The organism is Catellatospora sichuanensis (assembly GCF_007483665.1).
GTDB classification, from domain to species: domain Bacteria; phylum Actinomycetota; class Actinomycetes; order Mycobacteriales; family Micromonosporaceae; genus Catellatospora; species Catellatospora sichuanensis.
The window spans coordinates 172,342-230,012 of sequence record NZ_VIQO01000013.1; the positions used below are offsets into that span (position 1 = coordinate 172,342).

Sequence of the window (57,671 nt, forward strand, 5' to 3'; positions counted from 1 at the left end):
CAGATTGCGCTTCCCGGTTTCCGGGTGCTTGGTATGGGTCAACCCGTAGTTGTGGTAGATGCCGCCGTCGCCGGGCCACATGACGAGGCCGGGCAGCATGTTGAGGTCGACCTCGTCGCCCTTGAGCACGACCTCCTGGCAGGGCGCGCTCCTGACCTTCTTCGGCGGCAGCGACTTCAGCTGCATGATCTTGCCGAGACCGTCCATCATGCCGCTGAAACCCTGCGGCAGCTCCGGCTTGGCCAGCTCGCCGATCCGGGCCCCGATCTCGTCGAAGTCCTGCACACCCAGCGCCATCGCCATACGGCGGTCGCTGCCGAAGATGTTGATCGCGAGCGGCATCATGCCACGGGTCGGCTTCTCGAACAGCAGCGCCGGACCCTTGGCCCGCACGGTACGGGTGACGATCTCGCTGATCTCCAGCGTCGGATCGACGGGGGTGGTGACCCGATGCAGCTCACCGGCCCGCTCCAGCGCGCCGAGGAAGCCCTGCAGGTCGTCGAACGGGAAACGCGGTGCCGCCATGCTGGCATCCTCGCATCTGCCCCGTCACTCCGCCGGGGAGGGGCGACGCGCTGCGGCGTACGCCATCGTCACCCGCGCCCGGTTCGACCGGTTGACCCGGATGTGAACCCCCGCCCCACCCGCGTCCCTGGGATGGCACTGCTGGCGACGGCACTGTTGGCCCTCGCTGCCGGATGCACCCCCGGGACGGCCGCCGACGCCATGCCCGAGTGCCCCACCGGCCGTCCCGCCTCGACCACCGCACCCACCGGGCCGCCCAGCCTGACCGCGCCGAACGCGTGCCGCTCGTACGCCACCGTCGTGCAGCCGGTCGCCCACGCCGTGCCCAGCCCCGGCTACCACCACCTGGGCGCGACGACGCGGGGCCGCTGGTCCGGGGTGCTCGGCCGGATCGAGGTCGGCGACGCCGGGGTGCGGCAGGGCACGTACGACTTCGTCGCCGCCCGGTTCATGGCCAAGGCGGGCCACGGTAGCGAGCAGTCCTGGCTCGAGGTCGGCTGGACCGAGACCGGCTGGTCCGGCAACGCCCGCCAGCGGGTCTACACCTACGACACGGCGACCCGCGCCTGGGCCTTCTACGACCAGTACGCGGTGGCCCCCGGCGACCGGCTCTGGCTGCACCTGCAGACCGAGGCCACCGGCACCCAGCCGTCATGGCAGGCGTGGCTGTGGTGGGGCGACCGGTGGAACCTGCTCACCAGCCGGCCGCTGCCGCTCACCGGCCAGGCCGAGATCGAGCAGTACGTCGAGGTCCACGCCGACCCCGCCGCCGCCCCCGGCACGATCGTCATCCCCCGGCTCGCGATCGACAACGTCCAGCTCAAGTCCGCCCCCGACGCCCCCCTGCGCCCCTGGAACGCCGACGTGCCCACCGCTCCCGGCGCCGACTTCGCCACGTACTGCCTCGACTGGCGGCAGCCCTATACCTCCTGGACCACCACCACCTGCTGACCTTGGACGAAGGGCACCTTCTCAACCTTGCACCGCCTTGACCTTGCACCGCCCTGACCCGCGCGAACGCCGCCCCCGGCGGGAGGTGCCGGCCCTGCGCGGACGGACGCCTGCTGGCGCTGGGTTGGAACGCTGCAGTTTCGGGGAAAGTGCGGTAATCAGAGCCCCGATCGCTGCAGTTTCCCCGAAACTGCAGCGGCAAGTGGTCGTGGCTCGGGCGGACGAATCCTTGGGCGGGCGGCTCGGGGTACCGCGCCGTTGGGGGGCCCTGGAGGCAGGTCGCCTGACCTGCTCATGCCGGGTCGCTGGGCGGTGGAGCCGGGTCCGGATCCAGGCTGAACGGGGATAGGCGGCTAACCTTCGGCTCCATGCGGATCGTCACCTTTCGGGAGCGGGAGACTCCCCCCGAACTGCGCGCACAGGCACTCGCGCAGCAGGCGCAAGCCTGGCCACCGTCGGTGGACGACCGCGCCAACGACAGCGACAGCGACAGCCACAGCGACGGCGACGGCGACTGGCATGATCCCGCGCTCGACCCCGTGACGATGCTGCTGGTCGACGGCGGCACGGTCATCGCGAGCCTTGACCTGCTGTCCAAGGACATCTGGCATCACGGCCGGAGCTATCGGGCCCGGGGCCTCAGCCGGGTGGTCACGGGTGTGACTCACCGGGGCCGGGGTTTCGGACGGCACCTCGTGGCCTACGCCCGCGAGGAGATCCGCCGCAGCGGCGCAGACCTGGGCATCTTCACCTGCGACCGGGAGCTGCAGGGCTTCTACGAGAGCGCCGGCTGGCAGCCGGTGGCGGGCGCGGTGCTCGTGGGCGGCACCCCCGACGATCCCTTTCCCAGCGACCTGTTCGACAAGGTCACCATGGCGGCCTTCTTCTCTCCGGCAGCCCGGCGCCACGCGGACTCGTTCACGGGCACCCGCATCGCGCTCCACTCCGGCCCCGTCGACCGCCTCTGGTGAACGCCGCCGCCGCAACGATGATCGCTGTTTCGGGTCAGAACCTGCGGTCCGACCCCACGTTCTGACACGCGACGGCGATCAAGCCCGCACCCGCCGCGGCAACCCCTCGCCACCGGCCCAAGCCGCCCCTGAAATCCCAGCTCAACGCAGTAGGAACGTTAAGAAGGGCACCTTCTTTAACGCGGAGCGTTAAGAAGGTGCCCTTCCTTCGGCCAACCCCGGGCTACACGCCGCCGTAGGAGTGGAGGCCGGTGAAGAAGATGTTGACGCCGAAGAGGTTCATCATCATCGTCAGGAAGCCGATGACGGCGATCCAGGCCGCGGTGGAGCGCTTGATGCTCGGAGTCGCGCGGGCGTGCAGGTAACCGGCGTAGACGACCCAGGAGATGAAGGCCCAGACCTCCTTCGGGTCCCAGCCCCAGTACCGGCCCCAGGCGACCTCGGCCCAGATCGCGCCCGCGGTGACGCCGAAGGTCCAGATCGGGAATGCGAAGGCGTGCAGGCGGAAGGAGAGCCGCTCGACGGCCTCGGCATTGGCCAGGCGGCCGCCGAAGGCGTACAGGAAGCCGCGCTTGCCGTTGTCGTAGCCGGTCCGGACCAGGTACATGATCGAGGCCGCGCCGGCGACCATGAACAGGCTGGACGACGTGATGACCGCGCCGATGTGGATGCCGAACCAGTACGAGTCCAGCGCCGGGACCAGCGGGCCGACCGGCGTGTAGAGGACCATGCCGGCCACGCCGACGAGCAGCACCTCGAACAGCATCACGAACAGGCCGAGGTGGCGCACCTGCCGCTGGAAGAACAGCGTGCCCAGCCAGATGACGCTGCCCAGAGCCGTGATCGACAGCACGAACTCGTACATGTTGCCGAACGGCAGCCGCTCCGCGGCGATACCGCGGGTCACCACGGTGATCACGTGCGCGACCGCGCCGAGGATCGTCGCGCCGACCGCGGCGGGCCCGAGCCAGGCGGCCAGCGACCGCGTGCCGCCCGAGGCCCCGTCGCCGGGCTCGGTGACGGCCGGGGCCGCGTAGGCGTGCGGCGCCTCGGTGACGACCGGCGCACCGGCACCGACCAGTTCCCGAGCCGGGACGGCGGCAGCCGCGTTCGCGATGCGCCCGCGGGCGCCGAACGCGTACTCGCCCGCGTGCAGCAGCATCGCGGCCAGATACGAAAGCAGGGTGACGACCAGAAGGCCGTCGGACAGTTCTGCCACTACCGTTGCCACCTCTCGACCAGGGAACGGAACTCGTCTTCGAAACCGGGGTATTCGGTGCGGGGCAGGCCGCCCGCCTCGGCGCTGCCGTCGGGACGCAGCCGCAGCCAGACCCGGCGGCGCTTGCCGTACAGCGACAGCGGCAGGCCGACCAGCAGCAGCACCGCGCCGGTGAGCACGATCGGCTCGCCGGGGTCGTGCCGGATGGACACCGTGATCCACTGCCGGGTGCCGACGAACTCGACCTTGCTGCCGTCTTCCAGGGTCCAGGTCTCGCCGACCCGCATGAGCTTGGGCTCGCCGTACTTCTTCAGCCGTCCGGCGTCGAGCTGTCGCTGGTCGAGGTCGTAGACCGAGCTCGGGATGCCCGCGTCCAGCCCCAGGTCCCCGCGGTACGCGGTGAGCATGAGCGCGGGGTTGCGCTCCGCGGGGTGGTCCGAGCGCAGGTACGGCGGCCCGTCCTTGGTCGGCAGGTACGTACCCGAGAACGCCATCTGCTTCGTCTTGTCACTGCCGTTGGCGTCCGGGAACGCGGCCACACCCTGGCTGGTCAGCGTCGCGTCGGTGTACGGGAACGGCGACACCGCCTCCTGGGTCACCCCGGCCGCGTCGGTGTAGCGCAGCACCGGGGCGTACCCGTGGCCGAGCAGGTACACGTTCGCGCCGTCCAGCCGCAGCGGGTGGTTCACCTGGAACGTGTGCCGGCCGAGGTCGCCGTGCGCGGAGTCGGTGGCGGTCACGTCGGCCGCGAACGAGATCGGCATGCCGTCCGCGCGGTACTCGGCGCGGAAGTCGGTCAGTTCCAGGCAGAAGTCGGGCAGGTCGCCCGCGCCGACCCGCGGGCCGAGCCCGAAGTCGTCGTACTGCTGCACGGTGTTGCAGAAGACCTGCTCCGGCCCGGCGACGATGAGCCGCCCGGCGTGCCAGCCCCACAGCGAGCCGAGCCCGACGCCGATCAGGATGACCAGCAGCGAGCTGTGGAACAGCAGGTTGCCGGCCTCCTTGAGGTAGCCCTTCTCGGCGGCCAGGGTGACGGTGCCGTCGGCGTGCTCGCGGCGCACGGTGCGCCAGCCGCGCAGCGCGGTCCGCGCCGCCGCCTCGTCCACGGCCGCGTCGAGCACGGCCGACTGCGGGAGCCGTTCCAGGCGCTTCGGCGCGTCCGGCGGGGCGGTGCGCAGTGCCTTCGCGTGGTCGCGCAGGCGCGGGGTGATGCAGCCGATCAGCGAGGTGAACAGCAGCAGGTAGATCGCGGCGAACCAGGGCGAGGCGTACACCTCGAAGCCCCACAGCCGGTCCAGCACCGGTGCCAGCCGCGGGTTGGCGGCGTAGAAACGCTGCACGTCCTCGACCTTGACCGAGCGCTGCGGCAGGACCGACCCGGGGATCGCCGCGACGGCCAGCAGGAACAGCAGCATCAGCGCGGTGCGCATGCTGGTGAGCTGCCGCCAGCCGTTGCGCACCGCGGCCCATGCGGCCGCGACGATCCGGGGGGTACGCCGGCGCGGCGGCTCCCCGTCCGCGGGCGGGCGCTCGACGGCGGCCTCGGCGACGCTCATGCGGCGGTCCCGTGGCACGTCGTGGCACGGCGGGACGCGCCGGTGACCGGCCTGCTCATATGGAGATCTCCCCGGCTCCGAAGGTGACCCGCAGCCAGATCACGAAGTCACCCCAGGCACCCGTGATCAGGGCGAGGCCGACGATGATCAGCAGCGCGCCGCCGAACCGGGTGACCCAGCGGGAGTTGCGCCGGATGAAGCCGACGACGCCGGTGAGCTTGCGCATGCCCAGGCCGAGGGCGATGAACGGGATGCCGATGCCGAGGCAGTAGGCCAGCGCGAGGATCACGGCCCGGCTCGTGTCGCCGTACATGGTGGCCAGCGCGCCGACCGCGGACAGGGTCGGCGACAGGCACGGCACCCAGCTCAGCGCGAACACCATGCCGAAGACCGGCGCACCCCACAGCCCGGCCTGGGGCAGCCGCTGGATGCGGCGCTCGTTGTCCAGCCCGGGCACCAGTCCGAGGAACGCCAGGCCGAACAGCACGATCAGCACGCCGATGCCGACCTGCAGCGCCCGCTCGTACACGAACAGCAGCCGGCCGATCTGCGCCATGAGGATCGTGGTGGTCACGAAGACCGCGGCGAACCCGGCGATGAACAGCAGCACCCCGGCCAGCACCCGGCCGCGACGGGCCCGGCCCAGGCCGGTGCGGTCGTCGCCGAGGGTGGCGTTCAGGTCGGCCCCGACCAGGCCGGTCACGTACGACAGGTAGCCCGGCACCAGCGGCAGCACGCACGGCGACAGGAAGCTGGCCAGCCCGGCGAGCGCGGCGACGGCGACGGCCAGCACCAGCGGCCCGCCGTTGACCACGGCGGCGAAGTCCTCACCCATCAGCGGTCCCCACGCACAGCAGGCATGGTCATCAACCGGCCTGCTCGGCGGCGATCTCACGCACGATCGGGCCCAGCTCGGCGGCGTTGGTCGCCTTGCGCAGCACCGCGGCGACCCGGCCCTGCCGGTCGATGATCAGCGTGGAAGGGGTGGACACCGGGGGCACGTCGACGAAACGCAGCGACAGCCGGCCGCCGGGGTCGAAGATGCTCGGGTACGAGTTGCGGGCGGCCACGAACGCCTTGGCCTTGTCCCGGTCGTCCCGGTTGTTGATGCCGAGGAACACCACGCCCGACGCCGCGGTGTCCTTGGCGATCTGCTCCAGGTCGGCGGCCTCCAGCCGGCAGGGCGCACACCAGCTGGCCCAGAAGTTCACGACCACCACGCTGCCGCGCTTGCCCGCCATGTCGTAGGCGCCGCCGTCGAGCAGCTCGCCGGTGACCTCGGGGGCCGCTTTGCGCTCGCCCGGCGGGAAGCGCAGCACGTCACCGACGGCGGGCGGCTTCTCGTCGTCGCTGCAGGCCGCCAGCACGGTCGTGGCCAGCCCGGCCACGGCGAGCGCCAGCACGGCACGGCGGGTTTGGGGGCGTGATGTCACGCGCCCCATCATGCCCCGCGCCCGGCTCCGGTCCCCAGGTGGGCTGCCGGCTCGGAGTATGTGATCTGCGCCAACTGATCACCTTCGAAGACGAACGAGGTGAGGCTGGCCAGCCCGCACTGGCGTCGGCGCGGGTCGTGCCACAGCCGCCTGCGCTCCATGGCCATGCGCAGTGTCCAGATCGGCAGCTGGTGCGACACGCACACCGCCTCGTGCCCGCGGGCGTACTCGCGGGCGGCGTCCAGGGCCAGGATCATCCGTGCCGCGATCAGCCGGTACGGCTCGCCCCAGCTGGGCGTGAGCGGGTTGCGCAGCACCCACCAGTGGCGCGGATCACGCAGCGCGCCGTCGCCGACGCCGACCCGCATGCCCTCGAAGTAGTTGCCGCTCTCGATCAGGTTCGGGTCGACGTGCACGTCGAGCCCGAGCTGCTCGGCGAAGGGCAGCGCGGTCTGCTGGGCCCGCTCCAGCGGGCTGGACACCAGGTAGGTGATGTCCCGGTCGGCCAGCGCCGTGGCCGCCGCCTTCGCCATCTGCTGGCCCAGGCCGCTCAGCTGGAAGCCGGGCAGCCGCCCGTACAGGATCTTGGCGGGGTTCTGCACCTCTCCGTGCCGGAGCAGGTGGACGATCGTCCTCATCGGCGATCACGCTCCGCGCGATCGCCGATGAGGAACCGACGGCGACATGGTGTTCTCGCTACGGTCGATCATGACTCTGCTGCCGCCGCCGCCCTGGCCGCGCCTGGCAGGGCTGCGGCGATGTGTTCGAGGGCCTCGTCACCGATCGCGCCGGAGACGAACCACGACTCGAAGGCGCTCGGCGGCAGGTAGACGCCCTGCGAAAGCATGCTGTGGAAGAACGCCCTGAAGGCGGCGGTGTTCTGCCGCCGGGCGTCGTCGTAGTCGTGCACCTCGGCGTCGGCGAAGAAGATCGAGAACATGCTGCCCGCGGTGGCCAGCCGGTGCGGGACACCGGCCTCGGCCAGCGCCTTCGTGGCCAGCTGGCCGATGGCCGCGGCGGTGGCGTCGAGCTTGGTGTACAGCGCGTCGTCGGCCAGCCGCAGGGTGGCCAGACCGGCGGCGCAGGCCAGCGGGTTACCGGACAGGGTGCCCGCTTGGTAGACGGGCCCGGCCGGGGCCAGCTTCGACATGACGTCGGCGCGCCCGCCGAACGCGGCGGCGGGCAGCCCGCCGCCCATGACCTTGCCGAATGTCCACAAGTCGGCGTCGACCGGGTCCAGGCCCTGCCAGCCGGAGCGCGACACCCGGAAGCCGGTCATCACCTCGTCCATGATGAGCAGCGCGCCGTGCCGGTGCGCGATCTCGGCCAGGCCCGCGTTGTAGCCGGGCAGCGGCGCGACCACGCCCATGTTGCCCGCAGCGGCCTCGGTGATGATCGCGGCGATGTCCTCGCCGTGCGTCTCGAACGCCTGCGCCACCGCGTCGAGGTCGTTGTACTTCAGCACGATGGTCTCGGACGCGCCCGCGCCGGTCACGCCGGGCGAGTCGGGCAGCGCCAGGGTGGCGACGCCGGAGCCGGCCGCGGCCAGCAGCGCGTCGACGTGGCCGTGGTAGCAGCCGGCGAACTTGACGATCTTCGAGCGGCCGGTGAACCCGCGGGCCAGCCGGATCGCCGACATGGTCGCCTCGGTGCCCGAGTTGACCAGCCGGACCTGCTCGGCGGCGGTACGCGAGATCAGCTCCTCGGCGAGGTCGACCTCGCCCGGGGTGGGTGTGCCGAAGCTGGTGCCCCGCGCCGCGGCGGCCTGGATGGCGCCGACGACCTCGGGGTGGGCGTGGCCCAGCAGCAGCGGGCCCCACGAGCAGACGAGGTCCACGTAGCGGCGGCCGTCCGCGTCGAAGAGCCAGGGGCCCTCGCCGCGGACCATGAAGCGCGGGGTGCCGCCGACGGCGCGGAACGCCCGGACGGGCGAGTTCACACCGCCGGGCACGATCGCCGCCGCCCGGTCGAAAAGCTCCTGGGAAGCGGGTGCGTCTGCCGGATAACCCACCGGCTCGTTGAAGTCGATCACAGCGTACGAATTATGGCACGCGGTACGGCGCGAGCAGCTCACGCAGGTGCGGTGGGGCGGCCTGCACCACAGCGGAGCCGCTGCGCGCCAGCAGCACCTCGCGCAACGTCTCGAGCACCGACACCAGCCGCCCCGCGGGCAGGTCGCCGGGCACCGCTGCCCACGCCTGCCCGACGCCGATGCTGCCGCGCACCGGAACCGGCGAGCCGATCGCGTCGACCAGGGTGTAGCAGACCGAGTGCAGGTCGCCCTCGGGCGCGTAGAGCCGCACCGCGACCTCGTCGGGGCGGAACGGGTACTTGCCCCACCACAGGGGGGCCTGGGTGGTCAGGTAGGCGTGCCCGCCGAGGCGGCGCACCAGCAGTCGGCCGCGGTCGGCCAGACCGACCGCGGAGCCCTCCAGCAGCACCGCCATCACACCCGTGGCGTCACGGCGTCCGCCCGCCTGGGGGGTGCGGCGCACGCCGGGCATGTCCAGCTCGATCGCGGCCGGGGCCAGGTTGGCGGCCAGCACGTCGTCGCGCAGTGTGGCGACCTGCAGCGGCTGCAGCACCGGGCAGACCACCCAGGCCGCGGCGGGCGCCAGCGGGTGGGTCCGCAGCGTCACCTCGACGATCAGGCTGGCCGGGTGCGGCCCGCCGGGATGCGTCCAGCGCAGGTCGAAGATGCTGGACCCGAGCAGGCGGGCGCGGTCGGCCACGGTGGTCACCGTGCCGTCGGGCAGCACCACGGTCGCGTCCACCACCTGCACCGCGGGCGGCCCGTAGAGGTGGGTGAGCGGACCGAACTCGGCCGCCGCCAGCACCCCGCCGAACGTCGCGCGCGCCGAAGGCGGATCGAGCGCCAGTCGGCGGCCCGACCGGGCGAGCACGTCCTGCGCGGCCGCGACGCCCACCCCCGCGCCGACCGTGAGCTGCTCGGACGTGGGGTCGTAACGGAGCGCGGAGAGGTCGGACAGGTCGACCAGCAGGTCGATCACCGGCGGCGGGTCCAGCCAGCCGGACTTCGACCCGTTGCCGCGGGGCAGCACGGTCAGGCCCAGCTCGTGGGCACGGCGCATCAGGGCGGCGGCTTCGGCGGCGTCGCGCGGCGCGGCGACCCAGCGCACCAGCGCGCCGTCGACCGCGTCCAGCCTGCCCGCCGGGCGCACTGGACAGCCCAGACGCAACTCGTCCAGCTCGGATTCCTCACGCACCGGTGCCGTCATCCCTCGCTCCAACCGAATTGAAGGTGCCGCTACTGACAGTTCACCCCGCGCGGAGCGGGCTGGCGACACGTGAGACGGAAATCTTCACGCAGCGCACAAAGCTCATTCGAACACCTGTTCGATACTAGTCAACATCGACGGTTCCGGCAATCACCGCTGCCTTCCCACCCGGCCTGCCGGTAGCGTTACCGCCATGACTTCCGATCTCCCCAACGGGCCCGCCACGGCCCCCGTCGCACCGCGGATCGCGAGCACGCGCAGCCATCACGGCGACGACGTCATCGACGAATATGCCTGGCTGGAGACGAAGGACGACCCGGCGGTCACCGCGTACCTGGAGGCCGAGAACGCCTGGACCGAACGTGCCACCGCACACCTGAGCGGGCTGCGCGAGACGCTGTTCGGCGAGATCAAGGGCCGCACCCAGGAGACCGACCTGTCGGTGCCGGTCCGCAAGGGCGCCTACTGGTACTACGCGCGCACCGAGGCCGGCAAGCAGTACGGCATCCAGTGCCGCCGCCCGGTCGCGGCCGGCGAGACCGCGCCACCGACCCCGGCCGACGGCACCGCGCCGGCCGACGAGGAGATCCTGCTCGACGGCAACGAACTGGCCGCCGGGCACGACTTCTTCGCGCTGGGCACGCTCGACGTGAGCCCCGACGGGCGACTGCTGGCCTTCTCCACCGACTACACCGGCGAGGAGCGCTTCGCGCTCCAGATCAAGGATCTGAGCACCGGCGCGATCCTGCCCGACCGGATCGAGGGCGTCTTCTACGGCAGCGCCTGGTCGATCGACGGTTCGCAGCTGTTCTACCTGACCGTGGACGACGCCTGGCGCCCGCACCGGGTGTGGCGGCACGCGGTCGGCTCGACCGGCGACGACACGCTGGTGCTGGAGGAGGCGGACGAGCGCTTCTGGATCGGCGTCGAGCTGACCCGCTCGCAGCGTTTCATCCAGCTCGACATTCACAGCAAGATCACCAGCGAGGTCTGGCTGATCCCGGCCGACCAGCCCACCGCGGCCCCGACCGTGGTCACGCCGCGCGTCCAGGGCCTGGAGTACTCGGTCGAACCGCAGGGCGACCGCCTGCTGATCCTGCACAACCGCGACGCCGCCGACTTCAGCCTCGCCCAGGCCCCGGTGTCCGACCCGGCCGACTGGCAGGAGCTGATCGGCCACACCCAGGGCGTACGCCTGGAGGGCGTGGACGCCTTCGCCGACATGTACGTGGTGTCGCTGCGCCGCGAGGGCCTCACCGGCCTGCGGCTGTTCCCGACCGCGGGCGAGCCGACCTCGAAGCCGCGGGACATCACCTTCCCGGAGCCGCTCTACACGGTCGGGCTGTCGGGCAACCCCGACTACCAGACCGACCAGCTGCGCCTGACCTACACCTCGATGGTGACCCCGGACTCGGTCTTCGACTACGTGGTCGCCACCGGCGAGCTGCTGCTGCGCAAGCGCAAGCCGGTGCTGCCCGGCCCGGACGGCGAGCCGTTCGACCCGGCCCGCTACGAACAGCACCGGGTGTGGGCGACCGCCGACGACAACACCGGCGTGCCGATCTCGCTGGTCTGCAAGGTGGGCACGCCGACCGACGGCTCGGCGCCGCTGGTGCTCTACGGCTACGGCTCGTACGAGTCGAGCATGGACCCGTGGTTCTCCATCCCCCGGCTGTCGCTGCTCGACCGGGGCGTGGTCTTCGCGGTCGCGCACGTGCGCGGCGGCGGCGAGCTGGGCCGGCACTGGTACGACGACGGCAAGCTGCTGGCCAAGCGCAACACGTTCACCGACTTCGTCGCGTGCGCCCGGCACCTGGCCAAGAGCGGCTGGACCAGCCCCGACCGCATCATCGCGCGCGGCGGCTCGGCCGGCGGCCTGCTGATGGGCGCGATCGCCAACATCGCGCCGGAGGCGTTCGCGGGCATCGTGGCGCAGGTGCCGTTCGTCGACCCGCTGTCGTCGATCCTCGACCCGTCGCTGCCGCTGACCGTCACCGAGTGGGAGGAGTGGGGCAACCCGCTGGAGTCCCCGGAGGTGTACGCGTACATGAAGGCCTACTCGCCGTACGAGAACGTCGCCGACCTGGACTACCCGGCGATCCTCGCGGTGACCAGCCTGAACGACACGCGCGTGCGGTACAGCGAGCCGGCCAAGTGGGTCGCGGCGCTGCGGCACACCGCCCCGCGTGGCGAATACCTGCTCAAAACCGAGATGGGCGCCGGCCATGGCGGCCCCTCGGGACGCTACGACGCCTGGAAGGAAGAGGCGTTCGTCGCGGCCTGGATCCTGGACCGGGTCGGCCTGGCGAGCTGACCGGCGTCCGCCCGGCAGCGGCGGCGTTGCGCTCCGGCGCAGCGCCGCCGTTTCCGTTTCACACCATTTGCGATGTGATGGGCATATTAGACAGTTGTTGATTGTTCATCCGATTTCGATCGAGCGTGACGCGGCCATGTACCCTCCCGTGCACCCTGTCGCCATCGGACGGTGCAGGCTTTCCTCAGCCGTGTCGTTGCCGTCGGCCCAACCACAACGAAGGCCCATCGATCCTGGATGGACGGCAGGGGCGTGCGCATTCAGCTTGCCCTTTTGTCCTATGAAAACATGTTTACAATGAACTTTGACATACCGACCAATGTGTCTGGTTCGGCCACGGCAGCGATATATGGGGACACTTACCCTCACGCATGCCGCAGACATCGACGGCCGTCGACTTAACCGTAACCCGGGCCATAGACGGCGGTGTTTCGCGGGGGAGAAAAGGGGCGTCCCCCGCGACATCGTCGCGAAGGACGCCCCTTCGGCGAATCGCCGGAACGGCGGATCACCGGATCGATCGGTCGCCGATCAGGAGAGCGGCGGGTAGGCGTTGGCCATCAGCTCGGCGAACTGGGCCGAGAACCACGCGCCCGAGATCGGGGCGTTGGCCAGGGCACCGGTCAGGTTGTTGCCGTTGAGGCCGTTACCCGTGTAGGTCGGGTCGCACATCCGGTCGAAGCCCTTGCCCTCGTTGTTCGGGATGAGCGACGACGAACCGTCGGACTCGCCCGGGGGCTTCACCCACACGTAGGCGTCGATGCCGGTCGCCGGGTTGGCCCGGGGACGCTCGCCCATGCCCGCGCCGGACTGGTTGCACCAGTTGCCGGCGTGGATGCGGCGGTCGATACGCGACTGGTTGACGAACGTGTCGACCACGGTCGAGGTGCTCGCCGCCGTCGGCCGCGCCGAACCGCCCCAGCCGTTGCGGGACGTGTCGATCAGCATGCCGATGTTCGAGGGGAAGCCCTCGGACACCAGCCGGGTCCGGAAAGCCTGCGCGAACGACTGCTCGTCGACGTACTGGTTCCAGTCCACCCACTTGCTCTGCCGGATCGAGGTGCCGTTCACCGAGGTGCCGATGGTGAAGTACGGCTCCACCAGGGTCGAGTAGTTGGCGGTGTTCGCGATGAAGCCGTGCACCTTGTCCACGGTGCTGCCCTCGGCGGTCGCCGCCTCCTTGAACTTCAGCGCGGACGGGCCGAAGTTGGTGTCCCAGCCGATCCAGCCGTGGTGCGCGGCGTCGATGTAGTTGTAGACGTTCGAGATCGCGCCCAGCTTGTTCAGCGCGTACCCGATGCCCTTGACGTAGCCGCCGTTGTTGTTCATGGTCTGGCACTTGGCGATGTTCAGGTTCGTCACCAGGTTCGGCAGCGAGTCGATCTCGATGATCGCCACGATGCGCAGCGCCGCGTACTTCGACTGACCCATGATCGCCGCGATCGGGTCGATGTACTCCGACTTGTACCGCGGCAGCTCGTCCACGCCCAGCTCGCCGTTGCTGGCGAGGGCGGCGCAGTCACGGCCGGGCAGGTTGTAGATCACGAACTGGACGGTCAGCGGGCCGCTGCCGGCGTTGTACTGCGCCAGTGCCGCGTCCAGGTGGTCGGCCAGGCCCATCGAGCCGTTCGAGCTGCTGCCCGACGTGCCCGCGATCGCCGCGATCCGGTCCAGCCACACGGCGGTCGACGTGTTCGACACCCGGCTGCCGCCGGACACCGACTCCGCCTTCGCCTTCCACTCCGGGTTCACGTAGCCGCGAGCCCCCGAGTACGGGTTGTCGACCTTCACACCGGGCACGGTCGGGCTGGAGCTCGGGCTCGCCGGCGCACTCGGCGACGCGCTCGGGCTGGCCGGCGCACTCGGGCTGGCGCTCGGGCTGGCCGGGGTGCTCGGCGACGCGCTCGGGCTGGCCGGGGTGCTGGGGCTCGCGGTCGGGGTGACCCCGCCGACGGTGCACGCGACGTTGTTCAGGGTGAACGCGGTCGGCTTCGGGTTGCTGCCGGTCCACCGGCCGTTGAAGCCGAGGCTGGTCGACGCGCCGGTGCCGAGGGCGCCGTTCCAGGGCAGGTTGGTCGCGGTGACGTTGGCGCCCGAAGCGGTCCAGTTCGCCGACCAGCCCTGGGTGAACGTCTGCCCGCCCGGGAAGGCGAACTTCAGGGTCCAACTGGTGATCGCGTCACCGGTGTTCTTGACGACCACGGTGCCGGTGAAGCCGCCGGTGCCGGCGCCCTCGGTCCAGTCGTTCGTGGTGTACGTGATGTCGCAGCCGGGAGCGGCGTGCGCCATGGTCGCGGGAATCGTGATGAGGCCGGCGACCACGAGGGTGCTCGCGCCGGTCAGCGCAACGAGCTTGCGCCGTCCGGACAGCCGGATCGGGAATTTCATACCATCTCCTTGGGCGGTGACCGTGCCCGGTCAGGGCACGGTGTCGACCCGCGGCCACGGCCGGAGGGGATGGCCGCGCAGAGGGTCGCAGGTGGTACGTACGCCCGGCCCGGCGGGCGCGACATGATCGACCGGATCGCTCCGGTGGTACCTCCGCCGTCCCGGTGACCCGGGTGCCCTCGGCGGCAAGATCGCGTGGGCACGCTCCCATATGCGAACGGGCCCCATGTTTGCACAGTCGTAACGTGCACACAACACCCGATGTCGATTTGCCTGGCAAACGGCGGTCACGCTCGGTGTTCCCGCGATATCAACGGGCGCAGGGCTTTCCAGAACCGTCGCCGACGTCTACGATCCTGATTGGAAGCGCTCCCAACATCAGCCCGGCTGAGCATCCGGCGAACCCTGTCGGGACCGCACCGGAGCCACGGCGTGCCGACCGCCGCGGGCCCGGCGCCGGGACATTTCTCCGGCGCGGACCAGCAGCCCGGTCGACCCCTACCTGCGCGACGCCGCCGGCCGGCGGAGCATCGCGCCGATCAGCTGGCTGTACTGTCCTGCGATCAAGGGCCACGTCGTGGCCAGGCCCGTCGCCGCGTTGTGCGCCACCATCGCGTCGCGCAGCTCCGGCTCGGTCAGGATGCGGCTCACCGCCTCCGCCATCGCCGACGGATCGGCATGCGGCACCACCCGGCCCGCGCGCCCGTCGCCCAGCATCTCCAGCGCGTGCGGGAAGGCCGTGGCGACTACCGGTCGCCGCGCCGCGATGCTCTCGGCGAGCACCGCCGACGCGGCACGGTCTTCGTGGTCGCGCGGCAGCAGGATCACGTCCGCGGACTCGACCAACGCGCGCAGCGGCTCACCCGCGAGGTGGCCGATCGCGAACTCGACCCGGTCGGCCACACCGAGTTTCGAGGCCAGCCGGGTCAGCGACAGCCGGTACGCGGCGCCGTCGGCCGGGCTCAGCGCCGGGTCCAGCGGGCCGGCCACGACATATCGGGGGCGCACCTCGTTCATCAGCGCCAGCGCCGCCATACCGAGCTCGATCCCGGTCTTCGGACCGAGGCGGCCCCAGGTCAGGATCGTGGATCGCGCCGCCGGGACAGCCGGTTGCGCTGCGGCGGCGGTGCCGTGGCGGATCACCATCAGCTTTCGCGGCTCCACCCGGTAGTCGTCCAGCAGGACGCGCCGGCCCGTCTCCGACAGGGCCACGACCGCGTCGGCCGAGGAGGTGAGCATCTCCACGATGAAGCGCTGCTGCGGGTTCGGCTCCAGATGCACGTCGTGCATGACCACGATCACCGGCACGGTGACCCACTGCAGGACGTCGAGCACCTGGCCGCCCTCGTCGCCCCCGTAGGCGTCCCGGGCGAAGTGGATGATCGCCGCGTCGTAGCCGTTCATGACCACGGCCGCCGTCCGTGCGGCCTCCGCCGCGCCGGACACGCGGTGCACGACCTCGGCGCGGTCGTCGGGCTCGGCGCCGTCCCCGGTACGCAGGACGTCCACCGTCAGGTCTGGACTCTCGGCGCACAGCGCCGCGCGCAGCGTGTCGGTGTACGTGGACACACCCGGCTGGTCCGGGCGGTAGGCGCCGATCATGCAGACCCGGGTGACGGTCGACGCGGCTATCCTCGTCGAACGCGGTGCGAACAAGCTGGCCAAGCGGCGATCGGGGGCGGCGGGTCCCTGATAGGCGGGAGTCCGGGTGGCAGCCTTGCTGGGGGACATGCTCGCATCTCCGATGCATCAGTCAGCGGGTGCGGAACATGCCCGCTCCGCCGCCTGCTCGGTGGCGGACGATCCGGTGTCGGCTCGGCGCACCGATCGGAAACGGAACGCGGCCGGCTGTCTCGCCGGCCGACCTGTCCTTGCCCCTGCCGGGACCGGTTCGCCTGCCGTCTCGAACGGGACGTGCGCCACCGGCGTGAATGACAGTCTACCCGATGAATAGTGACTAAGTTGATTATGGAATCCGCGAAGCCGGCAGGAGAAGGCCGACCCCGCCGGTCGACGTCGGGCACGTCCGTGTCCCGGCCGCGCTACGCCGAGTCGGGACCTATACCCCACGACCCGAAGCGGACGATCCGGTAGCCTGAGCGGTCGAGGGCTGCTAGCTCAATGGCAGAGCTGCGGACTTTTAATCCGTAGGTTCAGGGTTCGAGTCCCTGGCGGCCCACCAACGCCCACGTCAAAGGCCCTCCCGGAGCACCGGAGAGGGCCTTTTGATCTTCGCCCGGTGCCGGGCGGACGTCAGAAGGCGTACGCCGTCACGTCGGCGACGACCACGGTCACGTTGTCGGGTGCGCCCGCCGCGAGCGCCAGCTTGATCAGGCGCTCGGCGATGGCCTCCGCGTCGGTGTACCCGCCCAGCACCTCGGCCAGCGCCTCGTCGGTGACGATGTCGGACAGGCCGTCGCTGCACAACAGCAGCCGGTCCCCGATCTCCAGGGTCAGCGTCGTGACGGTCGGGGTGAACTCGCGACCCTGCACCGCCTGCGTGATGATCGAGCGGTGCGGGTGGTGCCGCACCTCCTCCGGGGCGAGCAGGCCGCGCTCGACCATCGCCTGGACCAGCGTGTCGTCCACGGTCAGCTGGCGCAGCCTGCCGCCGCGCACCAGGTAGGCCCGGGAGTCGCCGACGTGCAGCAGCGTCGCGTTGTCGGGGCCGAGCAGCACGGCGGTCAGCGTCGTGCCCATCCCGTCGATCGCGGGTTCGGCCTCGATGGCCGCACGGATCCGGCGGTTGGCCACCGCGAGCTCCGCCAGCAGTACGTCCGCCCCGTGCCTGGTGCCGTCCTGCTCCAGCGGCGACAGGGTCTCGATGACGATCCGGCTGGCCACCTCGCCCGACGGGGAGCCGCCGACGCCGTCGGCCACCGCCACGAAACGCCTGCCCGCGAATGCCGAGTCCTCGTTGTTCTCACGGACGAGTCCGGCATCGGTGCGGGCGACGGCGTGCAGGCTCAGGGTCATGGTGCATAGCCTGCCTACTGAGACGCGGTTTGTCTTTAAGCAGTAGTACTTATCCCTGCCGGCCGTCGGCCGCCGGGTCCTCCCGGCAACCCGAGCGATGCCCCGCATATCCGGTCTGAGCTGCTTCTTTCTCGGACGACAGCCGTCGGCCGGCGGTCTGAACCGGCTCGGTTCTGTCCGGGGACGGCGACCACGGCGTGTCTGCGCATACCGGTCCGGCATACGCGGACACCGCTCGCCGACCGGGATCGGGATGTCCGAGCCGCCCCGGTGGCGAGGGCATGCAGGTCAGCAGGAGTGCCCGTGACGTTGGTACGTATGGTGAACCGATGACGCCGGTGCCGATGGTCGGACGCGCGGCCGAGCTGGCGGAGCTCGTCCGGCGGTGGTCGCACGTCCGCCAGGGCGGCCCCGCACCGGCTGCCGTGGTGTCGATCACAGGCGCGGCCGGCATCGGCAAGTCGCGCCTGATCGCGAGCGCGCTCGCGGCGTTCGACCCGGCCCCGGACGCGGTGCTGTACGGCGTGGCGCGGCTGCATACGCCGGCCCCGTACGACTGGCTGGCGGCCGTGCTCAGCGGCCGGGACACCCGCGATCTGCCGGTGCCCGCCGACGGCCTGGCCTGGCTGGCGCAGGACCCGCATGCGCCGAGCGAGCGGTATGCGCCCGGCGCGCTGCTGCGGCTCGCGGTGCGTACCGTGCGGGCGCTGGTCGGCACGGGCCCCGCGGTGCTGGTGGTGGAGGATCTGCACGCGCTGGACCCGGCCAGCCTCAATCTGGTCGGCGAGCTGGCCGCCGCGCCCGATCTGCCGGTGCTGATCCTGGTGACCAGCCGCCCACCGGACGCGGCGGACTCGCCGGAGCTGGTTGCCCGGACGCTCGCCCGGCTGTCAGGCGCGCGCGGGGCGATCCGCCAGCACCTGGGCCCGTTGGGACCGGCCGACGTGGCGGAGATCGTCACTCAGGTGCACGGCGTGATCCCCGAGCACCTGGCCGGGGCGGTCTGCGAGCGGACCGGCGGCAACCCGTACTGGCTGGTCGAACTGCTCGCGACGACGGCCGGGCGAGGGCCGCAGGCGCTGCTCGACGAGCCGATGCCGGGCCACCTGCGGCCGGCCTCCGCACCGGAGGCGGCCGAACTGACCGCGCGCGAGCAGGAGGTGCTCAGTTGCCTGGCGGCCGGCATGTCCAACAAGCAGATGGCCCGGACCCTGGACATCTCCATCCGGACGGTCGCGGTGCACGTGTCCAACCTGCTGCGCAAGACGGGCTCGGCCTCGCGGACCGAGGCGGCGCTGTGGGCGGTGCGCCGGGGGTGACGCACCCGGCGGAGACTCCGGCCGCCTTGCGCGATTTGCACCATTCTCTTCGCTAAGCTGACACGCGCCCGTGCCGTCTAGCCAGGGGGACCAGTGCAGCTCACGTTCATCCGCAAGACAGTGCTGTCCGGGGACACCAACTGCCCGTCGCTGTACCGCACCGACCGGGACACGTTCGTGGTCCAGGGGTGGCGGGTCACCGACCCGGAGGCCCTGCGCCAGCTGGACATCCCGGCGCACGAGACCGTCGTCGAGGTCCCCTCCGACGTGCTCGCCGAGATCGCCCGCACCCTCTAGACGTTAAGAAGGGCACCTTCTACAACGCATAGCGTTGTGAAGGTGCCCTTCCTTCGGGTCAGTCTTCGAGTTCTTCGACGAGGTCGGCGTCGGAGCGGCGGCTGCGGCGACGGCGGCGGAGCGACGGCATCGCCATCACGAAGCCGACCTCGCGGCGGCGGCGGTAGTAGTGGCGGCGGCGCGGGCCGGCGATGGCGTACACGATCGACGTGACGACGCCGAAGACGACGTAGACGCCGAGGATGACGATGCCCCCGGCCTCCTTGATGCCGAAGACGGAACCGTCGCCGAACAGCGGCAGGATCAGCATCGCCAGGACCAGCCAGGTGATCATGCCCCAGACCAGGCCGACACCGACCGCGGGGATGATCTGGCCGCGGATGAACTTGCCGACGAACGCGCCGAACAGGCCGCCGGCCGCGCCCGCGACCATCAGCACCATGACCCATGCGGTCGAGGCCTCGACCTCGCCGACGAGCTGGGCGTACGGCTTGATGTGACCGGTGATCTGCAGCGCGAGGGCCAGGAACAGGCCGCCGGCGACACCGCCGACCACGCCGGCGCCGGTACGGCTGACCAGGTTCACCTGGGGGGTGTATTCACTCATGATCGAGCTCCGGAGAGGTTGAGGGATCGCGGGCAGACCTTACAACGGCCGGGCAAGCCGCACCTAACCATTGTCTCCTATGTGATCTAAGCGCGGCGGGTCCGCACGCACCCGCCGACCGGGCACATCGGACACTAGTTCGTTGGCACATTAAACTATTGACATGCCTGTGACGGCCGTGTGAACCTCTCCACGGGACCGGTGCGCGCAACCGAGGGCAGTCCCGCGCCACGCATTCGCACGTTCTGTCGCCGTTGCCGGCACAGGCGGTGCGGCGGTGAACACTGCCCGGGCCCGCCCCCGCTACCTGTGCGCCAGCGGCACCGTCCCCCACTGGAGTGCCACAGATGCAACCCCGTGCCCGAAGAACCCGTACCCTCGCCGGCACCCTCGCCGCCACGCTGACGGCCGGTGCGCTGGCGGTCGTCACCCAGCTGGCCGGGGGCACCCCGGCCGCAGCGGCCGCGTCCGAGCCGTACACCTGGAAGAACGTCCGCATCGACGGTGGCGGGTTCGTGCCCGGCATCGTCTTCAACCCGACCGAGCAGAACCTGATCTACGCCCGCACCGACATCGGCGGCGCCTACCGCTGGAACCAGTCCACGAGCAGCTGGATCCCCCTGCTCGACTTCGCGGGCTGGGACCACTGGAACTACAACGGCGTGCTCAGCATCGCCACCGACCCGGTGCAGACCAGCAAGGTGTACGCCGCGGTCGGCATGTACCTCAACAGCTGGGACCCGAACAACGGCGCCATCCTGCGCTCCTCCGACAAGGGCGCCACCTGGGCCGCCACCGCACTGCCGTTCAAGGTCGGCGGCAACATGCCCGGCCGCGGCATGGGCGAGCGGCTCGCGATCGACCCGAACCGCAACAGCACCCTCTACTTCGGCGCGGAGGCCGGCAACGGCCTGTGGCGCAGCACCGACTCGGGCGTGACCTGGGCGAAGGTCACCAACTTCCCGAACGCCGGCAACTACGTGCAGGACCCGGCCGACACCAACAACTACCTGAACTTCAGCCAGGGCATCGGCTGGGTCACGTTCGACAAGTCCACCGGCACCGCCGGCAACACCACGCAGACCATCTACGTCGGTGTCGCGGACCTGCAGAACACCGTGTACCGCAGCCTCAACGGCGGCACCAGCTGGGAGCGCGTCGCGGGCCAGCCCACCGGCTACCTGGCGCACCAGGGTGAGATCGCCGGCGGCTACCTGTACATCACCACCAGCGACAAGGGCGGCCCGTACGACGGCGGCCACGGCGACGTGTGGAAGATGCAGCTGTCCACCGGCACCTGGACCCAGATCAGCCCGGTCCCGTCCAGCGACACCAGCAACAACTACTTCGGGTACTCCGGCCTGTCGGTCGACAGGCAGAACCCGAACACGCTGATGGTCACCGGCTACAGCTCCTGGTATCCGGACACGTTCATCTGGCGCAGCACCGACGGCGGCGCGACCTGGCGGCAGTTCTACGACTACGCCTGGCCGAACCGGACCAACCGGTACACCCTGAACATCTCCGGTGTGCCGTGGCTGGACTTCAACGAGCAGAAGTCGGCCCCCGAGCAGTCGCCGAAACTGGGCTGGATGACCGAGGCGCTGGAGATCGACCCGTTCAACGCCAACCGCATGCTGTTCGGCACCGGCGCGACGATCTACGGCACCACCAACCTCACCGCCCTGGACACCGGCGGCACGGTGGCGCTGAGCCCGTTCATCAAGGGCCTGGAGGAGACCGCGGTGCTGGACCTGATCAGCCCGCCGACCGGGACCTCGCCGCTGATCTCCGGCGTCGGCGACATCGGCGGCTTCCGGCACACCAGCCTCGACGTGGTCCCGGACATGTTCGACATGCCGTACTTCGGCAGCACGAACAGCCTCGACTACGCCGAGCTGAACCCGAGCTACGTGGTCCGGGTCGGCAAGGGCGCGCGCACGGCCAACGGGCAGACCAACATCGGCGTCTCCAGCGACGGCGGCGCGAACTGGTGGTCCGGCAGCTCGCCGAGCGGCGCGCAGGGCGGCACCGTCGCGCTGAACGCCAACGGCACCCGCGTGGTGTGGAGCACCGAGGCCAACGGCGTCTTCTACGCCACCAGCTTCGGCGGCGGCTTCAGCCAGGCCAGCGGCGCGCCCGCCACGGCCAAGGTCGAGTCGGACCGGGTCAACCCGAACAAGTTCTACGCCCTCTACAACGGCACGTTCTACGTGAGCACGAACGGCGGGCAGAGCTTCACCAGCACCGCCACCGGGCTGGGCGCGACCGGCAACTTCAAGGCGATGCCGGGCGTCGAGGGTGAGATCTGGCTGGCCGGGGAGACCGGCGTCTACCGGTCGACGAACTCCGGCACGTCGTTCACCAAGTTCGCCGCATCGGCCAGCGGGGTCGGCATCGGCTTCGGCAAGGCGGCGCCGGGCCGCACCAACATGGCGGTCTACACCATGGCCACCATCGACGGCGTACGCGGCGTCTACCGCTCCAACGACGTCGGCGCGACCTGGGTCCGCATCAACGACGCGCAGCACCAGTACGGCAACGCCGGTGACGCCATCACCGGTGACCCCCGCACCTACGGCCGCGTCTACCTGGGCACCAACGGCCGCGGCATCATCTACGGCGACGCCACGGTGACGCCGTCGAGCCCGCCGCCGAGCCCGTCGGCGTCGACCTCCGCGTCGCCGTCGGCCTCGCCGTCCGCGTCGGCCTCGCCCAGCGCATCGGCGTCGCCGTCTCCGTCGGCCTCGCCCAGCCCGTCCTCGCCGGGCGGCAAGGCGTGCACGGCGACCTACCGGGTCGTCAACTCGTGGCCCGGCGGGTTCACCGGCGAGCTGAAGGTGACCAGCACCGGCACGGTCGCCACGACCGGCTGGCGGGTCAACTTCACCTTCACCGCCGGACAGGTGATCTCGCAGATGTGGGGCGGCATCAGGACCCAGACCGGGTCCGCGGTGCAGGCCGTCAACGAGGGCTACAACGGCGCGCTCGCGCCCACCACCAGCACGACAGCGGGCTTCAACGCCTCCTGGAACAACAGCTCCAACCCGATCCCGTCGCCGGTGACCTGCACCGCGCTGTGATCGCCCACTGAGAACCGAGGCGTCCCTCCCCGGCGGGAGGGGCGCCTCACTCGTGCGCAGAGAGGAAGCAGATGAACGAGGCACGGATCTCCCGCCGCGGCCTGCTGGGAGCAGCGGGAGCCGTCGGCGCCGCCGCCGGAGCCGGTCTGCTCGGCGTGCCCGCGCTCGCCGGCGAGAAGGGCTACCGCTGGGACAACGTCGAGATCGTCGGGGGTGGCTTCGTCCCCGGGATCGTGTTCAACCAGTCCGAACCCGGCCTGGTGTACGCCCGCACCGACATCGGCGGGGCATACCGCTGGCAGCCGTCCACCGGCCGATGGGTGCCACTGCTGGACTGGGTGGGCTGGGAGAAGTGGGGCTGGTCGGGGGTGGCCAGCCTGGCCACCGACGCCCGCGACCCGGACCGGGTCTACGCCGCCGTCGGGACGTACACCAACGACTGGGATCCGAACAACGGGGCGATCCTGCGCTCGCGCGACCGGGGCCGCTCCTGGAAGGTCACCGAGCTGCCGTTCAAACTGGGCGGCAACATGCCGGGCCGGGGCATGGGCGAGCGCCTGGCGATCGACCCGAACCGCAACGAGGTCCTCTACCTGGGCGCGCCGAGCGGCCACGGGCTGTGGCGCAGCACCGACCACGGCGAGCGCTGGGCGCAGGTCAGCGCGTTCCCGAACCCGGGCACCTACCGGGCCGACCCGAACGACACCAGCGGCTACTCGAACGACCTGCAGGGCGTGGTCTGGGTGGTGTTCGACCCGCGCACCGGCGGCCGGCGGCGGCGCACGCAGACGATCTACGTCGGTGTGGCCGACAAGGAGAACCCGCTCTACCGGTCCGCCGACGGCGGGGCGACCTGGGCCGCGGTGCCGGGCGCGCCGACCGGGCACGTGCCGCACAAGGGCGTGCTCGACCACGTGGGCGGATTCCTCTACCTGGCCACCAGTGACACCGGCGGCCCGTACGACGGCGGCTCGGGCAAGGTCTGGAAGCTGGACACCGCCACGGACACCTGGACCGACATCACGCCGGAGAACGGCGGCTGGGGCTACTCCGGCCTGACGATCGACCGGCAGCGGCCGGGCACGCTGCTGGTGGCCACCCAGATCGCCTGGTGGCCGGACGTGGTGTTCTTCCGTACCACCGATGGCGGCGCGACCTGGACCCGGTCCTGGGACTGGGGCGCCTGGCCGAACCGGGTCAAGCGCTACGACCTCGACATCACCGACGCCCCTTGGCTGACCTGGAACGCGACCCCGGCACTGCCGGAGGAGGCACCGAAGCTCGGCTGGATGACGGAGTCCCTGGAGATCGACCCGTTCGACTCCGACCGGCTGCTCTACGGCACCGGGGCGACGATCTACGCGGCGGACAACCTCACCGACTGGGACACCGGCGGCACGGTGCACATCGAGGTGCGGGCCCGGGGCCTGGAGGAGACGGCGGTGCTCGACCTGGTCAGCCCGCCGGTGGGCGCACACCTGATCTCGGCCGTCGGGGACGTGGGCGGCTTCGTGCACCACGACTTCGCCCACCCCGGGCTGATGTTCGCCAACCCGACCCACGGCAGCACCACCGGGCTGGACTTCGCCGCACTCGCGCCGCAGACGGTGGTGCGGGTGGGCAACCCGACGGGCGGGGAGCGCTTCGGCATCTCGTACGACGGCGGCGCGACCTGGTCACCCGCGGTGTCGCAACCGGACGGGATCTCCGGCGGCGGCCGGGTCGCGGTGAACGCCGACGGCACGCACGTGCTCTGGTCGCCCGACGGCGCGGCGGTGCACCACTCCGCCGACGGCGGTGCGACCTGGACGCCCAGCTCCGGCGTGCCGGCCGGGGCGCGGGTCGAGTCCGACCGGGTCGACCCGGCCCGGATGTACGCCTTCGCCGCCGGGACTCTCCACGTCAGCACCGACGGCGGGGCCACCTTCACGGCCGCGGCGACCGGCCTGCCGGCCGAGGGCGACGTGCGCTTCCAGGCGGTGCCCGGGGTCGCCGGGGACGTATGGCTGGCGGGCGGCAAGACCGGCGGGGTGTACGGGATGTGGCGCTCCACCGACGGCGGCAGCACGTTCACGCAGCTGGCGGGCGTGGACGAGGCCGACAACGTGGGCTTCGGAAAGGCGGCTCCGAGGCGCTCCTATCCGGCGGTCTACAGCAGCGCCAAGGTGCGCGGGGTCCGCGGGATCTTCCGCTCGGACGACGGCGGCCGCCACTGGACGCGGCTGAACGACGACCGCCACCAGTGGGCGTGGACCGGGGCGGTCGTCATCGGCGACCCGAGGGTCTACGGCCGTGTCTACGTCGGCACCAACGGCCGCGGCATCATCGTCGGCGAACCACGCTGACCTGCATGAATACCCGCCACCGCGTCCGGATCGCCGGTCGGTGCGACCGGTATCGCATCGATCCGGGTGCGGTGGCGGGGTTTTGCCGACTTGTCAGATATCGGGCAAACGGCACACATCGCCAGCTGTTTGGCGTGTCAGTCCGGCCGAACGTGCCACCATGATTTCGTGCGAACCGTAATGGGGCCGACAAATCATGTGATTGTCGTCGGCGCAGGGCTGGGCGGACTCTCCTGCGCGCTGCACCTCGCCGGGGCAGGCCGCGAAGTGACCGTGATCGAACGCTCCGGCAACCCCGGCGGCCAGGTCGGGGTGCTGGAACTCGACGGGCACCGGTTCGACACCGGCCCCACGATGATCACCGCACCGGACCTGCTGGCCGAGCCGCTGGCGGCGGTGGGGGAACACCTGCACGACTGGATCGAGCTGATCCGGCTCGACCCGGCGTACCGCGCCCACTTCCCCGACGGCACCACGCTGGACGTGCATGCCGACACGGACAAGATGGTGGCGGCCATCGCGAAGCTGTGCGGCGGCAAGGAGGCCGCGGGCTACCTGCGCTTCCTGCGCTGGGCCCGGCGGCTGCAGCAGTTCGAGCGGCGCGACCCGGCGGGCCACTGGCGCACCCTGGCCACCGAGGGGGCGCGGCGGCGGCTCACCGACTTCTTCGCCGACCCGCGTACGCAGCGGCTGTTCTCCTTCCGCAACCTGTTCACCGGCCGCGACCACCAGGCGGCGTCCTACCTGGACACCGTCACCGAGGTCTGGTATCCGCGCGGCGGTATGAACGCGGTGCCCCGGGCCCTGGCCGCGGCGGCCGAGAAGCACGGCGTGAACTTCCGCTACCACACCCACGTGACCTCGGTGGAGACCCGCGCGGGACGGGCCGTGGCGGTGCACACCGCCGACGGCGAGCGCCTCACCGCCGACACCATCGTGCTCAACCCCGACCTGCCCGCGGCGTACAGCCTGCTGCCCGGCATGCCACCGGCCCGGCTGCGCCGGCTGACCCCGTCGCCGTCGTGCGTGGTGCTGCACCTGGGCACCCGCGACGACCGCGGCGGATACCAGCGCATCGCCCACCACAACCTGCACTTCGGCCGCTCCTGGCGGCAGACCTTCGACGAGGTGGTCAACCGCGGCGAGCTGATGAGCGACCCGTCGATCCTGGTCACCAACCCGAGCCGGACCGACCCGACGGCCGCCCCCGCGGGCCGCCAGACCTACCAGGTGGTCGCGCCCGTGCCGAACCTGCGGACCGCGCCGGTGCGCTGGGACGGGCCGGTCGGCCGCCGCTACGCCGGGGAGCTGATGGCCACCCTGGAGGCCCGGGGCTATCTCGACCTCGGCGGCAACCTGGCCCTGTCCTATGTGGTGACGCCCGACGACTGGGCCCGCCAGGGCATGGCCCACGGCACGCCGTTCGCCAGCGCACACACGCTGCGTCAGAGCGGCCCGCTGCGACCGGGTAACCTTCATCCAACCCTGAGTAACGTCGTCTTCACAGGGTCCGGCACCCGTCCCGGCGTCGGCGTACCGATGGTGCTGATCTCGGGCCGGGCGGCGGCACGTCGAGTGGTCGGAGCACGGGCATGAGGTCTCGCGAAGAAGATCTGGTCGAGCTGGTCGACGAGAACGGCGCGCCCTGCGGCAAGGCCACCGTCGCCCACGCGCACACCACCCCCGGCATCCGGCACCGCGCCTTCTCCGTGCACCTGCTCGACCCGCAGGGCCGACTGCTGCTGCAGCAGCGGGCCGCCGTGAAGACCCGCTTCGCGCTGCGCTGGGCCAATGCGGCCTGCGGCCACCCCGGCCCGGGCGAGGACCTGGTCACCGCCGCGTCCCGCCGCCTGGCCGAGGAGATCGGCGTGCGCGGCGTCACCCTCACCGAGATCGGGGTGTACGCCTACCGCGCCGTCGACCCCTCGACCGACCGGGTCGAGGACGAGTACGACCACGTACTGCTCGGCATCCTCGGCCCCGGCTCGGAGCCCCCGCGCCCCGACCCGGCCGAGGTCGCCGCGCTGCGCTGGGTCCACCCCGCCGACCTGCTCGGCTGGCTGGACGAGCGGCCCGACGACTTCGCCCCCTGGCTGGCCGGGGTCACCGCGGTGGCGGTACCCGCGCTCGGTGAGGTGTCCTGAACCGGGCCCGCCGCCCCATTTCGCCACGGGCCTGACTGTGGCACCCTGAGGTCTCCACGGGGGTGGACCGACCTGGGGGAGCGGCGATGAAGCTGCGGCGCGCCCACGGCCTCGTCGCCGTGGTGACCGGTTTCACACTCTTGCTGGCAGCGGGCTGCGGCGGCCGAACACCCACGGCCATGCCGTCGGCGTCCCCCTCAGCCTCGCCTTCGCCTTCACCCTCGCCGAGTCCGTCGCCGAGCGCCAGCCCGAGCCCGTCGACCAGCCCCGCGCCGAGCAAGTCGCCGACCCCGCGGCCCACCACCGAGAAGTCGTACGTCCTGCAGCGCACCAGCGGCTCGTCCGGCGTCGCGCTGACCTTCGACGACGGGCCGCACCCCACCTGGACTCCGCGGGTGCTCGAGGTGCTGCGCGCCAGGGGCGTCAAGGCGACCTTCTGCCTGGTCGGCACCCAGGTCAAGGCACATCCCGCGCTGGTCCGGCAGATCGTCGCCGAAGGCCACACCCTGTGCAACCACAGCTGGAACCACGAGTTCAAGCTCGGCACCTGGTCCGCAGAGAAGATCAGCTCGAACATGCGGGCGACCAACTACGCGATCAACGCCGCCGCGCCCGGCGCCCCGATCCGCTACTTCCGGCACCCGGGCGGAAACTGGACGGCGGCTGCCGTACGCATCGCCCGCAGCCTGGGCATGAGCCCACTGCACTGGACCGTCGACCCGCAGGACTGGCGCCGCCCCGCCGCCTCCACCATCTCCAGCCGGGTCGTCAAGGGCACCCGGGCCGGGGGCGTGGTGCTGCTCCACGACGCCGGCGGAGACCGCACGCAGACCCTGGCCGCACTGCCCGGCATCATCTCCGGCCTGCGCGCGAAGTACCACCTGATCCGCCTGCCCGACACGTTCTGACCCCGATTTGGCGGAACGGTTGCTGGTCACATATGCTTTCCGAGCCTCCGGCGGGGCCGGATGGGAGCAACAGCCACCATCACAGGCAGCTGCAAGCTTTATCGCAGCCGTGTGCGATGATGGTTCGGCCGCCCTCATCGTCTAGCGGCCTAGGACGCCGCCCTTTCAAGGCGGTAGCACGGGTTCGAATCCCGTTGGGGGCACGAACCGGGACCTGATAAGGTCTCCGGGAGCAAGAAGAGCAAGTGCAAGTGCAAGGTCCTGTGGAGCAGTTGGAGTGCTCGCCGCCCTGTCAAGGCGGAGGTCGCGGGTTCAAGTCCCGTCAGGACCGCCAATGTTCGGCCACCCCCTGGGTGGTTTCGGCCAGGTAGCTCAGTTGGTACGAGCGTCCGACTGAAAATCGGAAGGTCGGCGGTTCGACCCCGCCCCTGGCCACCAAAGCTCTTCGCCGGGCTTTGTAGCCCCGACCTGCGCCTGAGCAATCAGGCTGCGGCTCGGGGCTTTTTCGTATCCGGGCACCGACAGCCACGAACGAGTGAGCGTGATGCACCGCACTCGTCCCTCGATCCGACGGTGGCTAAGCGCCCCTGGCCTGGTCGGTACCGGCAAATCCGTGGCGACGCGGTCCCGGCCACTTTAGGGTCGTCGCATGGCTGAACTCGTCGCCCCGACCGTCCTGCTGCACCGCGCCTGGCTCGACGCGCGCGACGAGTGGGGGCGCGATGTGGTGCAGCACGGCAGCGGGCTGCACCACGCGAAGGACGTGGACAGCCCCGAAGGGTTCGCCGACTGGGTGCGGCTGCTCGACACGTCGTCGGACGAGTCCGTCCCCATGGCGGACGGGCTGGTGCACGCCACGTACTGGTGGATCGTCGAGAACGGCCGGGTCCTCGGCTCGATCACGCTGCGGCACCGGCTGACCGAGTCCCTGCTGCACGCGGGCGGGCACATCGGCTACTCGGTACGCCCTTCGGCACGCGGGCGCGGCCTGGCCGCCAAGGCCGTGGCCGGGGTGCTGGCGCACGCCCGCGAGTTGGGACTACCCCGGGTCCTCATCACCTGCGACGACGCCAACCCCGCCTCGGCCCGCACCATCGAGCGCAACAGCGGCGTCCTGGAGGACATCCGCGACACCGACCTCGGCCGGACCCGCCGCTACTGGATCGAACTGACGTAGCCGGTCCGGGCGGAGATCGCCGTCTCGGGTCAGAAAACGGGGTCCGACCTGACGATCTGACCTCAAACAGCGATCTTGACCCGGTGCAGCGGTCAGGATTCGCGGCGGCGTTTGGTGGCTACGGTGGAGCCGGCCAGCATGAGCAGGCACTGGGGGAGCTGCCCGTCGGCCAGCGCGGCCCCGATGAGGGCCTCGCCGGTGGGCTCGTCCCGGTTGACGTAGGCGCTGACGAAGCGGGCCACCCAGCGGGTGTCGTACGCCGCCTCGTCAATGCCGGGGAAGTCGAGCGCCCAGGCGCCCGCCCGGACGCCGTCGCCGGCCAGTTCGCCGGCCAGGCACCAGGCGACGTTGTAGGCGCCCGAACTGCCGTCGCGTTTCACCACCTCGTCGAGGGTGCCTGCCACCGCTCTGCCGTCCCCGGCGAGTGCCTGGTCAAGCACGAGAGCGGCGTCCTCGAAGGAGTGGTCTGGATCGACGGTCACGGTGGGAGCCTAACGGGCGGCGGCAACCGTACCGGAGCACTCGCCACCCATCGGACGTATTGGCCCCTCCCCCAAACCAGGGAACAGCGCTAAGGTGCCCGTTGGACCATCGCCATGGAGGCACCCTCATGCGTTTTTCGCGAGCTGTCATCGCCGCTGCCTGCGTCTCGCTGCTCAGCCTGTCCGCCTGCAGCTCAACGCCGGACGATTCCCAGGACCCGGCGTACCAGGGGGCGTACCTCTACGGCACCGACGGCAACATGGCGAACGAGTTCGGCGCGGCCTTCAAGGAGCAGCCCGGCCTGCTCAACGGCATGAAGGGCACGCTGCCGCTGACCGAGCTGGACGAGTCGTTCCTGCAGCGGCTCAAATCGATCAAACCCGGCCTGAAGGACCTGCTGTACGCCGGCGAGGCGTACGACGCGGTCGCGATCAGCGCGCTGGCCGCCCAGCAGGCCGGCAGCACCGAGCCCGCGAAGATTGCCAAGTTCATCAACGCGGTGACCGTGGGCGGCAACATCTGCCGCAGCATCAAGCAGTGCCTCGCCCTGGCCGAGGACGGCAAGCCGATCTCCTACCGAGGCGTGACCGTGCGGTACGGCTTCGCCGAGGTCGGCGAGCCCGCGACCACCAGCTACGGCACCATGCACTTCGACTCCGGCAACCAGCTCGACAACGGCAAGACCGAGTACCTCGGCACCGGCAACGAGCGGAACGTGACCGCGCAGAAGCCGCCGACGCCGGTGAAGAACGGCACCACCGACAAGCAGCTGATCTTCGGCGGCCTGCTGCCGAAGACCGGCTCGCTGGCCTACACCACGCCGCCGATGGAGGCGGGCGCCCTGCTCGCGGTCGCGGAGGTCAACGCCGCGGGCGGCGTGCTCGGCAAGCCCGTGAAGTGGATCGACGGCGACGACGGCACGTCGCCGGTGAAGGCCAAGGCCACCATCGAGAGCCACCACGCGGCCGGGGTCCAGGTGCTGATCGGCCCGGGTGCCTCCGGTATCGCGCTCGCCACGCTGCCGGAATCGATCAAGTACGGCATGGTCATGTTCTCGCCCTGCAACACCTCGGCCGACCTGACCGGCTACGAGGACAAGGGCCTGTACTTCCGCACCGCCCCCTCGGACGTGCTGCAGGCGCGGGCACTGGCCGACGTGATGCTGCGCGACGGCCTGCAGAAGGTCGCGATCGTCACGCACAGCGACAACTACGGCAAGAAGCTCGCCGAGGGTGTCACCAAGGAACTGGTCAAGGCCGGCGTCAGCGAGGTCGACGTGCAGACGTACGTCTACGAGATCACCGACGGCGGCGAGGTCAAGGACGAGGCCGAGCTCTCGAAGATCGCCAACCAGGTCATCCCGACGAGGCCCGACGGGGTGCTCGTCATCGGCTATGCCGAGTCTGCCGGCGCGATCAAGGCGCTCGCCGCGGCCGGTGCCAAACTCCGCCACTAACGTGTTGCGGTACGACCCCCGTTAAGGAGAAGTCATGAGCGAGTCCGTGGAGACCCGCGGCGACGACCGCCGCGACCTGATCAAGGGCGACACCGACAACGACGGCCGTACCGACGTGTGGGTGTCCGACACCGACGGCGACGGCAAGGCCGACCTGTTCCAGTTCGACACCGACCACGACGGCGAGGTCGACATCACCCTGGTCGACCTCGACCAGGACGGCACGCCGGAGATCACGGTCGACGGCGACGGCGGCCACGCCCCCAACTGACGCGGCCCGCCGCGTTTTACATTGACGCTGGCCTATCACATCGAAAACGATCGCCGTTTTTTCGATGAGATAGGCCAGCGTCGTTGTTTGGCGGGTTCCGCGCGCCCGCGGGGCGCGACCGTGCGGGGTGGGCGAGGTGCGACCGCGGAGCGTGGTGCGCGCGGTGGGGCGGGGGGGTGGGGCGGTGTGGGGTGGGGCGGGGTGGCAGTCAGGTCGCGCCCATGGTGCGGATGGCCTGCCAGATGAGCAGGAACAGGACGACGGCGAAGAGCGCGCCGAGCACCACCACCCGGGGCACGGCGGGGCGCATCGGCGAGACGACCGCCTCGGGGTGGCCGAGGGCGACCAGGCGCTGCCGCTGGGCCAGCACCTCGTCGCGGCAGTGCACCAGCACCATGTCGCCGGGCGCGATGTGGTCCACCCGGCTCAGCTCCACCGCGAACCGGGCCTGCGCGGTCTGCAGGCCGCGTACGGCACGCTCACCGGCCCGGCCGCAGCGGGCCTTGCCGTAGCGGCGGGCGTCGGCCCGCAGGTGGCCATGGCCCATGATCTGCAGCTCGCCGGGGGTGGCGATCTGCGGATCGTGCAGCCGGGCCAGCTGCGCGACGTAGTAGTGGGCCTCGCGATGCCGGGCCACCCACAGCAGGGCCAGCACCATGGCCAGCGCGGGCAGCCCCTTGCCGAGCATGCCGAGCAGCACTCCGGCGGCCCCGGAGCCGAGGCCGTCGGCGAACAGGGGCGAGTTCCACACGAAGTGGGTGAGCCAGGCCAGCCCGAGACCCAGGCAGAGACCGCCCAGGCGCCACCACATCGGCTTGTCGGTGCGCACCACGAACCAGGCGATGCCCGCGCCGGCGAGCGCGGTGAACAGGGTGTGGCTCCACAGGCCGGCGAGGAAGCCACGCAGGAAGAAGGTGGCCACGACGGGGCCGACGCCGTCGCCCTGGCCGCGCAGCGCGACCGCGTTGACGGCGAAGACGACGTCCTCGACCACCTGGTAGCCCAGCCCGATGAGCGCGCCGTAGACCATGCCGTCGAGCACGCTGTTGATCTGCTTGCGGGCCACCAGCACGATCATCACCACGCCGAGCGCCTTGAGCAGCTCCTCGATGGTCGGCCCGGCGATGGCCGAACCCCAGGTCGCAGCGAAGGCGGGCGAGATCAGCTTGGCGATCAGGTCGTGCGCGGCCTGGGTGCCGGGGATGGCCGCGGTGGTGGCCACCGCGCCGCCCCAGGCGAACGCGGTCGCCATGAGCAGCGGCGGTTCGCGTTCGAGGAAGTCCATGGACGCGATGAACAGCCAGAAGGGCACCGCGTACAGGGCGAACAGGAGCACCGCCGAGGTGGTGGCGACGGGGAACCGGGCCAGGTCGGCACGCAGGATCTCCAGCAGGCGCACCATCCCGGCCAGCATGATGAGGCCGAGCAGCCAGAACGCAGGCAGCTGGAGCGACTTCAGGGCACGCGCCGCGCGGGGAGTCGGGCGTACGGAGAACCGCCAGCGCCGCCCGCCGGAGCGGCCCGCGACCGTCACCGGCCACCGCCGTACCGGATGGAGCTGATCGAGTCGTCGATGCCGGCGAGTTCCCGCTGCAGTTCCAGCTGGGCGCCGCTCACGGTGACCTCGATGGAGCGGCCGTCGGCGAGGAACACGGCGTAGCGGCCGCACCGGCCGGGGGCGGTGTACCCGCCGGACAGGCCGGACAGCCCGCTGGCCGTGTCGACGGCGCCCTCGACGCCGGTGACCTGATAACCCTGCGTCGCCTTGATCTTCGTACGGAGCTTGTCGGCCGCCTCCGCGATCTGCCCCCCGAACGGCTGTACCACGATCGCGTAGCGCACGTCGCCGACCAGGAACAGCACGGCGGCCCGCTCCTCCCCCGGCCGGGTCTTGCTGGCGTCGACCCGGGCTCCGGGCGGCGGCTGGACGCTGACCCCCGCGCCCACCTCGTAGAGCCGCCCGGCCAGGGAGCGGTCGGTCGGCACCGCCCGGTTGATGGCCGGCAGCCCGAAGACGACCAGCAGCAGGGCAGCGAGCACCGCTGCCCCTCCAAGCAGGTTCCGCACCAGCCGATGGGCGACCATGGTCCGACCGTAGCGGTGCATAGAACTTGAATGCTGCTATATCGATCAACCCCGCCCGGCCTTCGGGCTTTGACGGTGCGCGACGACGCCTCCAGGATGAGTGCATGACCGGACGGGTGATCAACCGGCGGGAACAGCACAAACAGCACACCCGCACGGCTCTCGAGGACGCGGCGCTGACGCTGTTCGCGCGGCAGGGCTACGAGCAGACCACGGTGGAGGAGATCGCCGCCGAGGCCGGCGTCTCGGTGCGCACCTTCTTCCGCTACTACTCGTCCAAGCAGCACGTGCTGTTCGGTGACGTCGGCCACGAGCGCGTCGACCAGCTGCGCGGCGCGCTGACCGCCCGCCCGGCCGGGGAAGCGCCGCTGGAGTCCGTACGCGTGGTGCTGGACGAGTCCGACATCACCGACGAGGCCGAGCTCGCCCAGATCCGGTCCCGGCTGCGCCTGCTCAGCGAGCAGCCGTCGCTGCTCAGCACCTACCTGGTGATCAGTGAGGAGCTGCGCGGGCTGGTGAGCTCCTTCGTCGCGGCGCGCTGCGGGGTGCCCGAGACCCATCCCTACCCGCTGCTCGTCGCCGGGGCGGCCCAGACCGCGTGGGACAGCGCGCTCTGGTCCTGGGCCGGCGGGCACAGTCCCGACCTCGCCGGCATGCGCCGTTCGGCGTTCGCGCAGCTCACTGTGGGTATTCGCCCACCGGGGTGAAAGGGGCATACCGCCCTGATGGTCATCACATTCGGGTAACAGCCGCCACAGCCTGCGAACCAGCACCCTGTCGTCTCAACTCATACAGAGGTTGAAGCGCAAACGATCAGGGAGGCGACATGCTGGCACGTCGGCGGGCCTACAGCGCGAAGGGCCTGTTGACCGCTGCCGCGGCGGCAGCGCTGATCTCGACGACCCTGCTGGTGGGATTGGCGAGCTACAGCGGCGCGGTGATCGAGGCGGGCAGCCGAGCGGCTGTGGCCGCGGCTCCGCCGGACGAGCTCGCCGTGCAGGTGCGCCTGCCCTCCCGCACCGGCGGCAGCGGCTGGTCCTCGTCCGACCAGGCCGACAAGTCCTTCTCGGCGCAGTCCTGGGCGGAGACCGACGCGAAGCTTCGCGAGTCCTTCGCGGCCCGGTTCGCCGGCACCGAGGTCACGGTGGCCGCCGCGGGTTATGCCAGCGGCCTGCGGTTCCTGAGCGACACCGGTGACGCGACGGCGGACGCCCAGGGCGCGGTGTACGCCCGGGTCATGTTCCTCGATGCGCTGGCCGACCACGCCCGGCTGGTCTCCGGCGCCTGGCCGGTGGCGGGCTCGAACCCGGCGCAGGTCGTCGTGGGCGAGGCCGCCGCCCAGGCGCTCGGGCTGCAGGTCGGTTCCGAGGTCACCTTCGCCAACGGCATCACCAAGAAGAACCAGCGGGTCACCGTCAGCGGCGTCTTCGCCGCGAACCGGGCCGAGGACCCCTACTGGCTGCTCGTGCCGGAATTGGCCGAGGGGGTCGAGGCCGGGCGCAGCACCTACGGACCCCTCGTGCTGTCCCGCGAGGACTTCTTCGGCGACTGGTCCTACCTCGGCAACAGCGGCTGGGTGGTGGCCCCGGACCTGTCCCGGGCCGAGGTGCCGCAGCTGATCGCCGCCCGCGAGGCGGTGCGGACCCTGCCTGAGGTGACCGAGGAGCTGGGCTACGGCGACGGGGGCCAGGTCGGCACGCACATGGAGCGGCTCGTCGAGCGTATCCAGCAGGCCAGCCTCGTCGGCCGGTCGGACCTGCTCACGCCGTTGCTGCTCATCTCCATCCTGGGCGGATACGCGCTGCTGCTGGTGGCCGCGCTGCTGACCGAGGGCCGCCGTCCCGAGACGGCGCTGCTGCGCGCCCGCGGCGCTTCCCGCGGCCAGCTCGCCGGGCTGGCCGCCCGGGAGGCGCTGCTGGTCGCCGCGCCCGCCGCCGTGCTCGCCCCGCTGCTGATCGGCCCACTGCTCGGCCTCGTCGAGCGGCTACCCGCGCTGAGCTCCGTCAGCCTGCGGCTGGAGGCCCGGATCACGCCGACGACCGTCGCGGTCGCCGCGGCCGCCGGGCTGGGCTGCGTGCTGGCGATGCTGCTGCCCGCGATGCGTGGTGGCGGCACCTACGTCGCGGATCTCGCGGCCCGCTCCCGGCCGAGCCGCGTCGCCGCCGCCCAGCGCACCGGCCTGGACCTCGCCCTCATCGCCTTCGCCCTGCTGGCCTGGTTCCAGCTGCAGCAGTACGAATCGCCGCTGTCGGGCGTCGCCGGGCAGCTCGGCATCGACCCGCTGCTGGCCGCCGCCGGGCCGCTCGGCGTGCTGGCGGGCGCGGTGCTCGCGCTGCGCCTGCTGCCGCCGCTGACCCGGCTGCTGGAGCGGCTGGTGGACCGCCGCCCGTGGTTCGCCGCGCAGCTGGGCGTCTGGCAGGCCGGGCGCCGCCCGCACGCCGGACCGGTGCTGCTGCTGGCGCTGGCCGTGGCGGTCAGCACGCTGGCCTGGACGCTCGCCGCGACCGCCCGGCAGTCGCAGATCGACCAGGCGGATCACACGGCCGGCACCGACCTGCGCCTGACCGAGACGGCGTATTCCGTGCCACCGCTGCGGGTGGACCAGGTCAACGCGCTGCCGGGCGTCACCGAGGCGCTGCCCGGCTGGCGGAGCCGGGTGGACACCGGCGAGAAGTCCACTCCGACCTCGATGCTGGCGCTCGACACCACGTCGGCGGGTGGCGTGCTGCGGCTGCGTGACGACCTCGGTGATGCGACCGCACTGCTCGCCGAGGCCGCCAAGGAGAGCCGGCAGCAGCCGGGCATCGACCTGCCGGAGGGCACGACCGCGCTGCGCGGCAGCGTCCGGATCACGTTCCCGCTCGGTGAATTCATCAGCAAACCCCGGGAGGCGACGGTGCTCCTGCTCACCGACGCGCACGGCGGCGTCTACAAGGTGCCCGCATCGGGCGGCGACAGCACCGACCCGCGCAACTTCGAAGTCCCGGTGCCCCGCAGCACCAAGCTCCGGCTGACCGGGTTCGCCGTGGACGGCGGCGCGCTGCCGATGGGCGCTCCGGTCACCTGGGAACTGACCGAGCTGGGGGCCGTCGGCGCGAGTGGCACGGCCACGCCGCTGAGCCTGGACGTGGCCGACAACCCGTGGGGGGTGCCGCCATCCGCAACCGAGCTGAAAACCCAGCCCAACCAGGTCGAGTTGCAGGTGAGGGGAAACAGCGTCCGGGTGGAGCTGCTCAGCAAGGGCTTCTTCGGGGAGCTGATCCCGTACACGTTCATCCTGCGGCGTGACGACAAGCCGCCGGTCGTGCCGGCGCTGGCCACCCCGGAGGCGCTCGCCTCGCTGCACACCGCGGTCGGCGCCACGCTGAGCATGTCCCTGTGGGGCAGCACGGCCTCGGTGCACATCGTCGGTCAGGTCGCAGCCATGCCAGGCGACGTCGAGCCGGCCGCGCTGCTGTTCGACATGCCCACGCTGAGCACGCACTTCCAGCAGGTCGGCTGGCGGCCCCCGGCCGTCGGCGAGTGGTGGATGAAGACCGATCCGGCCCGGCACACCGAGGCCGCCGCTGCGGCGGGCCCGCTGCCGAACCTGCTCACCGTGGACCGGCAGGCGCTGGCCGGACATGCTGCGGACGACCCGTTCGGGGTCGGTGCCCGGATCGCACTGTTCATCGCCGCGCTCGGCGCGATCGGGTTGGCCCTGGTCGGCGTCGCCGTCGACGTGCGGGCGACCGCCCGGCGCCGCGTCGCCGAACTCGCCGTGCTCAACACGCTCGGGGCCACCCCGCGCCTGCTCGCCCGCGCTCTCATGATCGAGCAGGCGTTCCTGGCCGGGCTGGGCGTGGCGGTCGGCCTGCTGGTGGGTCTCCTGGTCGCCCGGACGACCGGCCCGCTGGTGATCCTTACCCCGAGTGCGAGCCGCCCGGTGCCGCCCGCGCTCACCACCACGGACTGGCTGCCCGTGCTGGGCACGGCTGCCGGTCTGCTCGCCCTCACCCTGGTGATGGCCGGACTGGTGGCCACCACGATGCGGCAGCGGCTGGCCGCGGCCCAGCTGCGGATCGGAGCAGACCGGTGAAGGGTTGGATCGCCCGGGTACGGGCCACGGCCGGGCCACTGGCACTGCTGGGCACGCTGACGCTGCTAGCCGGGATCCTGGTCGTCGGCGCGCCCCGGGTGGCGAACCGGCTGACCGACGCGGGCCTGCGCAACGACATCTCCCAACTGTCTTACACGGCCCGGGACCTGACCTATCGCGGGATCAAGGACAAGGGCGCCAACTGGCAGCCGGCGGACCGGCTGAAGCAGCAGCAGGCGGTGTTCTACCCGGCGCTGCGCGAGCGGGTCGAGCGGTCCTGGTGGTCGGCGTCCACCACGCTGGATGAGTCCCGTATCACCGGGACCGGCCTGCCGGGCAAGGTCCTGTTCAGCGTGCGGGCCGGCAGCGGGCTGGAGGAGCAGGTCGACCTCGTCGAGGGCCGCTTCCCGAAGACCAGGCCGGGCACCGACGGCCCGATCGAGGTCGTGATCACCGAGTGGAACGCCGAGAAGCTGGAGCAGCACGTCGGTAGCACGTTCCGGTTCCAGGACGGCGTGCCGATGGAGGTGGTCGGCATAGTCCGGCCGCACGACGAGAACGGCACTTTCTGGGAGCCGATGCCCTACGGGCTGCGGGCGTATCTGCCCAACGAGGACGGCGACCCGTTCCGCGCGGTCGTCTACTCCGACGAACGCGGCCTGGACCGGGTGAAGGACCTGATCGGGATCGTCTACGAGTGGCGCTACCGGGTCGACACGGCGAAGCTCGACATGGCCGTGCTGCCCGACGTGGTCGAGGCGGTCGCCGTGGCCCGGCGGCAGGGCCTCGAGAGCACGCTGCTGACCAGCCTCGACTCGCAGCTGGCGGAGTTCGCCGACAAGGCCCGCGCCGGGGCGGCGCTGCTGGCCGTCGTGCAGGTGGGCATGCTGATCACGCTGGCCGGGCTGGTGCTGCTGGCGGCCCGGGTGGCGGTCGCCCGGCGGCGGTCCGAGTTCGCGCTGCTGCGGGCGCGCGGCGGGGCGATCGTATCCATCGGCTCGTACACGCTGCTGGAGTCACTGCTGGTGGTGCCCGCGGCGGTGCTCGGCGGCCTACTCGGCGCGGCGTTGCCGGGGCGGCCCGCGCTCACCTGGCCGCTGCTGGTCGCGTTCACCGCGCTGACAGCGCTGGCCGTGCCGGTGATGACCATGCGGACGGCGTACGACCCCTCCTTCTCCGGCGAGCGCTCCGACATGGCCGCGGCCAGGGTGGGCGTGAAGCGGCGCACCGCGGAGCTCAGCCTGCTGGTGCTGGCCGGGCTGGGCGTGTGGCTGCTGCGCAGCCGCGGGCTGAGCGGCGACGACGGCGTGGACGTGTACCTGGCCGCGGTGCCGGCGCTGCTGGCCGCGGGTGCGGCGGTGGCGATGGTGCGGCTGGTGCCGCCGGTGGTGGGCCGGCTGAGCCGGCTGGCCGCCCGCGGTCGCGGCGCGGTGAACTTCCTCGGCCTGTCCCGCGCGGGCCGCACCGCGGGCGCGGTCATCGGGCCGGTCGCGGTGCTGGTCGTCGCGGTCAGCACGGCCGTGTTCAGCGTGGCCGTGGCGAGCACCATCGACGAGGGCCGCGATCGGGCCACCGACCTGCGCATGGCCGCCGACATGAAGGTGGACGGCTACTACTTCGACGACAAGACCCTGGCCGAACTGGCCGCGGTGCCCGGCGTCGAGGCGGTCACCCAGTACATGGTCGACGGGGCCAGCGACCTGGTGGTCGATCAGAAGCGGCTCGGCACGGTGTACTCGCTGGTGCTCGACGGGCAGGCGTACGCGCGGGTGGTCTCGGCCTCCGGCGTCGACTTCACCCCACCGGAGGTGTTCACCGCCGCCGCGCCCGGCTCGCCGGTGCCCGCCCTGGTCTCCCCGGGCGTCGCCGAGCAGCTGGGCACCGATCACGGCACCGTCTCGCTGCGCGGCCGGAACTACGACTTCCGCGTCGCCGCTGTGATCGACGGCTTCCCGCCGATCGCCAACGGCGCGTCGAACTTCGTCATCGTGCCGTGGCAGGCCGTCCCGGCCGAGGCGCAGCAGGCGCTCAACCCGAACGGGTTCCTGATCGCCGGCGACCCCGACCCGGAGCAGGTGCGCAAGGTCGGTGACGCGGGGCAGGAGCGCTGGGCGAGCGAGGGCTTCCGGCCGCGCGCGTACGAGGAGGTCACCAACGTGACCACCTGGGAGCAGGCCCGCGGAAAGCTGGACGACGCGAGCATCAACGCCGTGGTCACGTTCGCGTACGGCATCGGTGCGGGCGCCGGCGTGGCGCTGGCGCTGATGGCCATCGGCTTCGCGGTGGTCGCCGGGGCACGGGGCCGGGGCACGGTGCTGTCCCGGCTGCGCACCATGGGCCTGTCCCGGGGTCAGGGCCGCCGCCTGCTGCTGGTGGAGCTGATGCCGGTGGTGACCGTGGCGGTGCTGACCGGCGCGGCGGTCGGCATGGCCGTGCCGCATCTGATCGGGCCCGCGCTGGGCCTGTCGACGTTCACCGACGGCCTCACGGTGGGCGTCACGTTCGACCCGCTGGTCGTCGGCGCCTCGCTGGTGCTGGTGCTGGTCGGGATGCTGACCGCGCTTGCGGTGGAGACCCTGTTCAACCGCCGGTTGCGCCTCGGTGAGGTGCTCCGGCTTGGTTCCTTCGACGCGGGAGAGAGCTGATGTCGACGACGAATGAGATGGCCCCGCCGGACCTCGCCACGCTGCAGGCACGCGCCGCGCAGCGGGCCGCGGACCGGGCCGGCGGCGCCGACCGCCTGCGCGGCCACCTGGTCTGTGACGGGTTGGTGCGCATCTACAAGACCGAGGGCGTCGAGGTGGTCGCCCTGCAGGGCCTCGACCTGGTCGTGGACCGCGGCGAGCTGCTGGCCATCGTCGGTGCGTCCGGCTCGGGCAAGTCGACCCTGCTGAACATCCTCTCCGGGCTCGACGTGCCGACCGCGGGCATCGCCCGGGTGGGCGAGTACGACCTGCTCACCATGAAGGCCGGGCGGCGGCTGTCGTACCGGCGGCACATGGTCGGCTTCGTATGGCAGCAGACCGGCCGCAACCTGCTGCCGTACCTGACCGCGCTGGAGAACGTGATCACGCCGATGAAGCTGGCGGGCACGCGCTCGGGCCGCAAGGCGAGCCAGCGGGCGATGGAGCTGCTGGACATGGTCGGCGTCGGCTACTGCGCGGACCGGCGGCCGGACCAGATGTCGGGTGGCGAGCAGCAGCGGGTCGCGGTGGCGCTGGCCGTGGCCAACGACCCCGAGGTGCTGTTCGCCGACGAGCCGACCGGTGAGCTGGACGAGTCGACCGCGGGCGATGTGTTCACCGCGCTGCAGACGATCAACGCCGAGCTGGGCGTGACCGTGGTGGTGGTGACCCACGACGAGAACGTGTCCACCCAGGTGCGGCGTACCGTGGCGATCCGCGACGGGCGGCTGGCCTCGGAGGTGCGCCGCAGCGCGCGGGCCACCGCCGACGGCGGCACGGAGCTGGTCAGCGAGGAGTACGCGGTGCTGGACCGGGCGGGCCGGATGCAGCTGCCCTCGTCGTTCGTGCAGGAACTGGAACTCAAGGACCGGGTGAAGCTGAACCTGGAGTCCGATCATGTGGAGGTGCGCCGTGGCTGAGGAGCTGGTCAGGGTGGAGAACATTTGCCGTGACTTCGGCCGGGCCGGCAAGGTCGTGCACGCGGTGCGCGACGTGTCGTTCACCGCGGGGCGGGGCGAGCTGGTGGCGGTACGCGGCCGCTCCGGTGCGGGCAAGACCACGCTGCTCAACATCATCGGCGGGCTGGACCGGCCCACCTCGGGCAAGGTCTTCATCGGCGGGCAGGAGGTCACCTCCGCGGCCGAGCAGCAGCTGGTGACCCTGCGCCGGGACGTGATCGGCTTCGTGTTCCAGTCGTTCGGGCTGGTGCCGATCCTGTCCGCGGCGGAGAACGTGGGCGTGCCGCTGCGGCTGGCGAAGGTGCCTCCGGCCGAGCGGGAGCAGCGGGTGTCGGTGCTGCTGGAGCTGGTCGGGGTGGGTGCGCACGCCAACCAGCGGCCGTACGAGCTGTCCGGCGGCCAGCAGCAGCGGGTCGCCGTGGCCCGGGCACTGGCCAACGACCCGCAGCTGCTCATCGCGGACGAGCCGACGGGTCAGCTGGACTCGGAGACCGGCCGACAGATCATGGACCTGCTGCGCGCACTGGTGCACGCCCGTGGCATGACGGCGCTGGTCGCCACGCACGATGCCGCGCTGATGGAGATGGCCGACCGGGTCGTCACGCTGCGCGACGGCGCGCTCGTCCCCTGACCCGAAAATGACCAAAGCTCCGTCCCGCTGCGGGGGCAGCGGTGGCGGAGCTTTGGCCATGGGGGTATGTAGGAGGGCCTCAGCCCTCCGGTTGTACAGCTCAGTCGCCCTGACGCTGGTGCGGGATCTGACCCTGGAGCAGAGCACGCACCTCCGACTCACGGTAGCGACGGTGGCCGCCCAGCGTGCGAATCGCGCTGAGCTTGCCCGCCTTGGCCCACCGGGTCACCGTCTTCGGGTCGACGCGGAACATCGATGCGACCTCTGCCGGGGTGAGCAGGGGTTCTGGTTCGTGCGTACGCGACGCCATGCGGTCTCCTCCACAAGTACCTATAGACGTAGGCCGGGGTCCCGCCGGCCAACGCGCTACCCATAGTCCGGCTAGTCCCCGATGTCCGACATGGGCCGAACGGGTGAAGGTCCGTGGATGGACGGATGATGAATGAACGACATGTCTGCTTTTAGCGGATGAAGACAGTAATTTCATAGCTTTCGATCACTGCATGTGACCTGAAAACTACTTACCGTCAGTTGCTTCGCTCCATCAGCTGGATCGCCCGCCACCGCTGTACGAGCTGCTCGTATGCCGCCGTGGCGGCATCCCCGTCCTCGCGCTCGAGCCCGGCCAGACCCGTGGCGACCAGTTCGACGGAGTCGTCGTCGCGCAGCGCATCCTCGGAGAGCAGCCCGGTGAGGCCGCCGTAGTCCAGCTCCACCACCGCGCCGGGGTGGAACGACTCCAGCCAGCGGGCGGTCTCCCGCAGCGAGTCGGTGATGGGCACGTCGCCCAGGGTCCGGCGCAGCACGCGCAGCCCCTTGTGGGCCCGCTGGCGGGCCTTGCCGATCTCGGTCCGGTAGCGCAGCACCCGGCGGGACGGCTCCAGCACCAGGTCCCGTTCGGCGGGGGAGACCAGCACGAACCAGCGCAGCGGCACACCCCAGGTGGCGACCTGCTCGTGCATGCGGTCCTCGGCCCGGGTCTGCTCGACCACGGTCTGCGCCAGGTCCACCAGCACCGGCGGCACGAACGCGTCGGCCAGCACCTGCGGCACCCCGTCGCGCGCCTGCAGCGCCGCCTCGGCCACCCGCACGCGCAGGTTCCAGGGGCAGACCAGGGTCACGTCGGTCTGCCCGGTCAGGCCCTGCATGACGTACGCCTCATCGGGCAGGTCCGGCAGCCGCGACCAGCCTGCACCGAGCGCTTCGAGCACGGTGGCGCGCTGGCGGCCGGGCCCGTCGGATACGCCGACGGCGCGCCCCTCGTCGACATAGCGGCGCCAGAATCGCTCACGTTCCGGCGCGAACGCGGTGAGCGGCTCGTAGACCCTCAGGTACGCGGCGAACTGTGACGGCACCTCGCGATCCTCCCACGATTAGGCTGTCAGCGGGAGCGTCGCTACCGCGACGTCGCCCAACCCCTCGGAAAGACCGAGAACAGATCGGCCTCACAAGGGCCATCGACGTCACCTTGGAGCCAGCAGTGGGCGTATTCACCGACGGCAGTCACGAGCAGGTCGTGTTCTGCCAGGACCGGGCCAGCGGCCTGAAAGCGATCATCGGCATCTACTCGACGGCGCTGGGACCCGCCTTGGGCGGCACGCGCTTCTACCCCTACGCCTCGGAGGAGGAGGCCCTGCACGACGTGCTGGACCTCTCCCGCGGCATGGCGTACAAGAACGCCCTCGCCGGGCTCGACCTGGGCGGCGGCAAGGCCGTCATCTGGGGCGACCCGGACCAGATCAAGTCCGAGCAGCTGCTGCGGGCGTACGGCCGGTTCGTGCAGTCCCTGGGCGGGCGCTACTACACCGCCTGTGACGTCGGCACCTACGTGCAGGACATGGACGTCGTGGCCCGGGAGACGAACTTCGTCACCGGCCGCAGCGTGGAGTACGGCGGCGCCGGCGACTCCTCGATCCTCACCGCCTGGGGCGTCTTCCAGGGCATGCGCGCCGCGGCCGAGCACCGCTGGGGCACGCCCTCGCTGAAGGGCAAGCGGGTCGGCGTGGCCGGCCTGGGCAAGGTCGGCAAGTACCTCGTCGCGCACCTCGTCGAGGACGGCGCCGAGGTCGTGGCCACCGACGTCCACCCGAAGGCCCTGGAATGGGCCCAGGCGACGTACCCGCAGGTGAGCCTGGTGGCCGACGCGACCGCGCTGATCACCAGCGACATCGACGTCTACGCGCCCTGCGCGCTGGGCGGCGCGCTCAACGACGACACCGTGCCCGCGCTGCGGGCGCAGATCGTCGCCGGCGCGGCCAACAACCAGCTCGCCCACTCCGGCATCGAGAAGCTGCTGGTCGACCGCGGCATCCTGTACGCGCCCGACTACCTGGTCAACTCGGGCGGTGTGATCCAGGTCGCGGACGAGATCGACGGCTTCAACTTCGACCGGGCCAAGCTGCGCGCCACCAAGATCTTCGACACCACGAAGCGGATCCTGGAGCTGGCCGACACCGAGGGCATCTCGCCGGCCGCCGCCGCCGACCGCCTCGCCGAGCAGCGCATCGCCGAGGTCGGCCGCCTGCGCACCATCCGGATCTAGCGCCACGCCCGGATCTAGATCATTCGAGTTGCCTGGCAATCGTGCGTATCTTGAGCAGTCATTCGCCCGATTGCCAGGCAACTTTTGCGATCAAGGACAGATCGCCGCGCTGGTCGGGAGGGTGGGCCGTCATTACTGGGGAGCGATATACTCCTTACCAGTAATAAAACGGACAGGTTCCGATGTGCCGCCAGACACCCGGTAACCCGAGATGCCGAAGTGGCCCCCTCCCATGTACCGTATGACCCACGAGAGATGTCTGACGTCATCGGGGCCCGCCTTCGGGTAGCCCCGTCATTCATGTGCGAGGGGGTCGGCCATGGGGCGCGGCCGAGCTAAGGCCAAGCAGACTAAGGTGGCCCGGGAGTTGAAGTACCACTCCCCGAACACCGACCTCGCCGCCTTGCAGCGCGAGCTTGCCGGTAGCGAGCTCAGCAGCGGCAGCGGCAGTGCTGTTGTCGAGGATCAGCGCGAAGACGACGAGCCGGATCCGTACGACCCGTACGGGAACTACGCCGTCGACGATGACGATGACGACGACGGTAAGGACTGGACCCCCCGCCGCTGACTTCCTGAACGACCGTCGCCTCAGCGCGGGCGGTTGTTCCAGTTGAAGAACGTCGGGATGTTCTCGAAGTGGTTCCAGGCGCAGACGGCACTGCTGTCTGCGCCTGGCACTTCGGAACGGGCCAGTCGCGCGAGCCGAGCCTCCTCCAGCAGGGGAGCCAGCTCGCCGCGTACGTCACGGATCCGGTCGACAACTCGGTCAAGGGCGTCGGACATGGTCGAGCACTCCCTCCAGTAGATGGATCTTGCTGTTGCGGCAGTGCTCGGTCTCCGTGCCGTCGAACCTTCCGTGCTCGAAGTATCGGTTGGCGGCGTGCCCGCCGCCGCAGAAGCCGAAGTACGGGCAGGTTTCCCGGCACGCCTCGACCCCGGCGAGGAACTCCGGCACCCAGCTGGTGCGCCGCGGCGCGACCAGCAGCTCCGACAGCGGGGCCTGCAGCACGTTGCCGCTGCTGAAGTCGCCGTGTACCGGGTCGTGGAAGCCCGCCAGCTCCGGCGAGAGCAGCACCACCGCGCCGTCATGCCCGACGGTCGGGATGGGGTCCAGCTCACGCGGCAGCAGGTCGCCGGACGTGCCGTCGAGCACCGCGCCGACGTAGCGCAGACTCCACTCCAGCTCGCGGACGTGGATCCGCGGGTCGGCGCGCCACGCCGCGACCAGCTCGGACCAGAAGGCCCGCACCGCGGCCGGGTCATGGGCGTTGGCACGCTCGTTGACGCCCTCCCGCTCCTCGATGTTGACGCCGAGCGTGTCGCAGCCCAGCTCCAGGAAGTATTCGTAGAGCCGGGACGCCACGCCCGGCCGCGGGTCGCCCACCACGCACAGCGCCGCGAAGGACTGGCCGTGCCGGCGCAGCGCCGCGATCCCCTGCACGATCCGGGCGTACGCGGGCCGCCCCGCACGCGAGACCCGCTGCCCGTTGAGATCCTCGGGCCCGTCCACGCTCACGCTCACCCGCACTCCGCGCGCGGCGAAGAACTCGCACCAGGCGTCGTCCAGCAGCGTCGCGTTGGTCTGCACGTGCTGCTCCACCGCGGGGCCGAAAGGGGCCATCAGCGCCCCCAGATGCTCCCTGCCGGCCGCGAGGGGCTCACCCCCGTGCCATACCACCGAGAAGCGGTCCCGGGCCGCCCAGACGTTCGCATCGGCCGCCACCGCCCGCGCCACCTCCACCGGCATCCGGCGGTCCTGGGCGCGCAGGGGCAGGTAGCAGTAGACGCAGTCCAGGTTGCACAGGGTCGTGGGCTGCATCACCACATATGCCGGCACGCGGGACACCCCGCGCATGCCGTTGACGGTGGCCACCTCACCATTCCAGCAAACCGCGCCGCCTTCTGTCTCCTCTCTCCCATCCGGTGCGTGGCGACGCGCCGTGCGACAGGCCCCGCACGCACAGACGCCCCCCGGGAACTCCGGGGGGCGTCTGCTGTTCACAAGTGCTGTGGATCAGTCGTCGAGCCAGTCGAGACGGCGGTCGTCCCGGTTGCTGCGGCGGTCGTCGCCGTAACCGCTGCCCTGCTGGCCGTAGCCGCCCTGGGTCCCGTACGGGTCCTGCTGGCCGTAACCGGCGGCCGGCGGGGTGCCGTACGGGTCCTGCTGCTGGCCGTAGCCGCTCTGGGCGCCGTACGGGTCCTGCTGGCCGTAGCCCGGCTGCTGCTGCTGGCCGTATCCGGCGGCCGGCGGCGTGCCGTACGGGTCCTGCTGGCCGTAGCCACTCTGCTGGCCGTAGGACTCCTGGCCATAGGCCGGCTGCTGCTGGCCGTACCCGCCCGGCTGCTGGCCGTAGGCGCTGCCGCCGGACGTCGGGCCCGCGTAGTGCGTGGGCTCGTCGTACTGGCCCTGGTAGCCCGCCTGCTGCCCGTAGCCCGCCTGCTGCCCGTAGTCCGGCTGCTGCTGGCCGTACCCGGCCTGCTGGCCGTAGCCCTGGTCGTAGCTGGGCTGCCCGCCGCTGTAGCCGGAGGTCGGGGTGGTCGAGCCGTAGGCGTCGGCCGCGGAGCCGCCGTAACCGGACGTCGGCGCGGGGCTGCCGTAGCCGGAGGTGGGAGCCGGGTTGCCGTAGCCGCTGGTGGGTGCGGCACCGCCGTAGCCGGACGTCGGCGCGGGGCTGCCGTAGCCGCTGGTCGGGGCGACCGGCGAGCCGCCGTAGCCGCCCGCGGCCGGGGCGTCGTAGCCGCCGTACTGCTGGGTCGGCTGCACGGGCGAGCCGTAGCCGCCGCCGTACTGCTGCGTCGGCTGGGCCGGGGCGCCGTAGGGCTGCTGCGGGCCGCGCTGCGCGGGCACGCCGCCGTACTCGCCGGGGCGGTGCATCACCGTCGCGTCGGCGCCCGGACGGGCCACCATGGTCGGATCGGCGGGTCGGCCGTACGCACCGCCGGCGGCGCCGCCGTAGGCACCGGCTCCGGCACCCGCGCGGACGGGCTGCTGGGCCGCGGGGCGCACGCCCGGACGGCCGCGCACCGGCTCGTCGTCGTCGTCATCGTCGTCATCATCATCGTCATCGTCGTCGTCATCGCCGCCGCGCTTCATCACGAGCAGGACGATCGCGCCGATGCCCAGCGCGACCAGCAGGCCGCCCAGGATGATCATGATCCAGGTCATGGTGCCCAGACCCTCGTCCTCGTCGTTCGAGGCCGGTTCGGTGGCCACCGTCTCGCCGCTGGTGTCGCCCGACTCCTCGGCGAGCGGGCTCTCCGCCGGAGGGGGCGACAACTCGGCGGACGGCGAAGCGCTGGCGTTCGCGTCGACCATCGAGATGTTGACGTCGGTCTTCGACTGCCCGGCGTTCAGGTTCACCGAGACGGACTTCATCTTGAACGGGTCCTTCTGGACCGTGATGACGATGAGGCCGGGCTCGATCGGAGCGGAAGCAGTCGGGGTGAAGGTGAACGTGCCCGACGCGTTCGTCGTCTTGGTCGGGAAGGTCCTGCCGCTGTCGTCGGACAGCGCGACGAGGGCCCCACTGATCGGGTCCCCGGTCTTCTGATCCCGCACGATGCCCGAGATCTTGCCGGTCGACTGCGGCTGCTGAACGACTTCCTTGGCCGTGAAGTTCCAGCTCTTCTTCTCACTGCCACCGACGGTGATGAAGATGCGCGTGACGCCAGGGCTCTTGGCCTTGATCGACGCAAGGAACTGCGCGGTCTGGCCGTTGGGGACCGTCTTTGCGCACTCACCGGAACACTCGGCTACGGCAGGGTTCGAGAACCCCACCTGCACCTCGACCGGTGCCGTGTCAGACGGGTTGTCGTTCTTCACCGTGAACGTGAGCTGCGTCGACTTCCCGACGTCAAGCGTGGTCGAATCTAGGTCAGGATTCACCAGATCGGCCGCGTGCGCGGGAGCTGATACGCCGATGAGAGTGCCAAGTGACACCATCGCTACCACTCCGACGCGTGCCAACCAGGACCGTCGCTGGGTAGTCACGGCCACCGCCTTCCAAGCTCCTCGATAACCCACAGCGATCGGGGTGTGGGGGGCGCTGCGGGAATACACCGACCGCAACTATGCCTTGCGAAGCAAGGGTTGCGCGACCCAGGGCCGCCACAAAGTGAGCGGAAGTCATCTTGTATCGTCCGCTTATGTCCCCCTCGCCTGAAATCTCCCCCGCCGTGACCTCGGCTCTGGACTGCCTGGCCAGCGGGCAGACTCCGGAACGTTTGACGCTCCGCGATGCGGTTAGGGCATTGTTGGCACGTCTCGCGGCCACGGCCCCTGGCCGTTCGGTGGAGGTGCGGGTTCCTCCTTATGGCGCGATTCAGTGCGTCGAGGGGCCGAGGCATACGAGAGGCACGCCACCGAACCTCGTCGAGACCGATCCGGTCACTTTTCTTCAGCTCGCGGCCGGCCGGGTGGATTGGGCGGCCGCGGTGGCCGATGGGCGGATTCGAGCCAGCGGCATTCGTTCCGATATCAGCAGTCTTTTCCCTATTGTCTAGGCCCGCCGGGCCGGAGTCCGCATTCAGTCACGTAGCACACAGCCCGGCCACCAGGGTGCCCACCCTGCCGGGTCACGTACACTGAGCTGCGGCGGCGATCGCCGCCGGACGCCGACACACACCACCGATGCCGGCTCACTGAGCAGGGCATCTAGGCAGCTACTGAAGCGACAAGCGCAAGGAGCAACAGGGTGCCCCGAGGCGACGGCCGGCTGAGCCACGAACTCGACCCCCACCGGCCAGGACCGCAAGACGCATGCGGCGTCTTCGGTGTCTGGGCCCCTGGTGAAGAGGTTTCCAAGCTCACCTACTTCGGGCTGTACGCGCTGCAGCACCGCGGGCAGGAGGCCGCCGGCATCGCGGTGAGCGACGGTTCCGGCGTGGTGGTCTACAAGGACGTCGGCCTGGTCGCCCAGGTCTTCGACGAGCCGACGCTGGCCAGCCTGCGCGGTCATCTCGCCATCGGGCACGCGCGCTACTCGACCACCGGCGACTCGACCTGGGAGAACTCCCAACCCACGCTGCAGTCGACCACCGGCGGCACCACGATCGCGCTGGCCCACAACGGCAACCTGGTGAACACCGCCGACCTGGCCCGCCGCGCCGCGGAACTCGGCATGGACAGCCGCGGTTCCACCAACGACACCAGCCTGGTGACCATGCTGCTGGCCGGCCACCCCGACCTGTCCGTCGAGGCCGCCGCGATGAAGGTGCTGCCGACCGTCGAGGGCGCGTTCAGCTTCGTCTTCATGGACGAGAACACCCTCTACGCGGCCCGCGACCACCACGGCGTGCGGCCCCTGGTGCTGGGTCGCCTGGAGCGCGGCTGGGTCGTCGCGAGCGAGCAGGCGGCGCTGGACATCGTCGGCGCGTCCGTGGTCCGCGAGGTCGAGCCCGGCGAGCTGATCGCCATCGACGAGCACGGCCTGCGCTCCTCGCGCTTCGCCGCGCCGGACCCCAAGGGCTGCCTGTTCGAGTACGTCTACCTGGCCCGCCCCGACGCGACCATCAACGGCCGCAACATCTACTCGACCCGGGTGGAGATCGGCCGCAAGCTGGCCGCCGAGCACCCGGTCGACGCCGACCTCGTCATCCCCGTGCCCGAGTCGGGCACGCCGGGTGCGATCGGCTACGCCGAGGCCTCCGGCATCCCCTACGGCCAGGGCCTGATGAAGAACGCCTACGTCGGGCGCACGTTCATCCAGCCGTCGCAGACCATCCGCGCGCTGGGCGTACGCCTCAAACTCAACCCGCTGCGCGACAACGTGCGGGGCAAGCGCCTCGTCGTGGTCGACGACTCCATCGTGCGCGGCACCACGCAGCGCGCCATCGTGCGCATGCTGCGCGAGGCGGGCGCGCTGGAGGTGCACGTGCGCATCTCCTCTCCGCCGGTGAAGTGGCCGTGTTTCTACGGCATCGACTTCGCGACCGGCGCCGAACTGCTGGCGAACGGCATGGACATGGAGGGCATCCGCCGCTCCATCGGCGCCGACTCGCTCGGCTACGTGTCGCTCGAGGGGCTGATCGCCGCCTCGGAGCAGCCGAAGAACCGCCTGTGCCGGGCCTGCTTCGACGGCGAATACCCGATCAAGCTGCCGGCCAGCAACCTGATCGGCAAACACGTGCTCGAAGGGGTCGGCCGCCGGGTCGAGTCCGAAGAGCTCAGCGGCGACCAGGCCGCAGCACCGTCCACGGAGCTGAGCCGGTCTTAGTACCACTCGTCACGGCACCGCCGACCCTTCCCAGAGCGGTGCCGCGCACAAAGAGGAGAAATACCGTGACGCACGTGACCGAGCGCCCCGTCTCCGGGCAACCGGAAAACGGAGACCGTCAGCTGTGGACGGCGGGTGGCAGCACCAACCGCCGTCGCACCGTCACCTACGCCGACGCGGGCGTGTCGATCCACGCCGGTGACAAGGCCGTGGAACTGCTGAAGGGCAAGGTCGCTCGGACGCACCGTCCCGAGGTGCTGGGCGGGCTCGGTGGTTTCTCCGGCCTGTTCAAGCTCGACACCTCGAAGTACAAGAGCCCGGTGCTGGCGTCCTCCACCGACGGCGTGGGCACCAAGCTGGCCATCGCGCAGCAGATGAACATCCACGACACGGTCGGCATCGACCTGGTCGCGATGGTCGTCGACGACCTGGTCGCGTGTGGCGCGGAGCCGCTGTTCCTGCTCGACTACATCGCCTGCGGCGAGGTCGTGCCGGACCGGGTCGCCGAGATCGGTGCGGGCATCGCCGACGGCTGCCGCTACGCAGGTTGCGCGCTGCTGGGCGGCGAGACCGCCGAGCACCCCGGCCTGATGCGCCCGGACGAGTACGACCTGTCGGCCAACGGTGTCGGCGTCGTCGAGGAGGACCTGATCCTCGGCGCGGAGCGGGTGCAGCCCGGTGACGTGGTCATCGCGATGCGCTCGTCCGGCCTGCACTCCAACGGCTACTCGCTGGTCCGCCACGTGCTGCTCGGCCAGGCCCGCCTGAAGCTCGACTCCGTCATCGAGGACCTGGGCGACCAGCGCACCCTCGGCGAGGAGCTGCTGACCCCCACCAAGATCTACGCCAAGGACTGCCTGAGCCTGATCGCCGAGTGCGACGTGCGGGCGTTCGCCCACGTCACCGGCGGCGGCATCCCCGGCAACCTGGTCCGCGTCCTCCCCAAGCACCTGGACGCCACGGTCAACCGCTCCACCTGGGCCCCCCAGCCCATCTTCGACCTGATCCAGCGCAAGGGCCGCATCGACCAGCACGACCTCGAGTCGACCTTCAACATGGGCGTCGGCATGTTCGCCGTCGTCTCCGCCGCCGACGCCGACCGCGCCATGGCGCTGCTCACCGGCCGCGGCGTCGAATGCTGGCACGTCGGCGACATCATCGAAGGCACCGGCCAGGTCCACATGCTCGGCTCCCACACCCGCGGCTAACCCCACCCCTCACCCACCACACGCCACACGCCACACCCAAGATCGCGACGATCTTGCGCGAGCTGTGGGGATGACACGCCCCGATCGGGCATATCCCCAACAGTTCACGCAAGATCGTCGCGATCTTGCTTCGTGGGGGTTCGCCGTGGGCTTGGGCAGGAGCCAGGGGGTACGGAAGGCAGGGGTGCCGGTGCCGGAGGTCAGGGGAGCCAGGGGGTCAGGGAGGTGCGGAGGGTGGCGGGGTCGAGGCCGTGCCAGCGGGCGTGGTCAGCGGGGGTGCCGTAGGCGTGCAGGTCACGGCGGGTTACGCCGAGGCTGAGGAGGCGGTGCGGGCGGTCGGCGAGGGCCTCGGAGATGACGTGGGCCGAGGTGCCGGCAAGGTAGGGCTCGACCAGGGCCACGTTGCCCGAGGTGGCGAGTTCGCGCAGGCCGGTGGTGTCGAACGGGCGGGGCGTGTGGGTGTAGGCCACGGTGACGTCGAGGCCCTTCGTCGCTTCGAGGACCGGGGCGAGCATCGGGCCGACTGCCACGACCAGGGCCTTCGTGCCGTGGCGCACGGGGCGCAGGGAAGACGCGTCGGCGTACGCGATGTCGTTGGTCTGGGTCGACAGCCGCAGGTAGACCGGGTCGTCGTGGGCGGCGGCCGCCGTGAGCAGCGGCGCGACCTCGCCCGGGTGGCCGGGCACGTGGATGGTCCAGCCGGGCAGGGTGTCGAGGAGCTGCACATCCATCGGTGACATGTGGGTGTAGCCCTCGGACGAGCCGTCGTAGGACGCGCCCACGCTGACCAGGATCGCGCCCACACCCTGGTGGGCGAGGTCGAGCTTGATCTGCTCGTACGCCCGGTCGACCAGGAACGTCGCGTAGCTGTGCGCGATGGGCCGCAGCCCCGTCAGCGCCAGCCCGCCCGCGACGCCGATCATGAGCTGCTCGCGGATGCCGACGTTGAGCACCCGGTCGGCGTGCTTGAGCGCCGCCCGCTCGAACGCCGCGGCCGAGATGTCGGCCAGCACCAGCGCGGTGCGCGGATCCGCGTCGATCAGCGCGGTGGCCGTGTCGATGAACGCCTGCCTCATGATCAGCTTCCCTTCGTCTCGACGACCGCCACGACCACGTGCGGCGCGCCTTCCCCGGCCTGCCTCAGCCCGGCCTCGACGGCGTCGTGGTCGCGCCCGTCGACGGTGACCGCGGTCCAGCCGTGCACCGCGAACCGGGATGCGATCCCGCCCGGCCAGCCGTGCGACGCGCTCCGGTTGTCGATCACCACGGCGGTGACCGAGTCCAGCCCGGTGGCGCCCGCGTACGCGATGGCCTCGTGGTTGCTGCCCTCGTCGAGTTCCGCGTCGCCGAGCAGCACGTACACCCGCGGCTCCAGCCGCCCCTGGGCGCGCAGGCCCAGCGCCGTACCTACGCCCAGGCCCAGCCCGTGCCCGAGCGAACCCGAACTGATCTCCACGCCCGGCACCCGCAGCCGGTCCGGGTGGTGCCCGAGCGGACTGTCCGCGCCGGCGAGATCGTCGAGCCAGTCGTGCGGGAGGAAGCCCTTCGCCGCCAGCACCGCGTAGTAGGCGGCCGGCCCGTGCCCCTTGGAGAGCAGGAACCGGTCCCGGTCGGGGTCGTCGAGCCGGCGCGGGTCCACCCGCAGCACCCGGTCGTAGAGCACCCAGAGCACGTCCAGGGTCGAGAACGCGCTCGGCGCGTGCTTCTCGTCCCCGGTCAGCCGCCGGAGCAGCGGCTCGACATCCATCACCGTCATGGGAGTAGCCTGCAAGTTAAAGTGCACTTGAACTCAAGTACGGGGGACGTGTGAAACCGGTGACACTCACCATCGGCGAGCTGGCGGCCCGCAGCGGAGTCGCGCCGTCGGCGCTGCGCTTCTACGAGGAACGCGGGCTGATCCACTCCACGCGCACCAGCGGCAACCAGCGCCGGTACGAGCGCAGCGAGCTGCGCCGGGTCTCCTTCATCCGGATCGCGCAGCAGATCGGGGTGTCCCTGGAACGGATCAGGGACGCACTGAAGGAGCTGCCCGAGGGGCGCACACCCACCAAAGCCGACTGGACCCGGCTCTCCGCCCACTGGCGGTCCGAACTCGACGACCGGATCGCGCTGATGCAGCGCCTGCGCGACACCCTCGACGGGTGCATCGGCTGCGGCTGCCTTTCCCTGCAGTCGTGCCGGCTCTACAACCCGGGCGACGAGCTCGCCGCGCAGGGCGCCGGCCCACGCAAACTGCTGGGCTGACCAAGCGGGACGGCGCGGTGGCGGCAGCGCGCATAGGGTGGGTGCATGACCCTCGTCGATGCCGATGTCGAGCAGCCGCCGCCCCCGCCGCCCGCCCGGCCCGGCCGCCGCCTGCGCGTGCTCGGCATCGTGGCGGGCGTGCTGATCCTGGCCGTGGTCGGGGCGGGAGTAGCCGCGACCACGTACTACGACGGTGTCCCTGTTCCCGGCGAGTTCCGGGCCGACCACGCCGTCGTGGACATCGACGAGTTGCCGATGCCCGTGCTCAATACATTCGTCGCCGCCGTCGACCCCTCCTTCTACGAAGATCCGTTCCGGCCCTGGTCAGGTTCACTGATCACCCGCCGCTACGCCGCGTACGCCGCGCAGGACAACGACGCCCGCCGGACCGGCATCATGGCGAACAAGCTGGAAGACCGCTACTCCCACCTGGAAATCCTGGGCTTCTATCTCAACAGCGCCGACTTCGGCCGCGGCGCGGTCGGCCTCGAACCGGCGGCCCAGGCATACTTCGGCAAGCCCGCGACGCGGCTGACCGTGGCCGAGGCCGCCGTGCTCGCAGCCCGGCTCGCCCCGGACGCCTCCGCCAACCCGAAGGCGGTATGGGAACAGGTGCTCCGCACCATGGCGGCGCGCGGCTGGCTGGCCCAGGCGGAGCTGGCCACGCTGGCCTATCCCAACATCCGGTAACCCGTCGCCGCACCGGCTGAGGGTCGTAGCCGCAGCATCAACGCGGCCTCGCAACCCGATCGCACAGCAGTGCGGGCGTTCGGGCTGCAAACGATCATCGATGCGTTTACCTTGACGGAATGACCCTTGTCGAACTCCCGAAGTCCGCAGCGTCCCCCATACCCCCCTCGCGCCGGCGCGGCCTGCGCTGGCTGGTGGCGACTGCGGTGGCGCTCGTGCTCCTCGCGGGCGTCGCCTTCGGCCTGGCCGAGTACTACTACACCACGGTGCCCATCCCGCGGGACACGTCGGGCACCCAGCGGGTGCGAGCGGAGAACCTGCGCCCGGGCGTCGCGAACACCATCGTGGCCGCCGTCGACCCGGACTTCTACCAGCCGTCGAGCGAGATCGTCTGGCCCTCCTCGGAGATCACCAAGCGGTACGCGGTGCTCGCGATGGACGCGCCCTGGGACGAGCTGGACAGCTGGCGGGTGCGCGTCGCCGCGCACAAGCTGGAGGGCTGGTTCACGAAGAACCAGCTGCTCGACTTCTACCTCAGCACCGCGCACTACGGCGAGGGCGTGATCGGACTCGGGCAGGCCGCGTCGCTGTACCTCGGCAAGGACACGCGGGACCTCAGCATCGCCGAGGGAGCGCTGCTCGCGGCGCACCTGGACGCGGTCCCGGGCGACCTGCAGGCCGCTTGGAACCGGGTGCTCGACACCATGGTCGAACGCGGCTGGCTGAGCACCACCGAGCGCACCGGTCTGGTGTTCCCGAGAACGATCCAGCGGTGAATTCGAGGCGGCTGCGGCCCCGTGCCGCAGCCGCCGCCGAAACGACACGGGTGCCGCCCCGCTGCGGACAGCGGAAACGGCACCCGGATCAGATGTGGTGCGTGGGTCAGCCCTCGGTGCGCCGGGCCTCGTCGTCGGCCTGCGCGACCTCGCCCGGCTGCTCCGCCGACTCGCCCTCGGCGAGCAGCGCCGCCGGGGCCTCCGCCTCGACCACCACGGTCTCGGCGACCTCGACGGTCTCGACGACCGCCACAGCTTCGACCACCGGCGCGGCGGCGACGGCCGCGCCGGGCTCGCCCGCACCGAACATCCGCGGCAGCGTTCCGGAGAAGGCGTCGCGCAGCTCGGCCTGCGACACGGTGAACCGGCCCGCCTCGCCGTGGCCGATGACCGTCAGGTCCGCGCCCTCGTCGTCGACCTGGCCAAGGATGGTCGCCGGCAGCTCGTGCTCGGCCAGCAGCGACTCGAACGCCTGGCGGTGGCCCACCGGAACGCTGATCAGCACCCGGCCGGCCGACTCGCTGAACAGCGACACGAACGGCTCGATGTCCACGGGCAGGGTCAAGGTCGCGCCGAGGCCCTTGCGCAGCACCGACTCGACCAGAGCCTGTGCCAGACCGCCGTCGGACAGGTCGTGCGCCGAGCGGACCAGGCCGGTTTCGGCGGCCCGCTGCATGAAGCCGGCGATGGCCTGCTCCCGGGCGAAGTCGACCTTCGGCGGGCGACCGCCGAGGTGCTGGTGCGCCACCCAGGCCCACTCCGAGCCGGACAGCTCCAGGCCCGTGTCGCCGAGCAGCACCAGCACGTCACCGGTGTGGCTGAAGCCCATCGGGATGCGCTGCGCCACGTTCTCCAGCACGCCGAGCACGCCCACGACCGGGGTCGGGTGGATCGCCACCGCGCCGGTCTGGTTGTAGAAGCTGACGTTGCCGCCGGTCACCGGAATGCCCAGCTCCTGGCAGCCGTCCGCGATGCCGCGCACGGCCTCGGCGAACTGCCACATCACCGACGGGTCCTCCGGCGAGCCGAAGTTGAGGCAGTCGGTGACGGCCACCGGCTCGGCGCCGGTGACGGCGACGTTGCGGTACGCCTCGGCCAGGGCCAGCTTCGCGCCCTCGTACGGGTCGAGGCGGGCGAACCGGGAGTTGCAGTCCAGGGACAGCGCGACCCCGAGGCCCGACTGCTCGTCGAGCCGCACGATGCCCGCGTCCTCCGGCTGCGCCAGCACGGTGTTGCCCAGCACGTACCGGTCGTACTGCTCGGTCACCCAGCTGCGGTCGCACAGGTTCGGCGACGCGGCGAGCTTGAGCATCGTGTCCTTGAGCTGGAAATCGTGGTGCGGGCGGGGCAGCGTCTCCGCGCGGTCGGCCTGCAGCAGGATCAGGTCCGCGGGCTCACGCAGCGGCCGGGCGTACACCGGGCCGTCGTCGGCGAGGCTGCCCGGGGGCACGTCCACCACGGTCTCGCCGTGGAAGGTGATCCGGACCCGGCCGGTGTCGGTGACGACGCCGATCGGGGTGGCGATGACGCCCCACAGCTGGGCGATGCCGAGCACCGCGTCCAGCTTGCCCGGCTCCACGATGAAGAGCATGCGCTCCTGCGACTCGCTGGCCAGGATCTCCTGCGGCTCCATCGAGGCCTCACGCAGGTGGACCTTCTCCAGCTGGATGTCCATACCGGTGCCCGCCGAGGCGGCGGTCTCGGTGAGGGCGCAGGTCAGACCCGCGCCGCCGAGGTCCTGCACGCCGACGATCAGCTTCGCCGCGTACAGCTCCAGGCACGACTCGATGAGCAGCTTCTCGGTGAACGGGTCGCCCACCTGCACGCTCGGCCGGCGCTGCTGCGACTCGTCGTCGAAGGTCGCGCTGGCCAGCACCGACACGCCGCCGATGCCGTC

At 71.1% G+C, this 57,671-nt stretch carries 49 protein-coding genes and 4 tRNA genes (2 of these 53 only partly in view); 30 read left to right on the forward strand and 23 right to left on the reverse strand.

Features of this window, described 5'->3' with window-relative positions:
• On the reverse strand, positions 1-525 hold the 5' portion of the coding sequence (locus tag FLL47_RS25770; protein ID WP_144123149.1) for a menaquinone biosynthesis decarboxylase. Its footprint begins 966 nt before the window's first position; 525 of the gene's 1,491 nt are visible here — the first part of the coding sequence; it begins with the start codon at positions 523-525; its stop codon lies off the left edge, out of view.
• Positions 526-657: 132 nt separating this feature from the next.
• On the opposite strand from FLL47_RS25770, the gene FLL47_RS25775 reads away from it, so the two are divergent.
• Both FLL47_RS25775 and FLL47_RS25780 read left to right on the forward strand, forming a co-directional pair.
• The gene (locus FLL47_RS25775; protein ID WP_246158589.1) at positions 658-1,476 is read left to right on the forward strand and encodes a hypothetical protein; all 819 of its coding nucleotides are present in this window, start codon (positions 658-660) and stop codon (positions 1,474-1,476) included.
• A 368-nt stretch (positions 1,477-1,844) separates the two neighbouring features.
• Positions 1,845-2,447, forward strand: coding sequence for a GNAT family N-acetyltransferase (locus FLL47_RS25780; protein WP_144123150.1), 603 nt, complete (start codon positions 1,845-1,847; stop codon positions 2,445-2,447).
• Between the two features lie 223 nt (positions 2,448-2,670).
• On the opposite strand, the gene ccsB is transcribed toward FLL47_RS25780, so the two are convergent.
• The 7 genes from ccsB to FLL47_RS25815 all read right to left on the reverse strand — a co-directional run bounded on the left by ccsB (position 2,671) and on the right by FLL47_RS25815 (position 9,894).
• Positions 2,671-3,666, reverse strand: a complete 996-nt coding sequence (ccsB, locus tag FLL47_RS25785; protein WP_144123151.1) for a c-type cytochrome biogenesis protein CcsB — start codon at positions 3,664-3,666, stop codon at positions 2,671-2,673.
• Positions 3,666-5,222, reverse strand: a complete 1,557-nt coding sequence (resB, locus tag FLL47_RS25790) for a cytochrome c biogenesis protein ResB (protein WP_144123152.1) — start codon at positions 5,220-5,222, stop codon at positions 3,666-3,668. The genes ccsB and resB overlap by 1 nt, the downstream gene beginning before the upstream one ends.
• A 55-nt stretch (positions 5,223-5,277) precedes the next feature.
• On the reverse strand, positions 5,278-6,057 hold the full coding sequence (locus FLL47_RS25795) for a cytochrome c biogenesis CcdA family protein (protein WP_144123153.1): 780 nt from the start codon (positions 6,055-6,057) through the stop codon (positions 5,278-5,280).
• A 31-nt stretch (positions 6,058-6,088) separates the two neighbouring features.
• Positions 6,089-6,655 (reverse strand): TlpA family protein disulfide reductase, encoded by a 567-nt coding sequence (locus FLL47_RS25800; protein WP_246158592.1) that lies wholly within the window; start codon positions 6,653-6,655, stop codon positions 6,089-6,091.
• Positions 6,656-6,663: 8 nt separating this feature from the next.
• Positions 6,664-7,293: a histidine phosphatase family protein gene (locus FLL47_RS25805; RefSeq protein ID WP_144123154.1), complete on the reverse strand. Its 630-nt coding sequence runs from the start codon at positions 7,291-7,293 to the stop codon at positions 6,664-6,666.
• Positions 7,294-7,361: 68 nt separating this feature from the next.
• Positions 7,362-8,687 (reverse strand): glutamate-1-semialdehyde 2,1-aminomutase, encoded by a 1,326-nt coding sequence (gene hemL, locus FLL47_RS25810; RefSeq protein ID WP_144123155.1) that lies wholly within the window; start codon positions 8,685-8,687, stop codon positions 7,362-7,364.
• A 10-nt stretch (positions 8,688-8,697) separates the two neighbouring features.
• Positions 8,698-9,894, reverse strand: a complete 1,197-nt coding sequence (locus FLL47_RS25815; RefSeq protein WP_144123156.1) for an FAD-binding oxidoreductase — start codon at positions 9,892-9,894, stop codon at positions 8,698-8,700.
• A 193-nt stretch (positions 9,895-10,087) separates the two neighbouring features.
• Here FLL47_RS25815 and FLL47_RS25820 point away from each other — a divergent pair, with 193 nt between their 5' ends.
• Complete coding sequence (locus tag FLL47_RS25820) at positions 10,088-12,208, forward strand: S9 family peptidase (protein WP_144123157.1); 2,121 nt, start codon at positions 10,088-10,090, stop codon at positions 12,206-12,208.
• A 531-nt stretch (positions 12,209-12,739) separates the two neighbouring features.
• Here FLL47_RS25820 and FLL47_RS25825 read toward each other — a convergent pair.
• Both FLL47_RS25825 and FLL47_RS25830 read right to left on the reverse strand, forming a co-directional pair.
• Complete coding sequence (locus FLL47_RS25825) at positions 12,740-14,596, reverse strand: glycoside hydrolase family 6 protein (RefSeq protein ID WP_144123158.1); 1,857 nt, start codon at positions 14,594-14,596, stop codon at positions 12,740-12,742.
• A gap of 498 nt (positions 14,597-15,094) precedes the next feature.
• Entirely contained in the window at positions 15,095-16,198 is a 1,104-nt protein-coding gene (locus tag FLL47_RS25830; protein WP_144123159.1) for a glycosyltransferase, read from the reverse strand.
• A gap of 505 nt (positions 16,199-16,703) precedes the next feature.
• Here FLL47_RS25830 and FLL47_RS25835 point away from each other — a divergent pair.
• A tRNA-Lys gene (locus tag FLL47_RS25835) sits at positions 16,704-16,778 on the forward strand.
• 71 nt (positions 16,779-16,849) lie between these two features.
• Here the strand turns inward: FLL47_RS25835 and FLL47_RS25840 are convergent.
• Complete coding sequence (locus FLL47_RS25840; protein WP_144123160.1) at positions 16,850-17,572, reverse strand: PP2C family protein-serine/threonine phosphatase; 723 nt, start codon at positions 17,570-17,572, stop codon at positions 16,850-16,852.
• 329 nt (positions 17,573-17,901) lie between these two features.
• On the opposite strand from FLL47_RS25840, the gene FLL47_RS25845 reads away from it, so the two are divergent.
• Positions 17,902-18,891: a LuxR C-terminal-related transcriptional regulator gene (locus tag FLL47_RS25845; RefSeq protein ID WP_144123161.1), complete on the forward strand. Its 990-nt coding sequence runs from the start codon at positions 17,902-17,904 to the stop codon at positions 18,889-18,891.
• Positions 18,892-18,984: 93 nt separating this feature from the next.
• The gene (locus FLL47_RS25850; protein ID WP_144123162.1) at positions 18,985-19,188 is read left to right on the forward strand and encodes a hypothetical protein; all 204 of its coding nucleotides are present in this window, start codon (positions 18,985-18,987) and stop codon (positions 19,186-19,188) included.
• Positions 19,189-19,246: 58 nt separating this feature from the next.
• On the opposite strand, the gene FLL47_RS25855 is transcribed toward FLL47_RS25850, so the two are convergent.
• Positions 19,247-19,795, reverse strand: a complete 549-nt coding sequence (locus FLL47_RS25855) for a hypothetical protein (protein WP_144123163.1) — start codon at positions 19,793-19,795, stop codon at positions 19,247-19,249.
• A gap of 347 nt (positions 19,796-20,142) precedes the next feature.
• Here FLL47_RS25855 and FLL47_RS25860 point away from each other — a divergent pair, with 347 nt between their 5' ends.
• The 9 genes from FLL47_RS25860 to FLL47_RS25900 all read left to right on the forward strand — a co-directional run bounded on the left by FLL47_RS25860 (position 20,143) and on the right by FLL47_RS25900 (position 29,452).
• A complete protein-coding gene (locus FLL47_RS25860) occupies positions 20,143-22,878 on the forward strand; it encodes a cellulose binding domain-containing protein (protein WP_144123164.1) in 2,736 nt (911 codons plus the stop codon).
• 71 nt (positions 22,879-22,949) lie between these two features.
• Complete coding sequence (locus FLL47_RS25865; protein ID WP_144123165.1) at positions 22,950-25,223, forward strand: WD40/YVTN/BNR-like repeat-containing protein; 2,274 nt, start codon at positions 22,950-22,952, stop codon at positions 25,221-25,223.
• 168 nt (positions 25,224-25,391) lie between these two features.
• On the forward strand, positions 25,392-26,819 hold the full coding sequence (gene crtI, locus FLL47_RS25870) for a phytoene desaturase family protein (protein WP_186315910.1): 1,428 nt from the start codon (positions 25,392-25,394) through the stop codon (positions 26,817-26,819).
• The gene (gene idi, locus FLL47_RS25875; RefSeq protein WP_144123166.1) at positions 26,816-27,367 is read left to right on the forward strand and encodes an isopentenyl-diphosphate Delta-isomerase; all 552 of its coding nucleotides are present in this window, start codon (positions 26,816-26,818) and stop codon (positions 27,365-27,367) included. Before crtI ends, idi begins: the two co-directional genes overlap by 4 nt.
• An 86-nt stretch (positions 27,368-27,453) precedes the next feature.
• Entirely contained in the window at positions 27,454-28,275 is an 822-nt protein-coding gene (locus FLL47_RS25880) for a polysaccharide deacetylase family protein (RefSeq protein WP_144123167.1), read from the forward strand.
• Positions 28,276-28,405: 130 nt separating this feature from the next.
• Positions 28,406-28,478: transfer RNA gene (locus tag FLL47_RS25885), tRNA-Glu, on the forward strand.
• A 54-nt stretch (positions 28,479-28,532) separates the two neighbouring features.
• A tRNA-Asp gene (locus tag FLL47_RS25890) sits at positions 28,533-28,609 on the forward strand.
• A gap of 27 nt (positions 28,610-28,636) precedes the next feature.
• A tRNA-Phe gene (locus FLL47_RS25895) sits at positions 28,637-28,713 on the forward strand.
• A gap of 211 nt (positions 28,714-28,924) precedes the next feature.
• Positions 28,925-29,452 carry a GNAT family N-acetyltransferase gene (locus FLL47_RS25900; protein ID WP_144123168.1) on the forward strand — a complete coding sequence of 176 codons (528 nt, stop codon included), beginning with the start codon at positions 28,925-28,927 and terminating at the stop codon, positions 29,450-29,452.
• A 92-nt stretch (positions 29,453-29,544) separates the two neighbouring features.
• On the opposite strand, the gene FLL47_RS25905 is transcribed toward FLL47_RS25900, so the two are convergent.
• Positions 29,545-29,934, reverse strand: a complete 390-nt coding sequence (locus FLL47_RS25905; protein ID WP_144123169.1) for a hypothetical protein — start codon at positions 29,932-29,934, stop codon at positions 29,545-29,547.
• 128 nt (positions 29,935-30,062) lie between these two features.
• On the opposite strand from FLL47_RS25905, the gene FLL47_RS25910 reads away from it, so the two are divergent.
• Together FLL47_RS25910 and FLL47_RS25915 are read left to right on the forward strand one after the other, a co-directional pair.
• On the forward strand, positions 30,063-31,391 hold the full coding sequence (locus FLL47_RS25910) for an ABC transporter substrate-binding protein (protein ID WP_144123170.1): 1,329 nt from the start codon (positions 30,063-30,065) through the stop codon (positions 31,389-31,391).
• Positions 31,392-31,425: 34 nt separating this feature from the next.
• Positions 31,426-31,662, forward strand: a complete 237-nt coding sequence (locus FLL47_RS25915; RefSeq protein ID WP_144123171.1) for a hypothetical protein — start codon at positions 31,426-31,428, stop codon at positions 31,660-31,662.
• Positions 31,663-31,870: 208 nt separating this feature from the next.
• On the opposite strand, the gene FLL47_RS25920 is transcribed toward FLL47_RS25915, so the two are convergent.
• Positions 31,871-33,196: a PrsW family intramembrane metalloprotease gene (locus FLL47_RS25920; RefSeq protein ID WP_246158595.1), complete on the reverse strand. Its 1,326-nt coding sequence runs from the start codon at positions 33,194-33,196 to the stop codon at positions 31,871-31,873.
• A complete protein-coding gene (locus FLL47_RS25925; protein WP_144123172.1) occupies positions 33,193-33,747 on the reverse strand; it encodes a hypothetical protein in 555 nt (184 codons plus the stop codon). Before FLL47_RS25925 ends, FLL47_RS25920 begins: the two co-directional genes overlap by 4 nt.
• 104 nt (positions 33,748-33,851) lie before the next feature.
• Here FLL47_RS25925 and FLL47_RS25930 point away from each other — a divergent pair, with 104 nt between their 5' ends.
• The 5 genes from FLL47_RS25930 to FLL47_RS25950 all read left to right on the forward strand — a co-directional run bounded on the left by FLL47_RS25930 (position 33,852) and on the right by FLL47_RS25950 (position 42,099).
• A complete protein-coding gene (locus FLL47_RS25930; protein ID WP_144123173.1) occupies positions 33,852-34,454 on the forward strand; it encodes a TetR family transcriptional regulator in 603 nt (200 codons plus the stop codon).
• 119 nt (positions 34,455-34,573) lie between these two features.
• The gene (locus FLL47_RS25935; RefSeq protein ID WP_144123174.1) at positions 34,574-37,825 is read left to right on the forward strand and encodes an ABC transporter permease; all 3,252 of its coding nucleotides are present in this window, start codon (positions 34,574-34,576) and stop codon (positions 37,823-37,825) included.
• On the forward strand, positions 37,822-40,470 hold the full coding sequence (locus FLL47_RS25940) for an ABC transporter permease family protein (RefSeq protein WP_144123175.1): 2,649 nt from the start codon (positions 37,822-37,824) through the stop codon (positions 40,468-40,470). Before FLL47_RS25935 ends, FLL47_RS25940 begins: the two co-directional genes overlap by 4 nt.
• The gene (locus FLL47_RS25945) at positions 40,470-41,429 is read left to right on the forward strand and encodes an ABC transporter ATP-binding protein (protein WP_144123176.1); all 960 of its coding nucleotides are present in this window, start codon (positions 40,470-40,472) and stop codon (positions 41,427-41,429) included. Before FLL47_RS25940 ends, FLL47_RS25945 begins: the two co-directional genes overlap by 1 nt.
• Positions 41,422-42,099: an ABC transporter ATP-binding protein gene (locus FLL47_RS25950; RefSeq protein ID WP_425457764.1), complete on the forward strand. Its 678-nt coding sequence runs from the start codon at positions 41,422-41,424 to the stop codon at positions 42,097-42,099. The genes FLL47_RS25945 and FLL47_RS25950 overlap by 8 nt, the downstream gene beginning before the upstream one ends.
• Before the next feature lie 100 nt (positions 42,100-42,199).
• On the opposite strand, the gene FLL47_RS25955 is transcribed toward FLL47_RS25950, so the two are convergent.
• Together FLL47_RS25955 and FLL47_RS25960 are read right to left on the reverse strand one after the other, a co-directional pair.
• Positions 42,200-42,409: a BldC family transcriptional regulator gene (locus tag FLL47_RS25955; protein WP_020522548.1), complete on the reverse strand. Its 210-nt coding sequence runs from the start codon at positions 42,407-42,409 to the stop codon at positions 42,200-42,202.
• A 217-nt stretch (positions 42,410-42,626) separates the two neighbouring features.
• Positions 42,627-43,454 (reverse strand): DUF8083 family protein, encoded by an 828-nt coding sequence (locus FLL47_RS25960; protein WP_144123178.1) that lies wholly within the window; start codon positions 43,452-43,454, stop codon positions 42,627-42,629.
• Positions 43,455-43,579: 125 nt separating this feature from the next.
• On the opposite strand from FLL47_RS25960, the gene FLL47_RS25965 reads away from it, so the two are divergent.
• The gene (locus FLL47_RS25965; RefSeq protein WP_144123179.1) at positions 43,580-44,641 is read left to right on the forward strand and encodes a Glu/Leu/Phe/Val family dehydrogenase; all 1,062 of its coding nucleotides are present in this window, start codon (positions 43,580-43,582) and stop codon (positions 44,639-44,641) included.
• Between the two features lie 319 nt (positions 44,642-44,960).
• Positions 44,961-45,209, forward strand: a complete 249-nt coding sequence (locus FLL47_RS25970) for a DUF3073 domain-containing protein (protein WP_120317771.1) — start codon at positions 44,961-44,963, stop codon at positions 45,207-45,209.
• 20 nt (positions 45,210-45,229) lie between these two features.
• On the opposite strand, the gene amcA is transcribed toward FLL47_RS25970, so the two are convergent.
• The 3 genes from amcA to FLL47_RS25985 all read right to left on the reverse strand — a co-directional run bounded on the left by amcA (position 45,230) and on the right by FLL47_RS25985 (position 48,419).
• Entirely contained in the window at positions 45,230-45,424 is a 195-nt protein-coding gene (gene amcA / locus FLL47_RS25975; protein ID WP_144123180.1) for a multiple cyclophane-containing RiPP AmcA, read from the reverse strand.
• Positions 45,408-46,496: a cyclophane-forming radical SAM peptide maturase AmcB gene (gene amcB / locus FLL47_RS25980; RefSeq protein WP_144123402.1), complete on the reverse strand. Its 1,089-nt coding sequence runs from the start codon at positions 46,494-46,496 to the stop codon at positions 45,408-45,410. Before amcB ends, amcA begins: the two co-directional genes overlap by 17 nt.
• Before the next feature lie 159 nt (positions 46,497-46,655).
• Positions 46,656-48,419 carry a carboxypeptidase regulatory-like domain-containing protein gene (locus tag FLL47_RS25985; RefSeq protein WP_186315911.1) on the reverse strand — a complete coding sequence of 588 codons (1,764 nt, stop codon included), beginning with the start codon at positions 48,417-48,419 and terminating at the stop codon, positions 46,656-46,658.
• Between the two features lie 368 nt (positions 48,420-48,787).
• Here FLL47_RS25985 and FLL47_RS25990 point away from each other — a divergent pair, with 368 nt between their 5' ends.
• From FLL47_RS25990 to purM, 3 genes are all read left to right on the forward strand, one after another.
• A complete protein-coding gene (locus FLL47_RS25990; protein WP_144123182.1) occupies positions 48,788-49,144 on the forward strand; it encodes a sterol carrier family protein in 357 nt (118 codons plus the stop codon).
• A 191-nt stretch (positions 49,145-49,335) separates the two neighbouring features.
• Positions 49,336-50,856, forward strand: a complete 1,521-nt coding sequence (gene purF, locus FLL47_RS25995) for an amidophosphoribosyltransferase (protein ID WP_144123183.1) — start codon at positions 49,336-49,338, stop codon at positions 50,854-50,856.
• 65 nt (positions 50,857-50,921) lie between these two features.
• Positions 50,922-52,064 carry a phosphoribosylformylglycinamidine cyclo-ligase gene (gene purM / locus FLL47_RS26000; RefSeq protein ID WP_144123184.1) on the forward strand — a complete coding sequence of 381 codons (1,143 nt, stop codon included), beginning with the start codon at positions 50,922-50,924 and terminating at the stop codon, positions 52,062-52,064.
• A 200-nt stretch (positions 52,065-52,264) separates the two neighbouring features.
• Here purM and FLL47_RS26005 read toward each other — a convergent pair whose 3' ends face one another.
• Positions 52,265-53,140: a transketolase family protein gene (locus tag FLL47_RS26005; RefSeq protein ID WP_144123185.1), complete on the reverse strand. Its 876-nt coding sequence runs from the start codon at positions 53,138-53,140 to the stop codon at positions 52,265-52,267.
• Between the two features lie 2 nt (positions 53,141-53,142).
• Positions 53,143-53,820 carry a transketolase gene (locus FLL47_RS26010; protein WP_425457765.1) on the reverse strand — a complete coding sequence of 226 codons (678 nt, stop codon included), beginning with the start codon at positions 53,818-53,820 and terminating at the stop codon, positions 53,143-53,145.
• A gap of 50 nt (positions 53,821-53,870) precedes the next feature.
• Between FLL47_RS26010 and soxR the strand changes: the two genes are divergently transcribed.
• The 3 genes from soxR to FLL47_RS26025 all read left to right on the forward strand — a co-directional run bounded on the left by soxR (position 53,871) and on the right by FLL47_RS26025 (position 55,774).
• Complete coding sequence (gene soxR, locus FLL47_RS26015) at positions 53,871-54,308, forward strand: redox-sensitive transcriptional activator SoxR (RefSeq protein ID WP_144123186.1); 438 nt, start codon at positions 53,871-53,873, stop codon at positions 54,306-54,308.
• Between the two features lie 45 nt (positions 54,309-54,353).
• Positions 54,354-54,998, forward strand: coding sequence for a biosynthetic peptidoglycan transglycosylase (locus tag FLL47_RS26020; protein WP_144123187.1), 645 nt, complete (start codon positions 54,354-54,356; stop codon positions 54,996-54,998).
• 119 nt (positions 54,999-55,117) lie between these two features.
• A complete protein-coding gene (locus FLL47_RS26025; RefSeq protein WP_144123188.1) occupies positions 55,118-55,774 on the forward strand; it encodes a transglycosylase domain-containing protein in 657 nt (218 codons plus the stop codon).
• Between the two features lie 106 nt (positions 55,775-55,880).
• Here FLL47_RS26025 and purL read toward each other — a convergent pair whose 3' ends face one another.
• Positions 55,881-57,671, reverse strand: partial view of a phosphoribosylformylglycinamidine synthase subunit PurL gene (purL, locus tag FLL47_RS26030; RefSeq protein ID WP_144123189.1) — the 3' portion only. Its footprint extends 696 nt past the window's final position; only the last 1,791 of its 2,487 coding nucleotides appear in the window; its start codon lies off the right edge, out of view; its stop codon occupies positions 55,881-55,883.

Coding starts and splice junctions, on each gene's coding strand:
- FLL47_RS25775 (WP_246158589.1), top strand. CDS start 658: ATGGCACTGCTGGCGACGGCACTGTTGGCCCTCGCTGCCGGATGCACC.
- FLL47_RS25780 (WP_144123150.1), top strand. CDS start 1,845: ATGCGGATCGTCACCTTTCGGGAGCGGGAGACTCCCCCCGAACTGCGC.
- resB (WP_144123152.1), bottom strand. CDS start 5,222: ATGAGCGTCGCCGAGGCCGCCGTCGAGCGCCCGCCCGCGGACGGGGAG.
- FLL47_RS25795 (WP_144123153.1), bottom strand. CDS start 6,057: ATGGGTGAGGACTTCGCCGCCGTGGTCAACGGCGGGCCGCTGGTGCTG.
- FLL47_RS25805 (WP_144123154.1), bottom strand. CDS start 7,293: ATGAGGACGATCGTCCACCTGCTCCGGCACGGAGAGGTGCAGAACCCC.
- FLL47_RS25815 (WP_144123156.1), bottom strand. CDS start 9,894: ATGACGGCACCGGTGCGTGAGGAATCCGAGCTGGACGAGTTGCGTCTG.
- FLL47_RS25820 (WP_144123157.1), top strand. CDS start 10,088: ATGACTTCCGATCTCCCCAACGGGCCCGCCACGGCCCCCGTCGCACCG.
- FLL47_RS25825 (WP_144123158.1), bottom strand. CDS start 14,596: ATGAAATTCCCGATCCGGCTGTCCGGACGGCGCAAGCTCGTTGCGCTG.
- FLL47_RS25830 (WP_144123159.1), bottom strand. CDS start 16,198: ATGATCGGCGCCTACCGCCCGGACCAGCCGGGTGTGTCCACGTACACC.
- FLL47_RS25840 (WP_144123160.1), bottom strand. CDS start 17,572: ATGACCCTGAGCCTGCACGCCGTCGCCCGCACCGATGCCGGACTCGTC.
- FLL47_RS25845 (WP_144123161.1), top strand. CDS start 17,902: ATGACGCCGGTGCCGATGGTCGGACGCGCGGCCGAGCTGGCGGAGCTC.
- FLL47_RS25855 (WP_144123163.1), bottom strand. CDS start 19,795: ATGAGTGAATACACCCCCCAGGTGAACCTGGTCAGCCGTACCGGCGCC.
- FLL47_RS25860 (WP_144123164.1), top strand. CDS start 20,143: ATGCAACCCCGTGCCCGAAGAACCCGTACCCTCGCCGGCACCCTCGCC.
- FLL47_RS25865 (WP_144123165.1), top strand. CDS start 22,950: ATGAACGAGGCACGGATCTCCCGCCGCGGCCTGCTGGGAGCAGCGGGA.
- idi (WP_144123166.1), top strand. CDS start 26,816: ATGAGGTCTCGCGAAGAAGATCTGGTCGAGCTGGTCGACGAGAACGGC.
- FLL47_RS25880 (WP_144123167.1), top strand. CDS start 27,454: ATGAAGCTGCGGCGCGCCCACGGCCTCGTCGCCGTGGTGACCGGTTTC.
- FLL47_RS25900 (WP_144123168.1), top strand. CDS start 28,925: ATGGCTGAACTCGTCGCCCCGACCGTCCTGCTGCACCGCGCCTGGCTC.
- FLL47_RS25910 (WP_144123170.1), top strand. CDS start 30,063: ATGCGTTTTTCGCGAGCTGTCATCGCCGCTGCCTGCGTCTCGCTGCTC.
- FLL47_RS25915 (WP_144123171.1), top strand. CDS start 31,426: ATGAGCGAGTCCGTGGAGACCCGCGGCGACGACCGCCGCGACCTGATC.
- FLL47_RS25925 (WP_144123172.1), bottom strand. CDS start 33,747: ATGGTCGCCCATCGGCTGGTGCGGAACCTGCTTGGAGGGGCAGCGGTG.
- FLL47_RS25930 (WP_144123173.1), top strand. CDS start 33,852: ATGACCGGACGGGTGATCAACCGGCGGGAACAGCACAAACAGCACACC.
- FLL47_RS25935 (WP_144123174.1), top strand. CDS start 34,574: ATGCTGGCACGTCGGCGGGCCTACAGCGCGAAGGGCCTGTTGACCGCT.
- FLL47_RS25945 (WP_144123176.1), top strand. CDS start 40,470: ATGTCGACGACGAATGAGATGGCCCCGCCGGACCTCGCCACGCTGCAG.
- FLL47_RS25955 (WP_020522548.1), bottom strand. CDS start 42,409: ATGGCGTCGCGTACGCACGAACCAGAACCCCTGCTCACCCCGGCAGAG.
- FLL47_RS25970 (WP_120317771.1), top strand. CDS start 44,961: ATGGGGCGCGGCCGAGCTAAGGCCAAGCAGACTAAGGTGGCCCGGGAG.
- amcA (WP_144123180.1), bottom strand. CDS start 45,424: ATGTCCGACGCCCTTGACCGAGTTGTCGACCGGATCCGTGACGTACGC.
- amcB (WP_144123402.1), bottom strand. CDS start 46,496: ATGCGCGGGGTGTCCCGCGTGCCGGCATATGTGGTGATGCAGCCCACG.
- FLL47_RS25990 (WP_144123182.1), top strand. CDS start 48,788: ATGTCCCCCTCGCCTGAAATCTCCCCCGCCGTGACCTCGGCTCTGGAC.
- FLL47_RS26005 (WP_144123185.1), bottom strand. CDS start 53,140: ATGAGGCAGGCGTTCATCGACACGGCCACCGCGCTGATCGACGCGGAT.
- FLL47_RS26010 (WP_425457765.1), bottom strand. CDS start 53,820: ATGACGGTGATGGATGTCGAGCCGCTGCTCCGGCGGCTGACCGGGGAC.
- FLL47_RS26020 (WP_144123187.1), top strand. CDS start 54,354: ATGACCCTCGTCGATGCCGATGTCGAGCAGCCGCCGCCCCCGCCGCCC.
- FLL47_RS26025 (WP_144123188.1), top strand. CDS start 55,118: ATGACCCTTGTCGAACTCCCGAAGTCCGCAGCGTCCCCCATACCCCCC.